A 57,671-nucleotide genomic window follows, 5' to 3' on the forward strand; every position below is an offset into this window, starting at 1 on the left:
GCTCTCGCTGCATAAATTGCTGCTGCAAGACCTGCTGGACCTGAACCAACTACAATTATATCAATATTTTTAACTTCTTTACTCATACTCTTATCCTCCATCTCAAATATAATTAATTTTATATATCTCATACTTTTTTACAAATATGCTTTTTACTTATTTTTATTTTTCAAATAATATTTAACTATCTTGTTAAATTGTTTTGTTTTGTTTTGTACTCTTACCTCGACTACATTTTCTATTCTATACCCTTTTGGATATAAAAAAAAGAAGGCACTTTTTAGTAACCAACTTACCATAAAGTACCTTCATCTAATTTTATTCAAATAATCATATTTTAAAATCTACTTACACTTACCATAAGATTTTCATTTTTTGCTATTTGTCCATTATAATAACTTATGAATCGTTTAACTTTATTTATATCCGCTGTTGTCCATTCTTTTGGTGGATTCTCAAGTAAATAACTCCAATATGTTTTACTAGCTAATTCAGCTAATATATACGCCCTATATATTCCTATTTGATATCCTGTACTATAAATTTTCGGAACCGGTGCATCTACACTCTCTTGTGTTTTATTTACTACTTTATTATATAGCTTTTCATATTTTTCAGGTAATTTAACATTCTGAATTGCCTCTATTTCTGATTTAGGTAATTGAACATGTGATGGTTTAAGTTCATTATCATTATATATATACCCTATAATTCCACCTATACTACCTTGTGATGAACTTGCTGCTTTGTTAAATCGCTTATACATGCCTTGTGCACCCTTTATAAATGATTTACTAGCATTTTTAGGTGGGTTATTATAAATTTTAAACCAATAATTTGCCCAATATGTAGCGACTTGTGTATAGTAAACTTGAGTGTAATAACTATACATATAAGGGTCAGCCTCTATTGGAGTGCTATATAATGCTTTACTTAATTGATACTTTTCTATTGGTGTTAAATAGCCATCTGTAGAATCAGTTTTTTTACTTAATTGATCCTCTAAATCTGCTATTGTCTTCTTTTGACTATCTATAGTCCCCTTATCAGATTCAATGTTATCATTTAACCCTGAAATTGTTTTTTTATTAGTTGAGATAGCTCCATTTAAGTCCCCTATCTTATTATTTGCTTCTGTCATTGCTATCTTTGATGAACTTATATAAGCTTGTACATTATTAAAACTATTTTCAAATTCTTTCTTATGAAATGGTATTATACTAATACCAGCAATCATTAATGTACTAGCTACCACACCAGCTAAAACTTTAACTTTTAACATTTATAATTCCTCCTATTGTCCTTTATTTAATATATTTTGTAATTCTGTTACTGTAGGCCTAGCATTTGTAGTATACTCATTTAAATTATTTGCAACTGAAGTTACAAAATTATTTGCTTTAAGAACCTCATTATATTCATACTCATAACTACTCTTATAACTATTAAGCTTACTAATCACATCACTAGCTTGCTGCTTTGCTTTTGTAGCCTCTGCTTCTGCTTTTTTAACTTGCTCATTTGCCTCTTTCACTGCATTTTCAGCATCTTTAATCTTCTTTTGTGCATTATCAATTGCAACTTTATTTACTTTTGCTACATCTGAATCACTATTTTTAATTTTCTCATTAGCTTTGTTGATATCTGATATTGAATTATTTATATTTTTAGCGCTTTCTATCTTCGCATTATTAGCATCAACAATAGCTTGTTTATCCTTATTAATTGCTATCTCATACTTAGCAATAGCCTTTTTATAATTTGTAAGACTTTGAGTTGCATCATAACTATCTCTCTTAATTTTTAATGCTTTTATCTCATTTTCTAAGTTTGTTTTTTCAATATTAAGGTTATTTATTTCATCTAAATCTTTTTGTTTGTTTTTATCAAAGTTATTTATATTCCCATTGATGGCTGCTAGCTTATCAGTTTTTACTTTTAATAAACTATCAGTCTTTTCTAACTCTAAATTCAACCCTTTAAACTTAGCTGTTTCAGAAGCTAATATTGAATTTGCAATACTTAACTGATTATTTATTTTTTCAATTGGTGACTCTATATAATGGTCTGTTCTAGCATTTGCGACATTTATTGATTTAGGTTTGTTAAAATATAAAAATAATAATACTATTATGACTGCTATTATAACCCCATATATAAACATTGCTGCTTTTGAGTTTAAATATTTTTGCATCTAATTACTCTCTTTCTTCCTATTTAAAATAAAAATAGAGGGCTTACCTCAATTAAAAATAATTTAAGCTAATCCCTCCATTTTTAAATTTAAATTAATTATTTAAATTATTTTGTTGTATTTGAATTTAATGTATTTTGTAAATTTGTTAAAGCTGATTGAGCACCTTGAACTGAAGTTGTTAATTTACTAGCTTCTGTCTTAACGAATTCATTAGCTATTTGTACTTGCTTGTACTCATACTCATAAGCTGCTTTATAATCGTTAGCTTTGTTCATAGCATCTTGTAAATTACCTTTTGCAGTTGCTGCATCTGTTTTAGCTTGTGCTGCTGCTTCTGCTGCTGTTTTAGCTTGTGCTGCTGCTTTATCTGCTGCTTGCTTCGCTGCTGCTTTGTCTGCCGCTGAAGCATCTGCTGCCTTCTTAGCTGCTGCTGCCGCTGCATCTTTAGCTGCTTGAGCTGCTTTCTCTGCATCCGCTGCTTTTGTGTTAGCTGTATCTGCTGCTGTTTGAGCATCTGATACTTTCTTATCTGCTTTTGCTTGTGCTTCCGCTGCATCTTTTTTAGCTTGTGCTGCTGCTTGTGCTGCATCTTTTGCATCTTGCTTAGCTTTAGCTAATTGACCTTGTAAATCTTTAACTTGGTTTTGTAGCGCTGCTACTTGACCTTCTAAAGCTGCTTTTTCTTTAGTAAGCTTATCTATTGTTGCTTGATCTTTAACATTTTGCGCTTTAGCTGTTGTTAACTCTCCGTTTACTTTAGCTAAACTCTTTTGAGCTGCTGTTAAACTAGCTTGAGTATCTGCTTGCTTGCTTGTAAGATCATTAATTTTTGTTTGATCATTTTTTAGTGTTGTTGTTGCTTGCTCCATTGTCGCTGTTGATGTCTTTATAAAAGCATCAGTTTTTTGTGTAGCTAATGTTAATGGTGTCCCATCAAATTTAAGTAACGCAATTGCAATTGCACCTGTTACTGCCGCTCCGGCTACTAGCATCATTAATTTAGATTTTATCATTTGTAATTCACTCCTAAAATATTATTTAATTTTATCCATATAAACAAACTGTTTGTTCCTTGCTTAAACTAATATACAGTAGCTAACCCTCATTGTAAATTGGTTTTTTTATCCATCTATTTTTCATACTCCGCCTCTATTTTTATTAAAACAATCTTTTTATTTATTATTTAAAGATAATTTAATACCAAAATATATTTTTATTTATTAAACTATCAAATTACTCACTTAAACTAGTTGTTTATGCATTCTTATTTCTCTTGTCAACTAATAATATACTTTTTTACCATTTTACTAGTAATTTACTTGTTAAATTACAAAACTATTTCTTTAGTAACATTTAATTTGCTTATTCATCACATTTATTAAATAAAATTATCATTTTCATATTTTTTAGGTATTTATATTATAATAGTAGTTTTTTTAAGAAAATAATTTAGATATATTAATATTATCTTTTACACTTCACATCATTTTGTAATAATTTCAAATAATACCAATAAAAAAACACTATAATTTAAAGATTTTCACTTTAAACTATAGTGTTTTTACTCCTTAGTATATTACTTAAACAAAACATACATATCTTTTTTCATAGCACTCGCTACCTTATTAAATATTAAAACTGTCAGACCTGCATCTGCTAAATGATGAAGTATTGCACCAACTGCTGTAACAATAACAACCTCATACATTGAAAAACCAAAAGGAATTACTACAAGTCCCTCTAAAATCCCATGTAGTATAGAAGTAATTAAAGCTGCATATTTCATACTTTTCTTTTTTTCTATTATCTTAGCTCCAATAACTCCAACTGGTATATGCATTAAAGCCCTTGCCACAACAGGTGCTGGCATACCAGCAAGTACAAAGCCCATCCCAGAACCAAATCCAACAGCAGCCGCTACCTTAGGCGATATAAGCATAGATACAAACATAGGTATATGTGCCCCTATAGTAGCTGTAAAAGGTCCTATAATAATTCTTAAAAATCCAAAACTAACCGGAATAATAATAGCCATTGCTATAAGAAGTGATGTAGTAACCATTTTCTTTGTCCTATTCATCTTAATGTCCCCCTTCAAATTAAGTTAAATAAAATTAACTCCATAGTTTAAATAATATCATATGTAAATTTTTACAAGCAACAAAAAAATCACCCTATTCTACAATAGAGTGATTTTTAAAGATTCGTTTAATTTATTAATTCATTAATTTAAATTCGTTTTATCTTTTGTTAATTTATTTATATGTAGTAACCAGATTTACTGGTTACTCTAAATTCAATTTATAATTTTTATGAAACTCTATTTAGATTCGTTGGCTAAATAGGTTTTCTATATTTAAAATTGTATTATTTATCTTTATTACTACTACTTTATAATTGCTGCACTTAGATACTTAACCTTTCGATACAGTATCTAAGCAAATTTACTTATAATAAGGAAAACATCACTATTCCTTTTATAAGTTTTTTGATTTAAAGGAAACTCGACTCACATTCGTTCGCTGAGTAAGAATTTATACCCAAATCATAGCTTTAAATGAACACAACCAAACAAGTTGGTTGCGAAAGTTCCACTACCCAAATCATAGATTTGGAGTGTCACTTTTATTCCCATTCTATAGTTGCAGGTGGTTTAGAAGTTACATCATAAACTATTCTATTTACTCCTGGAACTTCATTAACTATCCTTCTTGATACTACTTCAATTACTTCGTAAGGAATATGATACCAATTAGATGTCATACCATCTGTTGATTTAACTGCTCTAAGACCTACTGTGTGACAATAAGTTCTTGCATCCCCCATAACTCCAACTGATTGGATGTTAGGTAAAACTGCAAAGTACTGCCATATATCTTCATCAAGACCTGCATTTGCAACTTCTTCTCTAAATATTGCATCAGCTTCTCTAACTATTTCAAGTTTTTCTTCAGTTACATCACCAAGAACTCTTATTCCAAGACCTGGTCCTGGGAAAGGCTGTCTCCATACTAATTTATGTGGAATTCCAAGCTCTTCTCCAACAGCTCTAACTTCATCTTTAAATAATTCTCTTAAAGGTTCAATAAGTTTGAACTCCATATCCTCTGGAAGTCCACCAACATTGTGGTGACTCTTAATCACAGCTGATGTTTCAGTTCCACTCTCAACTACATCTGGGTAAATTGTACCTTGAACTAAGAACTTAATATCTCCAAGCTTTTTAGACTCTTCTTCAAATACTCTAATAAACTCTTCACCAATTATTTTTCTCTTAGCCTCTGGCTCTGATACTCCAGCAAGTTTTCCAAGGAATCTCTCCTTAGCATTAACTCTTATAAGATTCATATCAAATTGTTCACTAAAGATTTTCTCAACTTGATCTCCCTCATCTTTTCTAAGTAAACCATGATCTACAAATATACAAGTAAGTTGCTTACCAACAGCTTTGTGAATCATAACAGCCGCAACTGATGAATCAACCCCACCTGATAAAGCACATATAAGTTTTTGATCTCCAACAAGCTCTTTAATTTCCTTAATCTTAGTCTCAGCAAAAGCTGACATTGTCCAAGATTTTTCAAGTCCACATATATCGTGTACAAAGTTTGCAAGAAGTTTTCTTCCAAATGGAGTATGCTCTACCTCTGGATGGAACTGAACTCCATAAATTTTCTTCTGTGCATTTTCAATAGCTGCCATAGGTGAATTCCCTGTTTTAGCAGTTACTTTGAAACCTGTTGGTGCTTCTTCTACATAATCTACATGTGTCATCCAACAAAATTCATTTGCTGAAATCCCTTTGAATAACTCTGATGTTGTATCAATTTCAATAGCAGTTTTACCATGCTCTCCACTTGGAGCTGTAGTAACCTTTCCACCTAAAGCATGAGCCATTAATTGCTCACCATAGCATATTCCAAGAACTGGAACACCGATTTCATAGATAGCCTTATCTATTGATGGTGATTTACTATCATAAACTGAATTTGGTCCACCTGTAAAGATTATTCCTTTTGGGTTTCTTGATTTTATCTTCTCTACCCCATGTGTATAAGGAACTATTTCACAATAAACTCCACACTCTCTAACTCTTCTTGCTATAAGTTGACCATATTGTCCACCAAAGTCAACAATTAAAACTAAATCCTTCATAATATAAATCTCCTTTGCACTAATATATTTATCTAAACGTTACTGACTTACACTGTAATTTGGAGCTTCTTTTGTAATATTAATATCATGTGGGTGACTTTCTCTAAACCCAGCTGATGTTTGAATAACAAATGTAGCTGTATCAAATAATATATCAAGATTTGCAGAACCAAGATACCCCATACCTGATCTTATTCCACCAAGAAGTTGGAAAATAGTATCTGATACTGAACCTTTGAAAGCAATTCTTCCTTCAACACCCTCTGGTACAAATTTCTTAGTTCCATTTTGGAAGTATCTATCACTTGACCCTTTAGCCATAGCCCCAAGAGATCCCATTCCTCTATAAACCTTATAACTTCTACCTTGGTATATTTCCATCTCACCTGGAGATTCCTCACACCCTGCAAATAATGAACCCATCATTGCAACTGCTGCCCCCGCTGCAAGCGCCTTAACTATATCTCCTGAATATTTAAGACCTCCATCAGCAATAACTGGAACTCCATATTTTCTTCCTTCTTCAGCACAATCCATAACTGCTGTAAGTTGAGGAACCCCTACTCCTGCAACAATTCTAGTTGTACATATTGAACCAGGACCTATCCCAACCTTAACACAATCAGCACCAGCTTCAATTAAATCTCTTGTAGCCTCTGCTGTTGCAATATTACCAGCTATTATTTGAAGTTTTGGATAAGCTGCTTTAATTTTTCTAACCCCATTCATAACACCCATAGAGTGACCATGAGCAGTATCAAGAGTAATTACATCAACTCCAGCTTCATATAAAGCCTTAACTCTCTCCATCATATCACCTGTAATTCCAACAGATGCCCCACATAAAAGTCTTCCTCTAGAATCCTTTGCTGCAGTTGGATAAGCTTTAGTTTTTTCTATATCCTTAATTGTAATAAGACCAGTTAAATTACCATCCTTATCTACAAGTGGAAGTTTTTCAACTTTGTGTTGTTTTAAGATTTCAAGTGCATCCTCTACCTTAGTTCCCTCAGGAGCTGTAAATAGTGGGCTTTTAGTCATTATCTCTGAAATCTTTCTCTCATAGTTTGTTTCAAAAACAATATCTCTATTTGTAAGAATTCCAACAAGTTTTTTATTATCTGTAATTGGAACACCAGAAATTCTATATCTAGCCATTAACTCTAAAGCCTCAGCAACAGTGTTGTTCTCACCAAGGAATATTGGATCTGTAATAACCCCATTCTCTTGTCTTTTAACTCTATCAACTTCCTGTGCTTGCTCCTCGATTGACATGTTCTTGTGGATGATTCCTATTCCACCTTCCCTAGCCATAGCAATTGCCATCTTAGATTCAGTAACTGTATCCATACTTGCACTCATAAGTGGTATGTTTAAAGTTATTGTCTTAGTAAGTTTAGTTTTTAAACTAACCTCGTTAGGTAAAATTTCTGATTTGTTTGGTACTAATAATAAGTCATCAAATGTATAAGCCTGCTTTAATATCTTTGCCATCTTAAAATCCCTCCACTAAAATATTCTTTAAATTCTATATTGCAAGTTAACTTGCATGTTATTTTCAAAAGTGAATTTTTAAATTCATAAGTTTCTTTAATAAAATTTTGATTTTTTTCTAAAAAAAGACATATTAATCTCCTAAGTGAGTTAATATGTCTTTACTTTAAAAGTTAGCTATATCAAATCACTCATAGAGGAGAATTAATGGTTCTCCGTAGATACACCTTGCCATATCCAAGATTTATACGAGTATTTTAAAAATATTTCTTTTTTTAGTTCGTTGATTTTTATTAATTATATTCTATTCCAATATAGCTTGTCAACCAAATAACTCCCTATTTTAAAATGATTTTTTTAATTCATCAAAATATTAACTAGACATAAAAGTTGCATAAATCATTCGTTTTTTGAAGTAATCAATATCATTTTGCAATATTAACTTTTAGTATTACCTAAAATCCAAAAATAACACACTTTTACTATGTAAAATTAAATTTAACTAAAGAAAAAGAGCATAAGGTATGTTAAAAAAACATACTACCTATACTCCTTGAAATTTATTTTCTATAATATTGTTCGTGTTTTTTTATTTTAGAAATTAGAAATGTTCTGGTTTATCTACACATTGAACATCAATTCCCCAAAAATCTATAGTTTTTTCTAAATCCCCCTCATTAGTAACAGAGTTAACATCTTCTGATATATTTTCTTTAGGTGTTCCACTATCTATATTTATTCCAATCTTAAAACTTTGTCCGATTAGACTTTGTGTTTTAATCGTATCAATAAATTCTGGTATATATTGATCTATTGTTAATAAATAAGTTTTTCCTGCTTCTAATGTATAACTATCTTTTCCTGTATCAATTTGTTTAACTTCCTTATTACTTATATCATATAAAGTTGTTATTCCTAATTTAAAATCAGGATTACTAATTCCTACAATATCTTTTGTATCTAAGACAGGTTTTATTGTAATTGTATTTGCATTTTCACTTTTCACTGGTAATTTTATTATCATACCAGCTCCAAAATCATTTCCAACTGCAAGTTCTGCTACTGATAACTCATCTAAAAGATGACTACTCGCCCATTGTACATCTTGAATATCATCTTCTATATCTTTAGGTCTACCTGGTAATTGCTTTCTTCCATTATATAATCCTGTATTTACTACATAAGGAGCTTCTGCATTGTACCACCATGTTAAAAGATCTTCTCCCTCTTCAAAATCTTTTGGATTATTGAAAAGAACTTCTATTGTTTCCCCATTATATTCAACAATTAATTTCACTTCTATATTTTTAGGATCTGACATATCAAACCCCAAAGGATCAGCTCCTTTTAAATCTATAATTTTAACTCTTGTTGTTATAAACTGTTCTACTGGCTGTAATTTTTCATCATATTCAAGCTCTATCTCTCTACTAACATCCTCAGTATGAATTTTAATTCCATCATTTTTTGATGTAACATTCAAAGTAGCTTTTATACTTATAGGATTTATTGCCTTACTATTTATTCTTGAAAAATCATCATAATACGGTTTTTTAATATCTGGTATAATTCCCTCTAATCTTTTAATAGCATCATTCAATACCATTTCTTCACTTGCTATACCATAATTTATTCCATACCATCTTGTATTACTTTCTTCATTGATAATAACTTCATTAATAACCTGATTAACATATTCTTCTGCCAATACTTCATCTTCAACAACAAATCCATCTTTCTCAATTATTGTTGAAAGCATTGTTGTATTCCCCTCTGATACTTGAGTATAATAATTAGGATTTTCTGCCGAAACTATAATAATACTATCTTCACTCTCACTATTATTAGATACTATTTGTGCTTTTCTTATAGCCTCTCCAAGATTTCCACTTTTATCACTACTCTCAATTTTATCAATTAAAGAACTAAGCTCACTTATTGAAAAAACTTCTTTATCATCTATTTTAATAATTTCTGCTTCCTCACCATAAACCACAAGTGAAGCTGTAGAATTACTAGCTGTAATTTCTTCTAAGGATTTTTTTATAGACTCCCTAGCATTCTCTTCATTTCCACCTTGTATGTCTATAACAGACTTATCTACAACATAAATAAGATTTCTTTTTTCATTATTTAAAGTACTAGCTGGCTCTATAACTTCATCCACTACCTTTGATATAACACCTGGATTTATTGAATGCTTTAGTGTAAACTCTCTTCCTAAACCTACTGTTAAAGGTTCTTGTCTTTCTCCTAATACACTGCCACCTTCATAGTATAAATTTGCAATATTAATTTTAAACTCTGTACTTAATCCTACTGACCTTTTTGTTGATACGTTACTACCATATGCTAATGTATTATAATTTAATTTTACCTTTCCATTAAAATCAAAATCTTTGGCATTATCAACTTTGTATTTTAAATCAATATAATATTCCGGTCCTACTAACCTTAAATCTTGTGGAGTTACATCTCCAGTATGGATATATTCTATCTCTCCTAATTCAATAATATTGTTTTTTACTAAAGCATTTTTTTCTGCCCATCTATCACTCTTAAAATTCTTATAACGAATATTAGCACTAATAAGCTCCATTCCATCTATAGGATCGACTTCTAAACTATTTTCTATTGACTTTAAACTAGGACCTGAATTAGCTTGTATCTCACCAGTATTAATTTTAATGCTAATAGTTGATGTTGATTTATTATATATTTCTATAGGATTAATTTTAGCATTAAAGGTCATTTTTTGATCATTAGGTGCATCTATAGCTTCTGCCATTTTATTAGAAACAAAAAATCCACCTACTCCAACAACTGCTAAAGCTAAAACTCCAATTATAATTTTTTTCATTTTATCTCACCCCACTCTTATAATCTATCTTGCATTTCTTAAACTTAATTCAATAGTATGCTCATGTTCTATTTTTTCACCATAATAGTCTTCTTCTAAAATAAGTTTTAAACTAACACTTTTTTCTTTAGCTACTTGAATTTTTAAATCTTCCTCAAATGATTTTCCATGAGTTGTTGAAACTCCATTTTTAATAAAAGTTTTTATTCTTTCATTTTCAATGCTAATTTCTTTCAAGTTTTTTGTAACTGTATTAATTTTATACCAATCTGTCATTGGACTTGTTGGGTTTTCTGTATCTATTTTTTGTGTATGATGTGCCCATAATTCTAACTCATTAGCATTAGTTCCTGAACCATAAGCTATCTTAGTGACATTGTTATAGTCTGTTTTTTCATACTCACCTGCATTCAATAAATCAAATACAATTGCTATTATTTCCCCATTATCACTTCCACCTATATAGCCATCAAGTTCATTTATCCCCCTCATTTCTAAAATATTACTCATCATACTTTCTGTTACTAAAGTTCCTTCAAACTGTAAATCTTGTCTTACATCAAGTTCTCTTGATTTTTTTTGAGTTGTATTTACAAAAGAAAATATCAGTGTTATAACCAAACTCATAAGTCCTAGTGCAACAATAAGCTCTAAAAGAGTAAGACCTCTCCTAGTCTTTAAATTACTTTTCAAATCTAAATCACCCTACTTTAAATTATTTCTTTTTATTTATATTTTTAGAAAACAATTTAATTCCTTATTATAAATATCTTTTTAAAGAATAAGCTAAAGAAAACTTAATTTCTTTAGCTATTAGCATATATATATAATTAAATTACTATCTGCTTGTATACTGAACATTTCCATCTGTTTCTATCTTAACTCTTGGGTTTGCTTTATCATCCCCATTTATTTCAACTTCAACCTTCTTGTCAGTAGTATTCTTAACTTTAAGCTTTACAGCAACTCTATCTTCTCCACTACTTCTCTTCTCTGATGTAACCCCTATCTTGATATTTCCTTTAGGTACAAAGTCTATACCACCTGCTTTAGGGTAAACTTCTGATCCCATTTTATATTTCACAAGATATTTATCACCTTCTTGGTAAAACTCTATAATAACTTCTTCTATTTCATTATCATCATTAAGAAGCTTAGTTCTTCCTGTTGGGTCATTTGGTCTTCCAACGCTTATTGAAGGCATATCAGAATTAAAAGGTTTTAAAATAACATTCATTGAAACTGCTTCTGAATCTTCATTCTCTACACTATCAATATTTGTATATGCATCATCAAATGGATTATCTTTCCCACTAGTTCCCTCTGCTTTAAAATCATAGTAATCTCCAAACTCTCCGTTTAATCTTGGAGCTGAGTAGAATTCCATACTTAAAGTACCTGAAACTTCTCCATTCCCACTTGGTGCCATACTAATATCTGGTATTGCAACAAGGTATTTATAATCCTCTATAAGTTTAATAAACTTAACTACATTCTCATACTTTCCCTTAAAACTTCCACTAACCTTCATCTGCTGAACATTAATAGTAGATTCTTCTTCTTTCTTTTCTTCTTTTGGCTTTTTATCTTCTTTTTTATCTTGTCCATTTTCTTTTTTATACTCAATCTTCTTATCTTCTGGCATTTTAGTATTATACTCTTCAATTAAAGAATCTAAACTATTAGCCATAATTTGTTCTTCTTCTTTAGATGTAAAATATTCTGAAATTGGTGCATATGTTACTTCTGAATAATTAAAGTTTACATCTATTCCAGCCTTAACTCTTAGATCTGAAAGTTCTTTTATAAGTTTTGACTGCCATATATCTGGATATATCTTATCATTAGCATCATCGATACTAAATTCTAATAACTTTATATCCTTTTCATTTTTCTTTATTGCTGCTATCTCTGACTGCTTCTTTGTATACTCTGTTTCTAAAGTAGAAAGTTCAAGTGTCTTTGAATCTATTCTGTCTACATGTGGTTTATATCCTAAATAATAATATCCTACTCCTATAGCCCCTATTAAAAGGAACCCAAGCATGACTCTTTCCTTTTCACTAATTTTCATTATAAACCTCCTCTAGAACACAAGTAATTGAAAAACTATATTCTGCTGGTGCTCCAAAATCTGAATTTACACTTGGTATAAATGATTCCTTAACCATTGGAAGTTTATCAAGATTATACTTCATATCAGCAGCTTCCTTATCACTCTTAGCTGTAACATTCATTACAATTGTTCCACCTTGAATTGCCAAACTCTTCAAGTTAGCTCCACTTGGTACTGTTGAATTTATTTGCTTAACTATTGCAGTATCAATTATAGTTCTATCAATTATTCCATCATGAACTGTCATAAGAGCTGTATTATACCCTTGCAGAAGTCCTTTTTCTAAAATAACAAGTTCTGCTTCTTTATGGTCTGCTATAAACTTACTATTATCTAAATTAGTAGTTACAGCTTTTATATCATCAACTAAAGTTTTTTCTTGGAACATATTATAACCTAAGGTTCCAGATATCCCAATCATAACGACAGCTGCTGTTGCCATTAAAACAGTTTGAGTTGTACTTCTCTCATGCTCCTTTACATATGGTGCAAAAAAGTTAATGTCTCTTGCTATCATGCCTTATCCCTCCCCTTAGAATCTTATTATTGTTCCTATTGCATTTATAAATTGATCTATGTTCGCTACATTTACATTCTTACCTAAATCTACTCCATCAAATTCATTTATCTTTTCAGTTTCAATATCAAGTCTTTCCTGCATGTATGGAGCAAGTCCCTTAAGCTTTGCACCACCACCATAGATATAAACCTTTTCTACTCTTTGCTGCTCTTTGTTACCATAGAACTGAGTTATTCTTGTAATATCATCTATCCATCTATTGATATAACCCTTAGTAACATCATTGATTTCAACTTGCTCGTCAGTAAGCTCTGTAGCCATAAGATCACATTGCTCTGTTTTTAAAACTTCTGCCTCATCATAATGCTTACCAATTCTAAGACCTATAGATCTATCAATTTCATCCTGTGATGCTTCAATACTTCTCATAAATTGAAGTTTACCATCCGCTATAATTGATGTATTAAAAGTATTTCTTCCCATATCTATAAATAAATGAACCTTCTTTCTATCAATAGGTTGTCCATTTATAGTTTTTACATGGTTAAAGAACTTTTGCAATGAATTGTTTGTAACATCAAGCGAACATGGTCTAAGCTTAGCTCCTGTCTCTGAAATAATACCCAAGAAATTCTTTATAAGTTTAATTGGATAAACTATAACTAGAACCTTTTGCTTCATAACCCCATCAACCTCAACCTTACCAGCATCAGTAAACTGAATTTGATAATCAGCAAGATTTATAGGAAGATACTGTCTAAGCTCACTCTCAACAAGCATTTGTCTCTCTGCAATTGTAATTTCATCAGTATCAGCAATAGTAACCTCTCTACTCATAACACTTCCCGCAATACTTGTGAAAGAAATATCCTTTGCAGAAACATGCCACTTCATAAATGCCATTTTCAAAGCATTTGTAATACTTGGAAGATTTCTAAGCTCTCCCTTTTCCACAATATCCGCTGGTGACTCTATCTTTAAAGCAGATATAATCTGAATAGTATCCTTCTTCTTCTTTGCCTCAAGAATCTTGATATACTTGCTTCCTATATCAATAGAAACCATCTTAACATCAACAATCTTTGGAAGTTTCTTAATCTTTCTCTTCTTCTTGACAACGGGCTTGCTAGTCTCAATATCTTTTTCCTCGACCCCAGTTTTTATAGCCTCATCTAATTTACCTACCATCTTCTCACCTCTAAAGCCTAATTTAATCTACTTATCTTATACTAATTCCCTTTTAAACCCTTAAAATCTATAAATTTAGTTTTATTATTAAAATATAAATTTCTAAAAAAAACACCTTAAAATCCTTATTTTAAGGTGTTTTCTTTTTAATTTATTATTTTACTTCCGCAGAATTACTATCATAAATCTCTGCTCCAACTGTTGTTATAGTATTATCTTCAAATAATAATACTTTTACATCTGGAGACTTCGTACCTAATCCTGTAGCTACAATTTCCCATATAGCTTTTTTATCATTTCCTTGTGGCCCTTTTCCATCATTGATAGTTTTTTCTATTTTTTTTATTTCATCAGTCGTAAACATTATCGCCTCAGCTGTTGAACCCACTTCAACTAAACCTAGTTTTCCATCTGATTTATATCCATATAATCCTGATTTTATATCTTCTGTTTCTGTAGCTGCATCATCAGTTACCTTACCTGATATACTACCATCTTGAACTAACATAGTTACTGCTTTATCTATTAAATCAGCTCCTCTTTTATCAGAGCTAATTTTTGAATTTTCTCTGATTTGGTTGAAGTTTGGTATAGCTATTAAAGCTATGATTGCTAATACCGCTAATACTACGATTAACTCGATAAGCGTGAATCCTTTTTTCTTGTTTTTTAACTTGTTTTTTAACATTGACAAGTCCCCCTTAAATTTTTATTATTTTTTATTTTAAAAACTCACTTGAGTTTTAAAACCAGTTTTATAGATGTTATTACATCATTAAGTTATACATTTCAAACATCGGTGTAAGTATTGATATTATTAAGAATCCACATATTACACCCATTGTTACAATCATTAGCGGTTCTATAATTGAAGTGATTGCTTCAATCGCTCTTTCAAGTTCTTCTTCATAAAAATCTGCTGTTTTATTAAGAATATTATCTAAAGAACCTGACTCTTCACCTATTTTAATCATAGAACTAAGCATTAACGGAAATACTCCTGTGTCTCTGATTGGTTCTGCAAGACCTTCACCTTTTAGAATTTTATCTTTTACTGATTTTATTTCATTCTCAGCAAATCTATTTCCTAAAACTCCACCAACAATCTCAAGTCCATCTATTATAGGAACTCCTGATGTTAGTACCGTAGCTAAACTTCTTGCAAATTTTGATACAACTGCTTTTTGATTTATATCTTTAAAAGGTGAATATCTTAATTTAAAGATATTATAATACCTTTCTGTTGTTTCAACTTTTCTAGTTAAGTAGTAGAATACTCCACCCATAACTCCTACTATTCCAATTGCTAAGAAAATATTTTCTCTAAGCCATGTACTCATAGCAAGTGTAAGTTGTGTTGTCCATGGTAGTTCTCCACCATAATCATCAAACATACTTACAAACATCGGCATAACAAATACAAGAATTATAACCATTACTATTACTGTTACTATTGCAAGTACAGTCGGATATATCATTGCATTTTTAATCTTTCCATTTAACTTATGCTGTTTTTCATAATATACAGCCATTCTACTCATCATGGTATCTAACGTACCACTTATCTCCCCAACTTCAACCATTCTTACTAATAGTTCTGGGAATATTTTTTCATGCTTATACAAACTTGATGAAAGGGACTCCCCTTTTTTTATATCATCTTCTACTTCTTTTAATATAATCCTTAGTTTCTTACTTGGTATTTGCTCTGATAACATATTTATTCCAGCATTTATTGTAACTCCCGCTTCAAGCATTGTTGAGAACTGTCTACAAAAAATTGCTATATCTCTAAGACTCACTCCTGAACCAATAGATAAATTCAATTCTTTAGACTGGTTTACTGCTTCAACTTGAAGTGGCATAAGATTATTTGAGTTAAGCATAGAATGTACTGCTTCTATCGAATCAGCTTCATATGAATCACTTTCCATTATCTCGCCTGCACTGCTCATAGCTCTGTAAATAAACTTTGGCATCTTCTAAATTCCTCCTTCCTTACATTGCTTAACTTAATCTATGAACATAAGTGATACTAGCTCTTCTATAGATGTTTTTCTTTCTAAAACTAGTTCTTTACAATTCATAGCTAATGTCTTCATTCCTTTTTTTATAGCTAAATCTTTTAGCTCATCTGAGTTTTTTGTAACTAAGATTAAGTCTTTGATTTCTCTATCTACTTGCAATATTTCGTAAACTCCTATTCTGCCTTTATACCCAAGTTGTCCACAAGCTGTGCAACCATTTCCTCTACTTAACATTATCTCTATATTAGAGTCTATGCCGAGAATCTTCTTTTCATGACTATTTGCAAAATAATCCTCTCTACAACTTGGACAAATTTTTCTAACAAGCCTTTGAGCTATAACTCCCTTAACAGCTGATGCTGCAAGGAATGGTTCAACTCCCATATCTATAAGCCTTAAAATTGATGATGCTGCATCATTTGTATGAAGAGTGCTTAAAACTAAGTGACCTGTAATAGCCGCTCTAACCCCTATTTGAGCAGTTTCACTATCTCTCATTTCCCCTATCATTATGATGTCTGGATCTTGTCTTAACATTGATCTTAGACCTGCTGCAAAAGTAAGACCTGCTTTTGAATTAACATGAACTTGGTTAATTCCCTCAACAGTATACTCAACTGGGTCCTCTATAGTTGTAATATTTTTTTTACCATCATTTATTTCTGATAAAACTGTATATAATGTAGTAGATTTACCACTACCTGTAGGTCCTGTAACAAGAACTATTCCAAAAGGTGATTTAACTATTTTATCAAGTTTCTCTAAAAGTTCTTCGTTCATTCCTAATCTTTCTTTACCTATTTTATAGTTATTTTTATCAAGTATTCTTATAACTACTTTTTCACCAGTTATTAAAGGAATACTTGAAACCCTCATATCTACATCCATTCCATTTATCTCAGTAACTATTCTTCCATCCTGTGGAACCCTTCTTTCTGCTATATTCATACCCGAAAGGATTTTTATTCTAGTTGTAATAGCACTAAGTGCATTTATATCTATATGAAGAATTTCTTTTAATGTACCATCAAGTCTATATCTAACCCTTATAACATCTTCATAAGGCTCGATATGTATATCTGAAACTTTCTGATTAACTGCATCTGCAAGTATCTGGTCAACCATCTTAACTGCTGGTGCATTTTTAATATCATCAAGTTCTATTTCTTTTTTCTTTTTAGATGCTTGTTTTTCCTTTGAAAGTTCCGTAGCTGCATTTTGAACTTTTCTACCTGAGTAAAATCTATCAACTGTACTTTCTATATCCTCTTTTCTTGCTATATATGTTTCTATAGGTGCATTATTAGTAGCAAAACTAATATCATCAATAGCAAACATATTAAGCGGGTCAGAAAAAGCTATCTTAACCTTTGTTCCATCCTCACTAATTCCAAAAGGGAATACTATGTGTTTCTTACATATTGTCTCATTCAAGAATTTGGTTACACTTTTATCTATTGGTGTCGAACTTAGGTCAACTCTTTCAATTCCAAGTTGCTGTTCAAGGATAGTCATTATATCATCCTCTGTAACAAGCCCTTTTTCTATAAAAATCTCACCGAGTCTTTTTCCAGTTCCTTTTTGCTCTTCAAGAGCTTCTATTAACTGAAGATTTGTAATTTTTCTATGATCTATAAGTAAATCTCCAATTCTTAGTTTCTTTTTAAGCATATAACCCTCCTGAATTTTATATTTTTTCCACTTTTATACTTTTATTATATTATTTTACTTTACTTATTACAACAAAATCTTTATAAGTTTTATCGACATTTTTTACTTAAGTCTTAGCTATATGTTCACTTAATTTTTAATCTTCTTTAATCTCCATTAATTAATACATAAATCTTTCTATAAATTCCATCCCTAAAATTAAAACTACATATATAGAAATTGCTATGCTAGGACCAAAAGGCATATAGTCTGTTCTCTTCTTCTTTTTTGTTAGAATTAAAAGACCACCGATTGCTGCACCTATAATAAATGAGAACAAAATCATAAATATACTAAGCTGCCACCCAAGGAATACTCCTCCAAGAACTGCTATTTCTATATCTCCCTCTCCCATTCCGCCTGTAAAGTAGCATATTGCTCCTATTACAACCGCACATATAATCGCACCAAGTATTCCTATAAAAAATTTCTTTATAGAATCTGTAAATCCTAATGAACCATTAAAACTTTCTAATAAAACAAATATTGTTCCAATAACTATTACCGGCATTGTTGTTACTGAATATACGTCAGTTGTGTCATAGTCAATCATTGCTATAACTATTAAAAATAAAACTAATATTGCATATTTTAAAAACTCATATCCTATTCCAAACTTTAAATAAACTATTGTAACTAATACTCCAGTCATAAATTCTATAAATGGATACCTAAAACTTACCTTTGCTCCGCAATATCTGCATTTACCACCTAAAAATAAGTAGCTAAATATTGGGAATAAATCTTTCCATCCAAGCTGATGATTACATGACCCACAACTAGATGGTGGATTAACTATTGATTTTTCTGCTGGTATTCTATAAATACAAACATTAAGAAAACTTCCTATTGTAACAGCAAAAACAAAAACAAAAAATAACATATCATTAATCTCCCAATTGAAAACTTTTAAAATTATTTATAATTTAATCTATTACTATCTAATTTATATTTAACTCGACTTAATATTAACACATTTATTTTACAATTTTTGGATAAATTATAATAATTTTCATTTTGTTAATATTTTTTATTAATGTTACGGAAACTTTATTCAATTTTATTTTCGTTAGTAAAAACTTAAACTTAATACTAAATTTCTATACAAAAAAAATACTACTTAAAATTTATATTTTAAGTAGTATTTGTTCATAATTTTATTTCTTTAAATCCCAAACCTTATCTTTAATTAAATCACTTGGATATACAACCGTATTAGATTCTCCAACTACAACATCCCCAGTACCATCTCCACCACCAAGAATATTTTCAAATGCACCAAAATCAAAAATTCTTTTGAAGATTATATTAAGTGCCTTACCATCTTGTGAAAAACTCCCTAAATTCCCTGAACTATTCATTTTATATCTTAAATCTCCTCCACTAAGTATAATTGAATAAATATTTGCAGTAACCTCATCCATAAAAACTTCTACGCTCTCTTTTGAAATTACAACTGCTATTTCATGTAAAAAATCAGATTTCACATTAATAATATTATTTTTATAACTATCATCTAAATCACTCACCATGATTTCTTTATTAGTATTATTAAAAATTAACTTCACTTTTAACCCACTAATATCAGACATTATATTTATATTTAACTTATCTTCTGGCTTAATAGAATCGTTATGTTTATCCAACTCTATTTGTCCATGTAATAGCTCCGATAATGTCATTTCAGTTGCGAAAATACCAATATTATTTTTAACTTCACTGGGTCCATAATTAAATCCCTGTTTTTTAAACATTTCCTTTTCTGTTATCTCTCCCTCATGAAGTTTTGATCCTGAATCTCCATCTATTGTATTATATATACTCTGTTTTTTTATTAATTTCGAAATGGCATTCCAATTTATAGATTCACTTACATTTATATCTTCTGGTTTATTCCAAAAATCTGTTGGCATATCTGGTTTCTTTGTATTTCTGTAATATACTTCTTTAACAAATTCTTCTTGCTGATTATCTAAATCAAAATCTGTATTACTTCCATGAGCTTTTCCATTGGCATACCCAACACCTGTAGTTCTAATATTTCCACTTGTAACCTCGATCCCATTAAACAAATCTTTATCGTTACTTTTCATTTCATTATTTTTTTCATTTGGATTATCAATTTTCAATCCATAATGTTTTTCTACTAATTCTATCTTTTCATTAAGATTTAAATCTCTATAATCTTTATCTGCATCTATATATATTTGATCAACAATATGAAGTGGACTTTTATATTTAAATAAATATTCTTCACGCCCAGCTGCTGTCATACTCTCTAATAGTTGTCTATCAGTATACGGTTTAGTATTTCTATTTATAACAACTGATTCTCCTGATTGATAATTTTTCAAACCATCCATTGGATTAATACCACCAATATATGCTGTTCCTGATACATACATTTCATCCATTTTTATTTTAGAATTACTTCCAAAATCTTCTGAATTAACTATTATAGAACTTGATCTTTCAGCTTCACTTAAATCGGCTTCTGTAAAACCAGTTTCATACTCATTTATATCATTTAAACCATAATAATTTTTCATATTTAATTTACTATCTACACTTTCAAATACTAAATCATTATAAACATAAATATCTTGTAAAGGTGTTTTAAAATCTGTATTTTTCTCACTAGTAATTCTGCCATTTATAACATTCCCCTCACCAGTAACCTTAAAGTCTCTTGAATAAGTATTTTCATGAAAATCAATTATAGTATTATTCAAGCTAATAGCACCTCTTGTTATCACTTTTCCATCAATATTAATATCACCTTTTTGTCCAGTTGGCTTATTTGAACCCCCTTTTATATGAATTCCACGCTCAAATCTATCAGTAATACTATCTCTTCCATTTACCCACAAATCACCATATATAGCTGTTGATCCATTTATATCCATATATAAATTCCCATCTGTTGCTATAAGATAATCTAATAAATTACTTTTATCACTTACAAATGGCTTTTCGATTGTTTCAACTCCATAATCAGGAATATCTAATGTGTAATTAACACTTACAATCCTATCTTTATCTTTATCATCCTTAAAAGATGATTCTAGAGCTACCGCAAAATTTTCAAGCACTTTATCTCCTGCCGTATTATCTATTAAAACTTCTTCAAATTTTTTCACTGCAACTTTTATTGGTTGTCCCTCTTTTTCATACTTATCATATCTAATCGAAGTTTCTGTTGTATTATCTATTTCTTTCGTAAAATTAACTTTTATATAATTAGCATACTCATGCCTAAAAACTTCATTTTTTTGCTCATCTGTTAATCCAGTGTAAGACTCTACCTCATCATTTCCTTTTTCAATAGCCTCTTCAATTAATTCAACTGTTATAGACTCTGCTATGTCAATTCCTGAATCTGCTCCATAAAAGTTCTCTATTCTTGCACTTTCATCTTTCCTAAGTTTAAATCCACCTGTTGTCATTGTCATAACTGACATAATTAAAATTGATATAAATGCAAACATTGCAACAACTACTATAAGTACATTTCCTTTTTTCTTATTCAACATATATTCCCCCTACCTTTCTAGGTAAAATTGTGAAGTTGTTGATTCTACTACCTCACCTTTTTTTGATATATCTAAATTAACTGTATATAAGCCTTTTTTACTATTTGTCGAATCATATATTATATTTTGATATCTATTTATATCTTCACCAAACTTTATATTAAGCCCTTCATCATAATTTTCCTTACTCACTTTAATATCTCGTAATATCTGTACTTCTTTTATTATCCCTGTTGTATTCATGATATCAATATCAATAGTAGGTTTTTTTATTATGCTAGCTCCTGTCCCTTCATTTATTGAAATAACATCACTTATATAAATTAAAACTACGCCATTTAATTTACTTACTGGTTGAACAAATCCCACTTCTCCATCAACAATCAAATTAATATTATTTTCTGATATATTAATATCTAAATTTAATACACTGCTATTAATTACTGTTTTAGCTGCACTATTACATTCACTCATTAACGCTTTAATATCTTTTGTGCCTGTTGGGTTCTCTACAAAGCTTAAAATTATTTTCCCATCTTCATTCCTATCTATATTTATATATAATCCTATCTGTTTTTCTATTCCCGAATTTTCATAACTATCTTCATTTATAGATATAACATTTTCTTCTTTTATTTTCCCATTTAGTTCATACCCATTTACATCTCCAACTGATTTAATACCATATTCTATATCAGTTGTTCCTGGAATTATTGTCCCACCTTGTATGGATAATTTTTCATTACTATAAAATGGAATATCTGTATTGCCATTTATAGTATTTTGTATTTTTAGAGTTTCAATAGCTTGTTGTCCCATCAACTTAGCTTCTTGTGTTTCTTCACCTTTTTTATTAATCTTAACCGATGTCAATAATCCATTCGCCAATGGTATCAGCATAATCCCGATGATTCCCATTGCTACAATAACTTCTAAAATAGTCATCCCCTTTTTAACTTTCTTCATAAAATCAATCCCCTTAACACTTTATTTAATGTTATTTTTTTCTATTTATATATAATATTACCATAGTAATCTTTTTATTTTTACAAACAAATTTATTATTTCCAATTTTTTAACATCTTTTATTGTTAAAAATAGCTAATTAACATATCACCATTCGTTAATATATTTATATTCTACTTTTTAAGACTTAAATTGATTACTATTTTTACCTTGCCCTCCTTTTAAATTTATTCTTCCTAGTTCCCTTCTCTCCCCACTAATTTATCGTTCTTTTCTCTTTATAAATTTATATAGTATAAAAATTTGTATCTATAATATTTATTAAAGTAATACAAAAAAAATAACACTTAGAGAATATTCTCTAAGTGTTATTTTTATAAATTTATTTATTAAGTTTCCAATTTCCTTTTTTAATCAAATCTTCAGCATTTACTATCTTTTCAATTGACTCTGATGTTGTTCCACCAATAATATCTCCAAGAACTAAATCACCAAGGCCTCCCTCTGCAAAAAACTTTTTAAATAGTTCATTAAGATTTGTATCTATTGGTGAATAGTTACCTACATTACAAGGCCCATCATTTATATCAAACTTTAAATTACTAGCTGAATATACTAATGCTGTAAATTCCATATTTCCACTTCCTCCAGCTCCCTTAATTCTTTCCACCGTTACAGGTCCTTTAGAAATAACAAGAGTTGGTGTCATATTATGATTATGCACTTTATCTAAATTTATATATATCTTCTTCTCTTCTTTTTCCTCTATACTAAAAGGTTGATTATGTCTTAAAACTAATTCATTATCACTATAATTAAAGATTATATTAATCTTATCTTCGGCTGGAAATATACCTATTGGTCTCCCTAAAATTGTAGTTGCTAAGGTCTTTGTTGATATTCCTTTAAATATAGCACCACCATTGCTTAAATTATGCTCATTATTTTCACGTTCAAATAAAATAGTTTTTTTATCTGTATCATATATATGACCAGACTCTACAATTTTTCTTATAGCGTTCCAATTAAAATTATTTACTACAGTAGTTTCAACATTTTGCTTTGAAAAATCCTCTTCAGTTACACTTGCCTTTGCATCTCCCATAAAATAAACTTCTCTAGCAAATTCTTTTCTTTTACCTTCTATGGACCTACTCATTGTATAATTTTTTAAATTTACTAACTTACCATTATTATAAACCACACCAGCTGTATAAATTTTATTACTATTTAAATTCATACCTTTAGCAAGCCCCTCTATCTCATTCTCTTTATTTGTATCTTTTATTTGACTATTATAAAACTCTTCAACTATATTTACTTTTTCATGTATTTTCAAATCTTGATATTCACCATCTTTATAAAGTTTATCTATCATGTGAAGATTATTTTTATACTTATACAAATACTTTTCTTCTGTATATCCTCTATATGTATAAGGTGATGAATGTCTATTAATAACAATAGATTCACCAGTTTTAAAAAACTCATTTTTACTAAGTGGTGTTTCAGAAAGATTTAAATATGCCGTTCCAAGAATCATGGTATCACTAGCTATATTTATTTTTGATGATGCTAAATTATTAGCACTATCCTTACCAAAATCTTCTGACTCAATAATCATAGAACTTGCAACCTTTGGCTTCCCATCATTATTAATTCCACTAGCATCTGTTATATCATTTAATCCATAAAAGTTTTTCATATTTATATCTGTATTAGTTCCATCAAAGATAAAATCATTATAAACATGAAGGTTAAGTCCTTCATTGCTAGGATTGGTATACTCATCTTCTAATGGTATTGGATTAAATAAATCACGTTTTTTTTCAGGGTTACCAACATACCTAAAATCATTCGCATAAATATTATATCCCATCTCAACATTTGGGTCGGTACTATCTCTATTATTGTTATTAGGTATTGATAAATTAGCATTTTGTATATCAAAAGTACCATTTGTCGCAATATCACCATGCCATGTTAATGTTGAGTTTATACCTTTATCTCTAATTAAAATACCACTACTAAGTGGGTCATTTATATCTCTAAGTTCTTCACCTTTTACCCACATATCTCCTAGCACATTAAATGATGAATCTAGTTCTATATCTAAATTTCCATCTGCTGCAAAGATATAATCAAAAATATTATCATTTCCACTTACTTCTTCTAAAACTTCTTTTATTCCATAGTCAGGAACCTCTATATCATAGTCAACTTCAACAGCTCTACTTTTATCATCTTCATCTGTAAATGTAGCTTTTAAGTTTACTGGAAGTAATTCTTTTTTTTCATTTTGAATTTCCTCATGCAGTTGTGCTGCAACTTGCACTACTTGCTCATCTCTATTAAACTCATCATAGATAATACTATTATGTGTTACATTATCTATAGCTATTTCAATATTATCTTTTAAATACTTTTTATAAGTTGTTTGAAATACTTTATTATCCCAACCCTCTTCTCCTATATTAACAAGCTTTTGCTCTGTATTAATACCTCCACCTGCTGCTTTTAGCCTTTCAACTTCTGCATACCCACTATCTATAGCATTTTTTATAACACTAAGTATTTCATTATAAGCAATTTCAAGTCCTGAATCTGCTGAATAAAAAGTTTCTATTCTATTATTAGCATTTCTAGTTAACTGATGTGAGGCCATTGTTCCATTTATCATTGTTACAATAAGAATAGACATTATTGCAAACATACCAACTACTGTTAAAAGTGCATTTCCTTTTCTTTTTGTATACTTCACCTAGTTGCCACCTCCAACATTAAATTGATATTCTAACCTTTCAATCACTTCTGTATCTTTACTTACTGTTAAATCTATAGAATATAAACCTTTTGTCCTATGCTTATGATCATATAAAACATTTTCTACTCTCTTAACTTTATTACCTATAAAATCTATTCTCTCTTTTACAAAGCCTTCCTCCGCGGTTATCTTATTACTTCTAAATCCATATGAAGTAATATCTTGACCTGTATTATTCAAAGTTATTTTATGGTCTGATTTATCATGGATTATAAATGCTATTTCTTTTCCTGTTCCACCTAAGTTTCCATTCCAAATAACATTACCCTCTGATTTCAAACTTAACTTTCCATTATTCACTTCAAGTTCTATCTCAGATGTAATATCTGCAATTTTATGATTCCATTCTTTCTCTTCTTTATAAAACTGCGCAAATGTTCTGTAAGCTGGAATTGCCTCTTTATAATACATCTCATTTTTATTTACTACTAAAAATCCCCCAACTTCCATATTATAATATTCATTTGATAGAATTTCGCTTTCTTTAATTATTTCACCATCAACAGTAAAACCATTAATTTCACTTAAACTTTCAACATCAAATCTATTTTTAACGCCTCTTGAGCTTATTCTAAGTTCATTATTATTTAATCTAAGAATCTGCCCACTCTCTATAATATCCTGATTCCTTAAATTTTCTACTACTTGTTGCCCTATAAGTTTTGCTTCTTTTAAATCTTCTGATTTTTTATTAAATGTAACTGATTGTAAAACTGAATTCATTATCGGAACCATCATTATAGATATAATCGCAAGTGCAATTATAACCTCTAACAGTGTAGCACCGTTCTTTTTCTTCTTAAGTTCAATACCCCATAACTTCATAAGCTCACACCCCACAATTTCATAATCTCAAACTTCACACTTATCTTGTTATCGGCATCTTATCTTGAGTATTTAGTATTTTTTTTAATTTTTACAAAAAAAATAATACCTAGAGAATTTCTCTAAGTATTATTTGTATATTTTCTATATTTTAATTAATACATACCTTCCATACCTTGTTGTGGCATAGCTGGAGTTGGCTGTGGAATATCTACCACGGCTGCTTCTGTTGTTAAGAATGTTGCTGCTACTGATGCTGCATTTTGAAGTGCAGTTCTTGTAACCTTTGTTGGGTCAACAATCCCAGATGTAAGCATATTTTTATACTCTCCTCTAAGAGCATCATATCCCATACCAGCTTCAAGATGTCTAACCTTCTCAACTATTACTGAACCTTCTTCACCTGCATTAAATGCAATTTGTCTCATTGGTTCTTCTAAAGATCTAACAATAATATTTATACCAACTTGCTCATCAGCTATATCTGAAGTAATTTCTTTAACTTTGTTAATTACATTAACATAAGCAGTCCCACCACCGGCAACTATACCTTCTTCAACAGCTGCCTTTGTAGCATTAAGAGCATCTTCAATTCTAAGTTTTCTTTCTTTAAGCTCTGTCTCTGTAGCTGCCCCAACCTTAATTACGGCAACTCCACCTGCAAGCTTTGCAAGTCTTTCTTGAAGTTTTTCTCTATCAAATTCTGATGTAGAATTTTCAAGTTGAACTTTTATTTGAGCAATCCTATTTTTAATCTCTTCTTTTTGACCTTTACCATTAACAATAACAGTATTATCCTTACTTACTTTAATACTCTCAGCCTGACCAAGCATTCCTAAAGTAACTTCTTTTATATCCAGTCCAATTTCTTCTGAAATAACCATACCACCTGTTAAAGTCGCAATATCTTTAAGCATTTCTTTTCTTCTATCTCCAAAACCAGGTGCTTTAACAGCCACACAGTTAAATGTCCCACGAAGTTTATTAACTACAATAGTAGCAATAGCCTCACTCTCAACATCTTCTGAAATTATAAGAAGTTTTTTACCTGCCTGAACAATTTGCTCTAGTATTGGCAAAATCTCTTGGAAATTATTTATCTTTCTATCTGTAATTAAAACTAATGGATTATCAAGAACTGCTTCCATCTTTTCTGTATCAGTAACCATATAAGGAGATAAATATCCTCTATCAAACTGCATACCTTCAACCACATCAAGTTCTGTACCCATTGTTTTTGACTCTTCTATAGTGATAACACCCTCATGTCCAACTCTCTCCATTGCATCTGCAATAAGCTGTCCTATATTTTCATCACCAGCTGAAATTGAAGCAACTCTAGCAATATCTTCTTTTCCTTCAATAGGCTTTGAAATTGCCTTTATTTCTTCTACAGCTTTTGCTACTGCTAAGTTTATTCCTGTTCTGACAAGAATAGGATTCGCCCCTGCTGTAACATTTTTAAGACCTTCTTTTATAATAGCTTGTGCAAGTAAAGTTGCTGTTGTTGTCCCATCTCCAGCTACGTCGTTTGTCTTTGTAGCAACCTCTTTTACAAGCTGTGCTCCCATATTTTCATAAGGATCTTCAAGTTCTATTTCTCTAGCAATTGAAACTCCATCATTTGTAATAAGAGGACTACCATACTTCTTATCTAAAATAACATTTCTTCCTTTAGGTCCAAGTGTGACCTTAACTGTGTTTGCAAGCTTATCTACCCCTGCTTGCATAGCTCTTCTTGCCTCTTCACCAAACATTAATGACTTTGCCATAATCTATAAACCCTCCCTTTTTCTACTCTTCTATAATCGCTAATATATCTTCTTCTTTTAAAATAATAACTTTCTCGCCATCTATTTCTATGTCATTTCCTGCATATTGTGAGTAAAGTACCTTATCTGAAACTTTAACTTCCATCTCTTGTCTTATGCCCTCAACAACAAGCCCTGGTCCAACTGCTATAACTATAGCATGTTGTGGTTTTTCTTTTGCAGCCCCTGTTAAAATAATACCGCTTTTAGTTTGTTCTTTAACCTCTGCTCTTTTGATAACTACTCTATTTCCAAGTGGTTTAATATTCATGTTTAATCCCTCCCTCTAAACTTTTCTTCTAAATTTCTATATATTTTATTATAATATATTTTTTTGAAATTTTATACTAAAGTAAGTGTAACTTGGCAATAATCTAGTTAAATTAAGAATTACGAAAGGATTATTACCATTATGAAAAATAAAAAACATTTTCTATTTGCATCTTTAAGCTTTATCTTACTTATCTGTACTAATATAATAATTTTATTTAACAGTAAGTTTTTATTCAAATACTTTAGTTTATCAAATGAAACTGCAAAAACTCTTGCAATACCATTTGAAAGTTTAATGACCGAATACGAAAAAATAATTGTGTACCTTAGAAATCCACTTATCACAAAACTTAACTTTAATTATTTCAGCTTAAGCTCAAATGGACAAAAACATTTTTTTGAAGTAAAAATATTACTTACCTATCTATTTATGATTGCCGCTAGCATAGGTGTATTCTTAAGTTTATATCTTGTATACAAAAGATTTTTCTACCAAAAAACTGTATTACACAAAAAGATGCAACAAAATCTATTAGTTTGTAAAAAGTATTTCAATAGAATCCTTTTAGCAACAGTAGGCTTTCTTGGACTTTTCATAATAATTGATTTTAATAAAGTTTTTCTATTATTCCATAACATTGCTTTTGACAATGACCTTTGGATATTTAATGAAACAACTGACTCAATTATAAAAATACTCCCTGAGAACTATTTTATGCTATGTGCAGTCTTTATATTAATAATGCTTTTAATAGAATCCATAATAATAAATATATCTATAAAAAAAGATGTTGAGAGAACTTAATCCTCAACATCTTCCTTTAATTTATTTACAAATTTTCTAGAAATAAATAATGCTATACCAACTATTATAAATAGGACTGCTGCCCCACCTATCCATAGCCACATATTTTCGCCTGTAAATTCGTCCTTTAAAAGTTCTAACTTATCTCCAAAAAAACAAGATATAAACAAAGCTGGTGACCTTGCAAGAGTTGATACAATTAGAAACTCTTTTAAACTTATATCAGCAATTCCACTAATATACCCAAGTATATCCTTTGGAATCCCTGGTATCATATATAAAATAAATATTATAGTTTTAGGATGTCTTTTCTTCTTTTTATGTGGATGTGTTTCCTCTCTATGATGCTTTGCAGTCTCAATCTTTTTAATAATCCAAAGACTATCTTTACTTACAATTTTCTCTACAAAAGGTTTTCCAAACTTTCTAGAAATAGAAAATGTTATAGCACTACCTATCACAACTCCTATGATACATAAAAGAAAACTTAGATACGGTCCAAATATGTAACCACCAGCAAACTGAACTACTTCACCTGGAATAAAGAATATAATTATTTGTATTATTTGAAGAAATACAAATACTAACATACTATAATGACCATAACTTAATACAAGCTCTTTTATTTTATTTGGATCACTTAAAAAATGCATCCATTTATCAAAATTCATAATAATAGGCACTAACACAGTTACAACTATTATTATCCCAATTATCCATTTCAAATACTTAGTATATTTCTTTTTCTTATTGTCCAAACTACTTCCACCCCTTGTATTAATCATTAACTTTACATTTCAATCTGCTAAAATACTATATATTCTTATTATTGCTATTTAATTTAATCTAAATACTACCTTTACTAAATATAGTAAACTAATTTCCTTACTTTTTTCTTTCTATTTTTCTTACAATTATCTTATACTATTTTTTGTCTTAATTTAATTATAACTCTTATCCTTTATAATAACTATATTCTCAATTGATACTAAGTAAAATAAAAAAACTGAGCTATAGCATATTTACTATAACTCAGTTAAATATCTTATTTTAAATTTTCAAGTCTTGTTTTTGTTTCAAGCCTATTAGCCCACATTTCTTCCTCAGTTGTGTATCCTCTATCCTTAGCATCACTTGCCATATAAGCTTTATCACCAAACATAAGGTCTAATATGTGAATAGAATCCTTACCTGCTGCCTGCATAGTTCCTCTACATGACCCACAATATGTTACTATATGCTCACTATCAAAGTCTTTTGCTCTTCTCTCATAAACAGCTTTATAAAGTTTAGGTTTAGAACTACAAACCATTCCACCAACACCACAACATCTTGTATCTTTACCATTTCTCTCAACTTCTGACCAATTATAGCCCATCTCATCAAGAATCCATCTAACACTTTCATGGTGTGAAATTATATCTCTTGTAACACAAGAATCATGAATATTAAATACTACATCAGAACCTTCTCCAATGCCTCTAGCATTGTTTGGAACTCCAATTAAATTCTTCATTAAGTCCCAATATGAGATAACTCTTTTGCCTTTTGCAGTTTTACTAAAATCAGCATAACATGATGGACAAATAGTTATAATAACCTCTGCACCCATCTCATCAAGAATATCATTAGCTTTCTTATTTCTAACTTCATACATCTCATTCTCACCAATTAAATAAGTAACCTTACCACAACATTGAAGCATAGCACCAACATTTTCTGCACCAAGACTATCTCTTAAGTGCTTTAATGTATTCTCCACCCCAGCTGGTGTGTAAGCTGGCACTGTACATCCTGGTACAAAAACATATTTAGTTTTTTTCTTTAACATATTATTATTCATCTCTACTCTTTCCTCTTTTGACTTAGCATCAACAGTTGTGCAATACTCATCATCACAATCTTTTTCCTGAATTGCATCACTTGGTTGTAATTCTTTTATAGGCACTAAACCTTTATTTTTCTTAGCTAAATCTTCTTTAATAAATCTAAAATTTGCTTTAATATCAAATTTTTTTGGACAAACTATTGTACATTGATTGCACTCGTTACATGAATAAGCAATCATCTCATCCATATTTTCAATTCCCTTATCTAAATACTCTTTAAATAAAGTTTTTGGACAATCTGTATATTCATTAAGCATTATACACTCACCCATACAGCCCTTACATTGGCATTGTTTACATCTATCCGCCTCTTTTTTAGCCTCTGCTTTTGTATAACCAAGTGCCACTTCATCAAATGATTTAAGTCTTTCTAAAACTTCAACTTCCTTCATATCTTCTCTAGTTTCAGGGAACTTAGACCAATCTATTGGTTTTTTAAGTTTTGATTCAAATGTCCAAGTATCATCAAGACTTCTGCCCTCAGTTAAGTTTTCTCCATTTAAGAATCTTATAACTGACTGTGCTACCCTTCTACCTGTAGCCATTGCTTGAATAACTATAACTGACTCCCCAGAAGCATCACCAGCTACAAACACTTTCTCATTAGAACTTGATTGCAGCGTTTGTTTATCACACTCAAATGTTGAATTTGGTCTTTGAACTAAAATATCTTTAGCAAAATCACCTTCAACACCTTGCCCTATAGCAAAAACTATAGTATCTACTTCAATCATCTTAGTATCATCTGCATCAAATGTTGGTGCAAATCTTCCCTGTGCATCAAACATTGAAAGACATCTTTTTAAAACTACAGAAGAAACTCTTCCCTTTGAATCAACATTAATTGTCTTAATTGCCTTTGCATGATTAAAGAATATCCCCTCAGCCTTAGCACCTTGAATCTCATGATTTGATGAAGCCATTGTATCAAAACTATTCTCAAGACAAATTGAATAAACATCATTCACTCCATTTATTCTTCTAGCAGTTCTACAACAATCCATTGCTACATCACCACCACCAACAACAAGAACTTTCATCCCTGCATCTTCAATATTTGAAGTTAAAGCAGCTTCTTTTAAGAAACCCTGTGCACTAAAAATACCTTTAGCATCAAAATTAGCAAGACTTCTATCAACTCTGCCTTGGTGCTTTCCAACCGCAACCACAATACTATCAAATTCATTTACTATATCACTAAACTTTGCATCTTTACCGATTTCAAAATTCATTTTAAATTCTACACCTAGTTTATCTAGGTAATTAACTTCTTTTTCAATTATATCTCTTGGAAGTCTGTAAGCTGGTATCCCAACTGCCATCATTCCACCTCTAACTGGAAGTTTCTCAAAAACAGTTACACTGCATCCCTCTTTTCTTAAATCAAGAGCTGCTTGAAGACCCGCTGGCCCTGCACCTATAACTGCAACTTTTTTTCCATTACTTTCTTTAATTGTCATGTCCCAATTTTCTTCTTTATCAAAATTATCTGCGGCATATCTTTTTAAAGATGCAATAGAAATTGGATTCTTTGCCTCATTCCATTTACATTTCCCTTCACATGGATGAGCACAAATTCTCCCTAACACCCCTGGTATAAAAAGTTTTTCCCTTATAACTTTTATAGCTTCTTCGCCTTTATCTTCTCTTATAAGTTTCACATAGCTTTTAACGTCTGTGTGCATAGGACAAGTAGCAACACAAGCTGCCTTTTCATCCCCTAAACAGTTATCAACTATATTTTTCATATTTTCTAAAACTTCGTGCTTTCTCATAACAAATTCCTCCTAAGTTTAAAACAAACTCTATAATCATCTACAAAATTAAACCAAACTTTTCTCTTAATAGCAAGATAGTTAGGCTCATCTAGAGCCTAACCTTCTTAATTATTTACTATCTCATCAGTAGATTCCTCTACTTTCTTATCTTTTTTAAACATTGCAGGGTCTATTGCAAAAATAAACACTCCAATGACTATAACTACACACCAAATTGCAACTGATGGGTCAAACTGTCCAAATAATATTGCTGTAAATACTATTGACCAGAAAGCTGCTGTACTATTTAAAGCAGTTCCCATAGCAGCACCAATTAAATCAACTGCTTTATACCATGAAAGGTAAGTAATAGCACCGAGTGTTGCTATTAAAGCAATTTTAAATACCATGCCTGAACTTATAACATATCCTGCAAGACCAAAACCATCAATCATTGGTAAAATAAATAAACCATATGAAAGCATAGCTATAAAATATCTTAATCCTAAGAATTGTTGTGGTGTAGCTTGTACATGGTCTTCATCTTTAATATGTTTCATAGCAAACCCTACTATAACGCCTTCTAAAGCCCAACCTAAAACTGCTACTAAAGAGAATGCAACACCAAGCATAAATGTTTCTGGAACATCCCCTGGTTTTAACCCAAGCATTATTGAACCAAATAAACTCACCGCTATACCTACAATAGCTCTCTTATTTAATTTTTCTTTTAATATTAAGTAAGCAAGGATAGCTCCTACCCCTGGATATATAACTGAAATACTAGCAGCATAAGGTGCACTAGCATATTTAATTCCTAAAAGATAAGCTCCCATACCTATTGGAGAACCTACTAATGCTGCAATAGCAATTGCTTTTCCCTTTTTAGTTTTAAATAATAAATAAAACATATGTTTTAATTGCTTATTAAATGCTAAATATATTGCAATCCAAAAGAATGCAAATGATTCATGAAAAAAACCAGTAACAAGTGGCGCATACTCTACACTTTTTGTACTAATACCAAGTGTTTCATATGTACTTAAAAAACTGCTTGAAGTAAATACTTCCTGAACTTTTCCTAATAAAACTCCATCAAGTCCCCAAGCTAGTCCAACTAATATTCCAAACATTAGACCTTTCTTCATATTCTCTTTAGTAATCATATTTAATTTCACTCCCTATTTTGACTTTTTTCGTCCCTCTATACCAGTATTTTATTATATCGTTAAATTTTTTTCAATATAAATTCTTATTTTCTACATAATTCTTGTTTTTGTTTGCAAATTTTCTATATTTTTAACTATTTATATATTATTTTTCCAAATTTAAGCACTTAACTTCTCTACTCTGTATCCAACGTTGTTATTTTATTAACTATTAAAAGCAAAAAAAGGTTATATATAGAAAATCTATATACAACCTTATATTTTTTATAATAATATTCCTTTTTCCTTTGCATAATAGAATAGATATTGTTGTGCTGCACCTGCAAACTCACCAAATCTTTCTCTAGCAAAAACTCTAATCTTTGGAAGTGACAAATCTCCTGCACCATAAAAATGCATCATTGCTCTTTTTACCCATCTATCAACAGGAAATCCTGATGTTTTTTCCATTGAAAATAACATTATACAATCTGCAACCTTTGCACCTATTCCTGAATAGTTTTGCAATGCCTTATGACACTCATCAGCATCAAGGGCTCTAATAGTTTCTAAATCATATTTTGCTAAAAAAGCATTATTATCTTCAACAGACAACAATCCTTCTTTTATAAATTCGCAATTAGTTATTTTATCTGAAGTATCAATAATATATCTACTTCTAAAAGAACCACCTGCATCTTTCATTTCAATTTCTGTAATACTAGCTAAAACTTCTTTTTTGGGAAACTCATAATAATCTTTTCCCTTGTATTCTATCTTCTTACCCCACCTTCTTGAAATTTCATTTACTGTCTTACTTATCATAGGAACACTATTCCTTGCAGATATAATAAATGAAATTACAAGTTCAAATGGTTCTTGATTTAAAACTCTAATTCCTGAACCATACTCAATTGCTTTGCTTAGTGTAGCATCCTGAGATAATTTTTCTTTAATTTCAGTATAATCTGTATCTAAATTAAAATACTTCAGCCATATTTTATAAAACTCATCTTCATTAGTATTATGTAAAATAACATCATTACCAACTTGTTCAATTTCTAGTACTCTACCAAAAGCAACTCCAACATATATATTATCAGCTACTTTCTCCCACCTAAAACATTGACCGCATTCAAGAGTCTGCTTTATATCAAAATTTTTAACTCCTTTTAAAGTAACAGAGTTATCGTCACTCTCTATTTTTAAATAATCCATTAGGTCACCATCCTTAAATACGTATTTTCTACATATGTAATTATTCTTTCCCTAAAGACATCTTATATGTTCTCTAGAATTTACTTAATATATTTCATGCTTTAATTGTATACTAAAGTGCATAATAAATAAACATTATTTTCTAATATAATTTATCATAAAAAAAGAAGACATGAAAATCATGTCTTCTTTAATATATTTACTCGTCAACTTCAGAGTACTCTCCAAGTAAAGCTAAGTCTAGACCTCGCTCCTGCTCTTCTTTAGTAGTTCTGATTGAACCAGTTAAATCTGCAATTTTAAATACTATAAATGTAACAACTATTGTATAAACAGTAACTATTACTATTCCTAGTAATTGAATTAAAATTTGGTGTATTCCAGCTTGAACTCCGTTAACAGCTCCATTTGCGAAGATACCGATTAAGAATGTTCCTGTAAGACCACCCATACCGTGAACTCCCCAAACATCTAAAGCATCATCCCACTTCATCTTCTTAGCAAAAGCTACGCAGAAGAAGCAAACTATAGCAGCAATAGCACCTATTGCAGCCGCTGATAATGGTGTAACATAACCAGCCGCTGGTGTGATTGTTGCAAACCCTGCAACAGCACCTGTCATAATTTCTAAGAATGAGAATCTTTTGTGTTCGATGTAAGCAATGATCATCCAAACAACCATAGCTACAGCTCCAGCAACTGCTGTATTAGTGAATGCGATTGCAGCAGTTTGACCACTTGCAAGAGCTCCACCTGAGTTAAATCCAAACCATCCAAATAATAGTAAAGCTGTACCGATAGCAACTAATGTTAAGTTACCAGGTCCTTTTTTAGGCTTAACAGCTCTTTTTCCGAAGTACCATACTCCAACCAATCCAGCAAATCCTGCTGTGATATGGATAACAGTTCCTCCAGCATAGTCAACGAATCCTAATTTTTGTAAGAATCCACCACCCCAGACCCAGTGAGCTACTGGGAAGTAAACTAATAATGTCCAAAGTATTAATACTTTTATCCATCCACCAATTTTAATTCTGTTAGCAAAAGCTCCAGTCATTAAAGGTGCAGTGATAATTGCGAACATTAATTGATACATAAAGAACATTAAGAATGGTATATGTGACCCATAACTTGAATTTATTGAAAAATTCATCCCATTAAATGCGAAGAATTGTCCTGGGTTACCTATAACCCCACCTATATCCTGTCCAAATACTAAACTAAATCCTCCGAAAACCCACATTACTGTAACTACCCCGATTGATATGAATGATTGGAACATCATTGTTAATGAGTTCTTCTTTTCAACTAATCCACCGTAGAAGAATGCAAGACCTGGAGTCATTACAGCAACAAGAACTGTTGCGATAATCATAAATGCTACGTCTCCGTGATTTATAGCGTGCATCATAATTTATTCCTCCTTTTATTTATCTTTTGTCTAAATAAAAAGGCTAAAAATATGTATAATTTCTATTTAATTTTTAAACAGCCTTTGTATTTTACGTGACTTAAAAAATATGTAGAAATAAATATAGAATTAAACTCATCATTAAAATTATCATATTTTAATCAAAACTTTAATTATATATCATTTGCTTATTTAAGTAAATATTTTTCTTTAACTCACATATTGATTTTACAACATATTTAAGGTTTTTTCAATTATTTTTCGCATTTTATATCATTTTTAGACAATTCATTAAGTTTCCTTATATTTACTAATATTTTTATGCTTAATTTTTTTTAGCATTGATATTTTAACTATTTTGTCTCTAAATTTTTATTAAATTTGTAATTACACTTATTTTTATTTTTCAATTAAATATCATTTGTTGAATTTAATGTATCTTTTCTTAATTTTTTTGGTAATTTATCTAATCTTATTTTCTTCTTAATCTATCTTAAATATTCATTCTAAAAGAAAAAACTTAGTGCGGATAGTTTTTAAACTATCCGCACTAAGTTTTTTCTTTATCTTTTACCTAATTCTAACTCATTAGAACCAAATTTTTCTTTTCTTATATAATTTATACAAGCAAATATTGCTTTTTCTAAATCTTGAGTTAAATTTCCTAAAACTCTTAAAACAAACCCGTTGCATTCAAGTTTTGTTATTCCTGCTTTTATATCTAACTTCAAATCTTTTATTTTACCTCTTAACGTATCTATAAGTTTTGCATCTACTAAACTATCTATAACTATTAATGAACTGTAATTTGAATACTCTTCAAAAAAGCCAAGCGAATCCATTTGGTCTACTCTTGTATCAAGCTTTAAATTATCAAGCATTATTGGCTTATCATTTAAAAACATTCTAAGCTTCATCTGAACACTAGAATATTGAAATCTTTTTCCATCTGGTGACCACCCTGATGTTAAACCTTCCGTATACATAAGTGTAGATGTATCTCTTAACCTTATAGTTGTATCTTGTCTAAACATAGCATCTTTATACAAAATTACATTATCTGTTACAAATTCTAAAACTGAATTTTCTTCAAGTTCAATTTCATTTCTTTGATAAGAAGGTAATTCATTCATACACTTATATACCTTTGTAGCTGCCTGAGTAGTGACTATCGCTCTTGCATTTTCTTTTACATGAATAGCATTTCTAAACTTTTCATTTTCTACATATCCACCACCAAGTTGCATTAAATAATAACATGGTATTCCATCCGTGTCTAAATATAATGCTCTTGCAAGTTTTGCTATACCTGTAAAATATGCTTTTTCAGCTTTATGTTTCTCTCCACTTTTTGCTATTGTAAGTTCACTATTAGCTGCATATTCTTTTTCATTTATAGGTTTAAACATCTACTTATTTATCCCTTCTAATAGACAATTTTTCTTTACCCAATCTATTACTTTTTGAATACCTTCATCAGTTTTAAGATTTGTGAATATAAAGCTATCTTCATTTCTAAATACCATAGTATCTCTTTTCATTACTTCAAGGTCAGCTCCTACATAAGGTGCAAGATCAATTTTATTTATAACAAACAAATCACTCTTAATCATACCTTGCCCTGCTTTTCTTGGAATTTTCTCACCTTGCGCAACATCTATTATGTATGCTGAAAAATCCACTAAATCTGGACTAAATGTAGCTGCTAGATTATCTCCACCACTCTCTACAAATATTATATCTAAATCATCAAATCTACTTTTAAGTTCTTCTATAGCAGAGAAGTTCATTGATGCATCTTCTCTTATTGCTGTATGAGGGCACCCCCCTGTTTCTACACCAATAATTCTCTCTTCTGGCAGAACTGAATTTGTAGCCATAAATTTAGCATCCTCTTTTGTGTAGATATCATTTGTGATAACTGCACATTTATATTCACCTTCCATGACTCTTGTTAATCTCTCTATTAATAGAGTTTTTCCAGCCCCAACTGGGCCACCTATTCCTATTACAACTGGTCTCATCTTTAAGACACTCCTTTCATTTTCGCAAAATTTAATTTATTTTTTAAGACATAAATAATCTAAATACTTGTGTTTCATGTTTTATTTGTGCCATTTCTAATCCTGGAATGTTAGCTCCAAAATCATCTTCTGTAAGCATTTCTATTTTTAAGTACAGATTTTCAAAATCATCAGCAAATTCTTTTAAAATTAACTGACCATCTTTTTGCCCTAAAGGTATGGTTCTAACTGCATTTTGAACTAAAGTAGAAATTGTTGCATACATATGATACATTGTTGCTCTTTTTAATGGAACTTCTAATTTATGCATAAGCATTGCAAATACAATTGCTGGATGTCCATAAGATTCTTTCTTTTTAATTCTAGCTTGATAAGCACTTATTATTTCTGAATCATATAAATCTAGCAAAAGCTCACACATTCTTCTTCCTACAAGCTTCCCAGCATTTCTTGTTTCCATTGGTATGCTTTGTACTGTCATCCATTCATCAAGCACCCAAATTTCTTTAACTTCTTCTCTTGCTAAAATATCATATACAAATCTTATAGCTAATGCATCATTTTGACTAAATGAATCTTTTAAAAAAGCTCTAACCCATACTTTCAAACTGTCTGCGCTATTTACTTTTTCTGTTCTTAAATAATTTTCCATTCCATATGAATGATTAAATGATCCCACTGGGAATTGTGAATCGCATAACTGTAACATACTTAATATTTCTAATGAATTTACTTCCTTACACATGTTTATGTCCAAACTCTACATGTCTAAATGCTTTTTCAAGAGTAATATCCTCTCTAGAATAAGGAATTCTTTCTTCTTTTAATAAATCTTCTACAAGACTATCATATTCTAATATCATCACATCATCCTTAAACTGTGCTGGTAGATGTCTGTTACCTAAGTTATGTGCTATTCTTCCCATTTCTGTGATAGTTTGTGGCTTTATTATTAGTACATTATCTGATTTAACACTAACAACAACCATGTTTTTTTCATCTTTAAATAAGATATCTCCATCTTTTAAAACCGCTTCTTTACTTAATGATATTCCATATTCATGACCATGGTCTGAAGTAACTCTATTTATTCTTTTTAGTAATTCATCACTTCTTAAATAAAGTTTTTCAATATGCATGTGGTTTTCATGTAAGTGTTTCCCCTCCCCCTCTTCATGTGAGTGAGTATGTTCATCATGGATATGCATATCATTTATATTCCCTAATATTTTATCTAGTATCATATCAATTCTCCTAACCATTTTTATATTGTTAAATCCTTATTTTAATAAATATCTAACATGATTTAACCCATGCTAGATATTATCTCTCTTATTTAAATTAGAATAATAAGTATCTTTGTGTTAATGGTAATTCTGTAGCTGGCTCACATCTTATTGCAACACCATCTACTGAAACTACATAACTTTGAGAATCAACTTCTATTTTAGGAGTTGCATCATTAAATATCATATCTTTTTTAGATAAGTTTCTTATACCATGAACTGGTAATACTTGCTTATCAAGTTTTAGTTCTTCTTTAATTCCATTTTCATAAGCAACTTTTGATACGAATGTTATACATGTATCTCCAGGACCTTTTCCACCTGCATAGTACATATCTCTAAGTACTCTTGGTTGTACAGTTGGGATTGATGCATTAGCATCTCCTGAAACTGCCATAACTGTTAATCCTTTTTTGATTATAGCTTCTGGTTTAGCTCCAAAGAATTGTGGTGTCCACATTACTAAGTCAGCATATTTGCCTACTTCAACTGAACCGATATAATCTGAAATACCTTGAGTTATAGCTGGGTTGATTGTATATTTAGCAACATATCTTTTAATTCTGTTATTATCGTTAAATTCACTATCTCCTTCTAATACTCCTCTGTGATTTTTCATATGGTGAGCTACTTGCCATGTTCTAGTAATAACTTCACCAATTCTACCCATTGCGATAGCATCTGAACTTGTCATACTAATAACACCCATATCGTGAAGAACATCTTCAGCTTCGATTGTTTGGTGTCTGATTCTTGAGTCAGCAAAAGCTACGTCCTCAGGAATTTTATTATCTAAGTGGTGACAAACCATAAGCATATCTAAGTGCTCAGCAATTGTGTTCACTGTGTATGGAAGTGTTGGGCTTGTTGATGATGGTAATACATAGTCGTATTGTGCAGCCTTGATAATATCAGGAGCATGACCTCCACCAGCACCTTCTGTATGGAATGTATGTATAACCCTTCCATCAATAGCTTCCATAGTATTTTCTAAGAATCCACACTCATTTAATGTATCTGTGTGTATTGATACTTGAATATCATATTTATCAGCTATTTCTAGTGCTTTATCAATACACCCTGCAGTAGCACCCCAGTCTTCGTGTATTTTAAGCCCAGCAGCACCAGCTTCTATTTGCTCAGCTCCTGGAGCTTCTGTATAAGCCGCAGCTTTTCCTAATATACCAACATTTATTGGGAAACTATCATGTGCTCTTAACATTTCTTTAATGTGGTAAGGTCCTGGTGTAGCTGTAACGGCATTTGATCCATCATTAGGGCCAGTTCCTCCACCAAATATTGTTGTTATTCCACCTTGTAAAGCAACCTTAATTAAATCAGGGTTGATCATGTGAACGTGTGAATCTATTCCACCAGCAGTGATTATAAATCCTTCTCCAGCTAAAGCTTCTGTAGCAACACCAACGATGAAATCTACATCATCCATAAGATCTGGATTTCCACCTTTACCAATAGCAAGGATTTTTCCATCTCTAATACCGATATCAGCTTTATAAACTCCTGTATAATCTATAATTGTAGCTCCTGATATTATTAAGTCAGCTACTAATGGATTATTTCTTGATTCTGTTATGTTCATTCCCATACCAGCTCTAAGTGTTTTTCCACCACCAAACTTTGCCTCATCTCCGTGCTTAGTTAAGTCTTTTTCTATCGCTGCAAATAAGTTGGTGTCACCTAATCTAAAACTATCTCCAACTGTTGGTCCAAACATATCTACGTATGATTTTCTATTCATTTCAAAACTCATTATCCTGACCTCCTCTTATGATTGTTTTCTATTTAGTTTTTAATATTTTTTTATAATCTAAGTTTCCGTTAACTTTATCATTCAAGCCGTAAACATTTCTATCTCCAGTCATTTCGATTAATTGAACTTCTTTCTCATCACCTGGTTCAAATCTTACAGCTGTTCCTGATGGAATGTCTAATCTCTTTCCATAAGCTGCTTCTCTATCAAATTCTAATCCTGTATTTACTTCATAGAAGTGGTAGTGTGAACCAATTTGAACTGGTCTATCACCTGTATTGACAACTCTTAGGCTTATAGTTTCTGAACCTTCATTCATTAAAACTTTACCTTCTGCTAATTTGTATTCTCCTGGTATCATAATCGTAAACCTCCTTTTAAAATTATCTTATTGGGTCGTGAACTGTTACAAGCTTAGTTCCATCTGGGAATGTAGCTTCTATTTGAATAGCGTGTATCATTTCTGGAACACCTGCCATAACTTCATCTGCTGAAAGTACATTTCTTCCTGTTGACATAAGTGTTTCAACACTTACTCCATCTCTAGCACCTTCCATAAGGAAATCTGTTATTATAGCAACAGATTCTGGATAGTTAAGTTTTAAACCTCTATCCCTTCTTTTACTAGCAATATCAGCAGCAACAACCATCATTAATCTTTCTTGCTCTCTTAATGTAAATTTCATTTTTTCTCCTCCTTTATTTAATCTATTAAACATTATTAAAATAACTTTTTTAAAATTCTTTACCTCGGTCAATAAATAGTTTAACCATTATATATTCAATTATTCTAAGTATTTTTTTTAAGTTATGTATAAAAAATGCTTTATATAAAACAAAAAAAAGATACTCCCCCCTAACCTTAAAGGGAATATCTTTTACTTTAAAATCTTTCAATAAATATATTGAAAATTTATTTATTTTTTATATATTTATCTATTCCTATAGCTGCTTTTTTACCAGCTCCCATAGCAAGTATTACTGTCGCAGCACCTGTCACAGCATCACCACCCGCAAATACTCCTTCTCTTGAAGTAGCTCCATTTTCTTCATCAGCTATAATGCATTCCCACTTATTTATATCAAGCCCCTTAGTTGTAGAACTGATAAGTGGATTTGGAGAGGTTCCAAGTGACATTATTACAGCATCAACTTCCATAATAAATTCTGAACCTTCAACTACTACAGGTCTTCTTCTACCTGAAGCATCTGGCTCGCCAAGTTCCATTCTCACACACATCATTCCTTTAACCCATCCATTTTCATCTTCTAAAATTTCTGTTGGATTAGTTAAAACATCAAATATAACTCCTTCTTCTTTAGCATGATGAATCTCTTCTCTTCTTGCTGGAAGTTCTGCATCACTTCTTCTATAAACTATATGAACTTCTGAACCAAGTCTTAAAGCAGTTCTTGCAGCATCCATAGCAACATTTCCACCACCTACAACTGCTATTTTATTAGCTTTTGTAATTGGCGTATCATAACTTGAATCATAAGCTTTCATAAGATTACTTCTTGTAAGGAACTCATTAGCTGAGAAAACTCCATTAGCATTCTCTCCATTTATCCCCATGAACTTAGGAAGCCCTGCACCCGAACCTACAAATACTGCCTCAAAGCCTTCTTCATTTAAAAGTTCATCAATGGTAACAGTTCTACCAACTATAACATTAGTTTCAATCTTAACTCCAAGCTTTTTAACATTCTCAATTTCTGTTTTAACAACAGTTTCTTTTGGAAGTCTAAACTCTGGAATACCATAAACTAAAACTCCACCAGCTTCATGCAATGCTTCAAATATAGTCACATCATAACCCATTTTAGCAAGGTCACCTGCACAAGTAAGGCCTGCTGGACCACTACCTACAACTGCAACTTTTTTATTATTTTTATCTATCTCTATATTAATCTCAATATTATTTTCTCTAACATAGTCTGCAACAAACTTTTCAAGCTTTCCTATTGCAACAGCCTCACCTTTAATTCCAAGAACACATTTACCCTCACATTGACTTTCCTGTGGACAAACTCTTCCACAAACTGCTGGAAGTGCTGAATCTCTAGCTATAACCTCTGCCGCACCTTTTATATCTCCAACTTTCACTCTATTAATGAACTCTGGAATATTAATAGCAACAGGGCAATCACCTACACACTTAGGTTTTTTACACCCAAGACATCTGTTTGCTTCTTCAATTGCTAGTTCTAAAGTATATCCCTGACATACCTCTTCAAAATTAGTAGCTCTAACTTTTGCATCTTGCTCCCTTACAGGAGTTCTATTTAAATTCAGTGCCATTATTTATCACCTCCGCAATTTCCACAGCCACCATGATGTGTTTTACCCTCTATAGCTTTAAGCATTCTTCTTCCTTCTTCAGTTTTATAAATTTGATGTCTTCTCATAGCTTCATCAAAGTTTACTAAATGACCATCAAACTCGGGGCCATCAACACAAGCAAATTTAACTTTATCTCCAACTGTAACTCTACAAGCACCACACATACCTGTACCATCAACCATTATTGGATTCAAACTTACTATTGTAGGAATATCAAGCTCTTTTGTAAGCTTACAAACAAACTTCATCATTATCATTGGTCCTATAGCTATAACTTCATCATATTTTTTATTTTGATTCTTAACTAAATCTTCTATAACATTAGTTACAAGCCCCTTAACTCCAGCTGAACCATCATCTGTGGCTATATATAAATTATCTGCAACGTATCTCATTTCATTCTCTAATATAAGCATATCTTTATTTTTAGCACCAACTATAACATCTGCTTTAATTCCATTCTCATGTAACCATTTAACTTGTGGATAAACTGGTGCTGTCCCAACTCCACCAGCTACAAAAAGAACTTTTTTATTTTTAAGATGCTCTATATCTTCATTGATAAATTCTGACTCTCTACCAAGTGGTCCAACAAAATCTCTAAATGAATCACCTTTATTTAATTTTGCCATTTTTAGTGTAGACTCCCCAAGTGTTTGGAATACTATACTAACTGTACCAATTTCCTTATTATAATCACAAATAGTAAGCGGAATTCTTTCCCCTTTTTCATCCATCTTTACTATTACAAACTGTCCTGGATTTGCAGATTTAGCAACTCTTGGTGCCTCTACCTCCATAAGATATATGTTATTTGTTAGCTCTTCTTTTCTAGTAATTTTATACACCCTAATCCCCCCTAATTTATAAATTAATTAAAATTATACATTTTTTCCAATATTTTATCAATTAAATATATAATTTTTTATTAATTTTATATTTAGGTTGTCTTTTTAGCTATAAATGATATAAATTCAGCATTAAATAAATTACCATACATCACTGCGTTCTGAAGGTTTATTTCTGTACTATAACCTGGCGCTCCTTCTACTATCCCCCCAGATGAACTTGATACAATTTCGTTTACTAATATATATCCTTTTGGAATTTTTATTATTGGTGCATTTTTAAACTGTTTTTGAGTTCCTTTAAAAGCTAACTCTTTTGGAATTATTACTTTACCATTTTCATCTTTCACTTCTATATATATGCTATCTACTCCCGGTTTAAAATTCTTTAATTTAGTTTGGGCTTCTTTATACTGAGCATTATTAGTACTATTATCTACCTTGCTTGTTACTCCTGGTATATTTATTATCGGCGGAACTTCTGATTTCTTTGAATTATGGTTCATAATTAAATTTCCGCCTATTATAACAGCTATCACAATTGCAACTCCGCCTATTATAGTTATTAAAGTATCTTTCTTCATTTGCTTAACCTCATCTAAATATATTTTTTCTTTACTTAAACTAAGTTACCTTAACTAGAATATTTTTACACTAAAATTTAGCTACAAATTAAATACTAAAATTTAATTTAAAAAGTTCAACTCCTTTTATAAGAAGTTGAACTTTTATTATTATCTAAAAATCTACTTTTGTTCCGTAGAATGTAGCTTCATAAACTTTTTGCATCTCTTCATTAGAAATTGATCTTGGATTAGAGAATGTACAAGCATCTAAAACAGCTCTTTCAGATATTAAAGTAACTTTAGCCTTAAACTCATCTTCATTAATTCCAAATTCTTTAATAGTTGCTGGAATATTCATTTCCTTATTCATATCTTTAATCATAGTTGTTAAAGCATCAACTAATTCTTCATCAGTTGAACCTGTAAGTTCTAATCTTTTTGCTATTGTCGCATATCTATCCATACAAGCTTTTTTATTAAAATCTATTATATAAGGAAGGTATATTGCATTAGCACATCCATGTGGGATATGTTGTAATTGATTAGTTTCAACACCCTCTTCATGGAATATAGCACCTGATTTATGAGCCATTGAATGTGTAATTCCAAGTAAAGCATTTGAGAATGCCATTCCTGCCATACACTGTGCATAGTGCATTTGCTCTCTTGCATCCGTATCACCATTAAATGACTTTATTAAATTTTCTTTTATCATTAAAATAGCTTCCATTGCAAGTGGATTTGTAAATGGTGAATTAAGTGTTGCAACATAAGCTTCTATCGCATGTGTTAAAGCATCCATCCCTGTGTACGCTACAAGTTTTGCAGGCATAGTCTGTGCAAGATCTGGGTCAACTATTGCTATGTCAGGAGTTATATTATAATCTGCAAGTGGGTACTTAATTCCCTTTGAATAATCAGTAATTACAGAAAAAGCTGTAACCTCTGTTGCAGTCCCTGAAGTTGATGGAATTGCTAAAAATTTAGCTTTTTTTCTAAGCTCTGGAATTGTAAATGGATCTTTTATATCATCAAAAGTTTTTTCTGGATGCTCATAAAATACCCACATAGCTTTAGCTGCATCTATTGGAGAACCTCCACCTACTGCAACTATCCAATCAGGCTTAAACTCACTCATAAGTTTTGCACCTTTTAAAACTGTTTCAACTGATGGGTCTGGTTCTACTCCATCTATAATTTGAGTTTCTATCCCAGCCTCTGTAAGATACGAAATTATCTTATCTAAGAATCCAAATCTTTTCATTGAACCACCACCAACAACTACGCTAGCTTTAGTTCCTTTTAATGTTTTTAAATACTCTAATGACCCTTTCTCAAAGAAAGTATCTCTTGGTAATGTAAATCTTTTCATTTTTCTTCATAACCTCCTATAAAATCAAATATCCCTTATATATTTATTATTCTACATAGATACATATAATTCCTTTTTTTCAACAAAAATACTTTTAAAAAAATTTAATAATAAAAAAAATCGAACCGTACTAATACGATTCGATTTCTTATTATATATTAAGCAGCTTTTACATCGCCACCATGTTGTTCTTTTCCAATCTTCTTCCACACTATTAATCCATAGATAGCATTTACTGTGAATTGAATCCACATCATTGCCCCTGATAATGTTGCAAATGAGAAACTTGAATGTTGTGTAAGTGCAATTATATAAAGTGCTATCCCTACACCATCACCAACAATCCAGAAGTACCATGTTTCTTTATATCTAAGTGTTGATACTACAACCGCAAATATTGTAATTGTTGCTGTAAATGAGTCAATGTACCATACATGATCTCTTGGAATTGAAATTCCAGCAACACTTTGTAATATTTCTGGTAGGTAGTAAACAAATGTTGCATAAGCAGCCCATACTACTATTATACCTATTATTATAGCAACCCAAGTTGAAGGTTTTAAACTTTTAACTTCTATAGTTGAAGTTGACTCTCCATCTGTTTGTTTAGCTGCTCTAGCACTTTGTCTCCATGCAAAGAACCCATAAACATTCATTGGTAACATATAAATTATATATAAAATAATTTCTGCATACATATGGTTAGAAATTGATATTACAATATAAAATAATGTATTGATAACTCCCCACACATAAGCTGCAACCTCTGCCCTAGCAGTGTAAATAGCTGCAAACAGCCCTGAAATTGAAACAATAATTCCTACAATTCCCATCATTGAAACACCTTTACCCTGTGCTATAGGCATAAAGAATATTATTAAGTTGAAAATTAAGAATACTGCAAAGTATATTTTATGAAATATTGAGTATTTTGAAAAAAAGTTCATTAGTACCTCCTAAAATTGCTTTTCTTTTGTTTTTGTATATCCTATTTAAAGAACATTATTATTATTATGTTAATGTATAATTATAATCTTTTTCTGCATACGCCTCTATTTTAACTTGTCCAAGCTAATTCATTGCTTAAGACTATGTTAAAGGTTTACATACATCTTTAAAAAAATAGAATTTTGTTAATATTTTGTATGTATTATTTAAATTAATTTAATTTTATATCAATTTCTTCAAAATATCAATAGTAAATTTAACATTTTTTTATTTTTTTTTGTTAATATAGTATAACTCATATCAAAATAAGCATATATCACTGTTCAAGTAACATATGCTTATAAATTTTTTTTAATGTTTACTACGATATTTTTCTATCTTTAATCCTCTTAAAATTCCCATAAAATATCTCTTTAAGATTATTCTATAGAAGAAGAAAGCTAAAATACTACTAACTATCCCTATTATGGCCCCTGCTATAACATCAGTTGGATAATGTACTAATAAGAATGGTCTTGATACTGCAATTGCTATCGCAAGTAAATAAACTGGAATTGCCCATTTCTTAAAGTAATACGCTAATATAAAAGCTCCAACAAAAGCTGCTGATGCATGCCCTGATGGGAAGGAATAAGAATGTGGTGCTACTCCTATGACACTGTTCAATAGTTCTGGATGTGTTAAAAATGGTCTAGGTTCCTTCACTATATGCTTGAAAAACTCAACTAAAACTAAGTTTATACTTGATGCAAAGAAAATCATAAATCCGACTTTTCTGTGTTTAACTGTTATAAGAAGTATTAAACCTATTATTAAAAATACAAGACCATCTGTTCCAATCCTTGTGAATGCAAGCATTATCTTGTCTATGATAGGTCCATGCCAATCCTTAAATTGGTTTAAAATTGCCATATTAAAAGTATCTAAAAAGCCCATATTTCCCTCCAAATTTCATCTTTTGTTATTAATTTTTTCTATTTATTGTCTATGTAATTTTATAATACTTTTAATATATTGTCCATATTTCAACAAATATAAAAATACTCCCATCTAAGTCCTTTAAATACTTAAATAAGAGTATTTTATTTTTATAATGAATTTAACATTGCATAAATCCCATCATTATCTAAAAGTTCTGTGTGAGTTCCTCTTTCCCTTATACCCTCTTTGCCTATTACAATAATTTCATCAGCATTCTGAATTGTTGTAAGTCTATGTGCAACAACAAGTGTTGTTCTATCCTTACTAAGTGACTCTAAAGCTTTTTGAATTTCTTTTTCTGTTACATTATCAAGTGCTGATGTAGCCTCATCTAAGATAAGTATTGCTGGGTTCTTTAAAAATACTCTAGCTATTGAAATTCTTTGTTTTTGCCCCCCAGATAACTTAACCCCTCTCTCTCCAATAAATGTATCATATCCATCTTTAAGTTCCATTATAAAATCATGTAAACTCGCATTTTTAGCTGCACTAATTATTTCCACTTTAGTTGCACCAATTTTTCCATAAGCAATATTTTCTCTAATGCTTCCAGTAAATAAAAATACATCTTGTTGAACTACTCCAACTTGCTTTCTAAGAGATTCAAGTTTAACATCTTTTATACTTGTCCCATCAATTTTTATATCTCCACTATCAAATTCATAAAACCTTGGAATTAGATTACATATAGTAGTTTTTCCACCACCAGATGAACCTACTAAAGCTATCATCTTCCCTGCTTCTATCTCTAAATCAAAATTATCTAAAATCTTTGAATTATCTTCATATTTAAAATTAACTTTTTCAAATTTTATATGACCTTTAACATTTTCTAATTCTACCGCACTCTCTGATTCTACTTCTTCTTCCTCATTGATTAATTCTTGGAATCTTGCAAAGCCGGTCATCCCATTTTGAACCATCTCATTAAAGTTTATAAGTTTTCTAATTGGCTGCAAGAACATCTTTATATAAAGAATATAAGCTGCAAAATCTCCAAAAGTTATTCTACCTAAATAAGTAAAATATCCTGCTGATATTAAAACTATAAGCTCTAATAAATCTATAAAAAGAAACATACCAGAAAAATATTCTGCCATTACTTTATATGCTTTTTTTCTAGCACTTTTGAAAGTCTCATTAGACTCACTAAATCTATTTATCTCATACTTATCATTAAAAAATGATTTAGTAACTCTTATTCCAGATATACTATTTTCTATAGCTGCATTTACTTCCCCTGTTTTTTCCCTTGTTTCTTTAAAAGCACTTATCATCTTCTTTCTTTTTCTTAAAGTAAAATATATACCTAAAGGTAAAAGTGCAAAAACAATTAAAGTAAGCTCAAGATTTATAGAACTTAATACTCCAAATGAACCAAATATCATAACTATTGCCATAAATAAATCTTCAGGTCCATGATGTGCAAGTTCTGAAACTTCATTTAAATCATTGATAATTCTAGACATTATTACCCCTGTTTTATTATCATCAAAATATTTATTTGGTAACTTTTGCAATTTTTTAAATACATCATCTCTCATATCACCTTGCATTTGTACACCAACAACATGACCTTGATATTGCATAAAGTAATTAAGTCCTGCTCTTAAAAAGAATATTCCAAGAAGCGTTATTGCAAATATAGCAAGTAATCTTAAATCTTTATTTGGAATCACATTATCAATGATTTCTCTTGTAATCATTGGATAAAACAAATCACAAACTGCAACAAAAAATGCAGCTAATAAATCTAAGAAAAATGTTTTTTTGTATGGTTTATAATATTTTATAAATTCTTTTATCAAAACTATCCCCCCTTTTGATAAAACTCTGCCTATTTCACCAATTATAACGGAATTAATTACTACTTTCAATGATAATATAGTTTATTTGTTATTAATTTGATAATAAATATACACTTTTTATTATTTAAGTCTTAATTCCTTCCCCACTCTTATATAGACACCCCCTACTAAATCAATTAAGATGATATTATAACTTGTTTAAGGGGTGTTTAAATGATTAATTTGATACAAAATTTTGATGCATCATCAATGTATGCTATTCAAGAATTACATAATCCAATATTAAATTTTATTATGATTTTCTTTACTAAAATAGGTGACCTTGGTGCTATTTGGCTTTTAATAGGATTCATATTTTTCTTCTTTAAAAAACTTAGAAAAGTCGGAATACTTATTTACTTATCTCAACTTCTAAATATAATTGTTATAACAATATTAAAGGATTTAATACAAAGACCAAGACCGTTTCTAACTCTTACTAATTTACATCCTTTAATATCGTTACCAACATCGTATTCATTCCCATCAGGACATGCTTCATCAGCTTTTGCAGGTGCTCTTATAATTGCATATATGCTTAAAAAGTGGGCTATTCCAGCTTATATCACAGCAATATTAATAGCTTTTTCTAGAGTTTATGTAGGTGTTCACTATCCTTCAGATATAATTATTGGAAGCATTCTTGGAACTATAAGTTCAGTTATTATAATTGTCTTTTATAAAAAGTTTCTCTCTAAAAAACATAAAATATTTTTATAAAAACTTAAAACTGAATAAAATAAAACAGCCTCCCCTTCACTATGAAGAGTAGGCTGTTTTTTATACTAAAATATTATCTTGCGTAGTTGTGGAATCCTCTTCCAGTTTTTCTACCAAGTTGTCCAGCTCTAACATATTTTCTTAAAAGACTATGGGCTCTATATTTACTATCACCTGTTTCTTTGTATAAAACATCCATTATAGCAAGACATACATCAAGACCTATTAAATCTCCAAGAGCTAATGGTCCCATTGGGTGAGCTGCTCCAAGTTTCATAGCTGTATCAATATCTTCCTCTGTTGCGATACCTTCAGCTAATATTCCTGCTGCTTCATTTATCATTGGAATAAGAATTCTGTTTACAACAAATCCTGGAGCTTCAGCAACTTCTACTGGGCTTTTTCCAATGTTTTCTGAAATAGTTTTAACCTTTGCAAAAGTTTCCTCTGATGTAGCCATACCTTTGATAACTTCAACAAGCTTCATTACTGGAGCCGGGTTAAAGAAGTGCATTCCTATAACTTTATCAGGTCTGTTAGTTGCTGTTGCAACCTCTGTGATTGATAATGATGATGTATTTGTAGCAAGAATAGTTTCTCCCTTACATATTTTACCAAGTTCTGCAAATATTTTCTTTTTGATTTCCATATTCTCAACAGCAGCTTCTACTACTAAATCACAATCAGCAGCCATGTTCATATCAACTGTTCCTGTAATTCTTGTAAGTATCTCTTCTTTAACTTCTTCTGTCATTCTTTCTTTAGCAACAAGCTTTGATAAGCTTTTGTTGATTCCAGCAATTCCTTTATCAACGAACTCTTGCTTAATATCTCTTACTACAACTTCATGACCTTTTTGTGCGAAAGCTTGAACAATTCCAGCTCCCATAGTTCCTGCACCAAGTACAAAAATCTTTTCCATAATTAAAAATCCCCCATTCATCTCATTTTTATTATGATAAAGGGGCTAATACCCAAAGCCCCTTTACCTTTAAATTAATTTCATTCCATAAATTGAAATTTTAAAAATCTAATTTATACCTTAGTTTTCTTCTTTTATTTTCTTAAATTGTCCAATAAATTCTGGAAGAACCTTAGCTACATCACCAACAATTGCATAATCTGCAACTTTCATGATTGGAGCTGTTTCATCTTTATTTATAGCAATTATCATATCTGATTCTTGCATACCAGCTACGTGTTGGATTGCTCCTGAAATACCACAAGCGATATAAATATTAGGTCTTACTGTCTTACCTGTTTGTCCAACTTGATAATCCTTATCTACCCAACCTTTTTCTATCGCAGCTCTTGATGCAGCTATTGACCCACCAAGTTCTTCTGCAAGTTCCTCAAGAAGTTTGAAGTTTTCTTTTGAACCAACTCCTCTTCCACCAGCAACTAAAACTGTAGCTTCTGATATATCAGCTATATCTTTATGCTCTTTAATTATTTGAATAACTTTAGTTCTGATATCACTATCTTTTAAAGTTACTTCTAAATTAGAAACTGTATAATCTGTGTTTGTTCCTGGAAGTTTTGAAAAAACACCAGGTCTTATTGTAGCCATTTGAGGTCTGTGATCTGGACATGCTATTGTAGCCATAAGATTTCCACCAAACGCTGGTCTTGTAGCAAGAAGGTCACCATTCTCAACTTCAACATCAAGAATTGTACAGTCAGCTGTTAACCCGGTTGAAAGTCTAGCTGCAACTCTAGGACCTAAATCTCTCCCTACAAAAGTTGCTCCTATGAATAATATTCCTGGTTTTCTCACATTTGCAATTTCACAAATTGCTGTTGTGTATCCATCAGTTGTATAGTTTTTAAGAAGTGGATTATCCACAACTAAAACCTCATCAGCACCGTAAGCTCCAAGAACTTCTCCAAGACCTCCGATATTATCTCCTAAAACTAAAGCTGTAAGTTTTGCTCCTAATTTATCCGCAAGTTTTCTACCTTCTCCTAAGATTTCAAGAGAAACTTTTTGAAGTTCTCCTTCTCTTTGTTCAGCAAAAACCCAAACTCCATTATAATCTGCTAAATTCATAACTTAATACCTCCCTTAAAATTAGATATAGTGCTTTTCTTTTAATTTTGATAAAACATAAGAAACTGCTTCGTTAGCTGATTGATTAACTATCTCACCTTTACCTTTTGGCTCTTTAGTCATTGACTTCTTAACCTTAGTTGGCGAACCTTTTAATCCAAGTTCTGCTTTATCAACTTCTATATCATCAGCTGTCCATACTGTTACTTCTTTATTTTTTGTAGCAAATATGCTTTTAACATTCATATATCTTGGATGATTAAGCTCTTTGATAGCTGTTAAAAGAACTGGTCCTTGAACTTTTATAAGTTCATATCCATCTTCTAAAGCTCTATTTATTAAGAATCCATCCTCTTCAACTGTAACACCCTGAACATAAGTTACCTGTGCTATGTCTAAATGCTCTGCTATTTCTGGACCAACCTGTGCTGTATCTCCATCAATCGCTTGTCTTCCAGCGAAAACTATATCATACTCTAATCTTTTTAATGCTCCTGCTAAAGCTTTTGATGTAGCAAGTGTATCCGCCCCTGCAAATGCTCTATCTGTTATAAGAACTGCTTCATCAGCTCCCATACATAATGCTTCTCTTAAAGCTGCTTTAGCTTGAGGTGGCCCCATGCTAAGAACTGTAACAGTCGCACCATTTTTTTCTTTAAGGCATAAAGCTGCTTCTAAAGCATGCTTATCCTCTGGATTTATGATTGATGGAACTCCATCTCTTATTAATGTACCTTTTACTGGATCTATCTTAACAGCTGTAGTATCTGGTACTTGCTTTAAACAAACTACTATATTCATCTTTTAATGTCCCCCTCTTAAATTATCTTAAAACACTACCTGCGATAACCATTTTTTGAACCTCTGAAGTTCCTTCATAGATTTCAGTTATCTTAGCATCTCTCATCATTCTTTCTACTGGGTACTCTTTAGTGTAACCATATCCACCAAAGATTTGAACTGCTTTAGTTGTTACTTCCATAGCAACTTCTGAAGCATATAACTTTGCTCTTGCAGCTTCTACTGAATAAGGAAGCTTAGCTTCTTTAAGGAATGCTGCCTTATAAACAAGATTCTTCGCTGCTTCAACTTTAGTATCCATATCAGCTATCATCCATTGTAATCCTTGGAATGCTGATAAAGGTCTACCAAATTGTTTTCTTTCTTTCATGTAATTAACTGCTTCTTCTAAAGCACCCTCTGCGATTCCAAGAGCTTGAGCTGCAATACCTATTCTTCCTCCATCAAGAGTTTTCATAGCTACTCCAAATCCTTTACCCTCTCTACCGATTAAGTTTTCTTTTGGAACTATACAATTTTCCATGATAAGTTCTGTTGTAGATGAAGCTCTAATTCCAAGCTTATCTTCTTTTTTACCAATAGAGAAACCTGGGAAATCTTTTTCAACTATGAAAGCAGAAATTCCTCTTGTTCCTTGAGATTTATCTGTCATAGCAAATATGATAAACGTCTCAGCATATCCACCATTTGTGATAAATATTTTACTTCCATTAAGAACATAATTGTCTCCATCAACTTTTGCAGTAGTCTGTTGACCAGCTGCATCTGTTCCAGCACCTGGCTCTGTAAGTCCAAAAGCACCAAGTTTTTTACCCGTTGCAAGGTCTTTTAAATACTTAGCTTTTTGAGCTGGATTACAGAATTCATTTATAACTGAAGCACATAAAGATGTGTGTGCTGAAAGGATAACCCCTGTAGTACCACAAACTTTTGATAACTCCTCAACAGCGATAATATATGATAATACATCTCCGCCAGCTCCACCGAATTCTTCACTAAATGGAATACCCATCATTCCAAGCTCTGCCATTTTCTTTACATTTTCCATTGGAAATCTTTCTGTTTGATCAATCTCCGCCGCTATTGGTTTTACTTCATTTATAGCAAACTCTCTAACCATTTGTCTTACTAAATCTTGCTCTGTAGTTAATTGAAAATTCATTTAATGTAACCTCCCCATTATTTAAATGCAATATAAAAAATCCATTAATGGATCTTATTATTGATTTTTAAAATTCTTCTCACTTCTTCTTTCCATGAATGCAGTCATACCTTCTGTCTGATCCTCTGTTAAGAAACACTTACCAAAATCTTCAGCCTCTATTATGATAGCCTTGTCCATATCCACTTGTGTTCCTCTGTTTATAGCATCTTTGCATAACTTTACAGCTATCGGAGCATTACTAGCTATCATTTTAGCCATTTTCATTGCTTCATCTATTAAAGTTTCAGGCGCTACAACCTTATTAACTAATCCAATTCTTAAAGCTTCATCAGCTTTAATTATTTTACCTGTATATATTAATTCCTTAGCCATTCCAGATCCAACTATTCTTGGAAGTCTTTGAGTTCCCCCAAAACCTGGAGTTATTCCAAGTCCAGCTTCTGGTTGTCCAAACTTAGCTTTTTCGCCTGCGATCCTTATATCACATGACATAGCAAGTTCACACCCACCACCTAAAGCAAATCCTGAAATAGCAGCTATTACTGGCTTGTCTAAGTTTTCTAATCTTCTAAATACGTTATTACCTAAAATCCCAAAGTTTTTACCCTCTTCTTCATTAAGGTCCTTCATTTGCGCTATATCAGCCCCGGCAACAAAAGATTTATCCCCTGCTCCTCTTAAAACTACAGCATATACATCTTTATCTTCTTCAAGATTTGCTATTACTGTGTCTAAGTCTTTTAAAGTTTCTGAGTTTAAAGCATTTAAAGCCTTTGGTCTATTGATAGTTACTATAGCGATATTACCTTCTTTTTCAAGAAGAACGTTTTTTAACTCCATTTTTTAAAATTCCTCCTCAATACCCTTTAATATGACAAACCCATTTGTTATAAACTTAACAAACTAGGCAAAAAAAATAATTGAAGCTTTTTCAAACTTCAATTAAATTATAATGTCTATTTCTTCCATTTGCAATATATTTTTGGTATTTTAGAAAAATTATCCATTTTTAGTTTTATTTTTTGTTTTCTTTTTCATTCAGTAAATATATTAAAGTTAGCATACTTTCACTCAAATGAACGTTTTCTACTGTTACATCACTTGGAACCTCTAAATCTAAAGGTGCAAAGTTCCAGATTCCTTTTATGCCCCTTGATATAAATCTATCTGCTACTTTTTGTGCATTAACTTTAGGAACACATATAACTCCAATATCTATACTATTATGTTCTAAGAAACCTTCTAAATCATCTATATCTTGTATTTCTATATCTCTAATTTGAATTCCTGAAAGCTTTGGATTAGCATCAAAAATACCTTCAACTACAAATCCTAATTTTCCAAACTGATTGTAATTAGCAATTGCTTGCCCAATATTTCCAGCACCTACGATTACTAATTTATAAGCTCTATCAAGTCCAAGTATATTACTTATCTCATTGTATAAAGCTTTTACATTATATCCATACCCTTGCTGACCAAAATCACCAAAACAATTTAAATCCTGACGTATCTGTGAAGCTGTAAATCCTATCTTTTCACTTAATTCTTTAGATGATATTCTATCTACATCATTATCCATAAGTTCTCTTAAATATCTATGATATTTTGGGAGTCTTTTGATAACAGCCATAGATATAGTCTTTCTTTTTTCCATTAAATTCACCTCTTTTAACTCAAGCTTGTTAAATATATAACATACTGTATATTTTAACACATATATCTTTTGTTTATCTATAATTTAACAAAATTTTCAACTTATTATTTTTCTCGCTAACATTCTTCTGCTTAAAACCTATTTTTATCTAAATAAAAATATAGAAAATGAGGCTTATACACAACAACCTTAAAGTTATGTATAAGCCTCATTAAGATAAATAGTATAACCGTTATACGCATCTACCTGAACATATTCTTATAAATACAATTATATTAATTTTTTGTTAAATTGTCAATATTTTTTCGCCATTTTTTTTACTTTCGACAATTTTTTATTACTATATTTGTAATTTTATTACTTTTTAACTCTCAAAACCCTCATTGCATTTAAAACAGCTAAAATAGCAACTCCTACATCTGCAAAAACAGCTTCCCACATTGTAGCCATTCCACCTGCTGCAAAAACTAAAACAATTAACTTAATTCCTAGTGCAAAAATAATATTTTGCCAAACTATTTTTCTTGTTCTTTTTGCAATTTTAATTGCATCTATTATTTTACT

49 protein-coding genes and 1 riboswitch (1 of these 50 running past the window's edge) are annotated in these 57,671 nt (G+C 30.7%); of the genes, 2 read left to right on the top strand and 47 right to left on the bottom strand.

Annotated elements, in window-relative coordinates; genetic code table 11:
* Nucleotides 1-337 precede the first annotated feature (337 nt).
* The 21 genes from Q0V24_RS09015 to Q0V24_RS09115 all read right to left on the bottom strand — a co-directional run bounded on the left by Q0V24_RS09015 (nt 338) and on the right by Q0V24_RS09115 (nt 28,497).
* Complete coding sequence (locus Q0V24_RS09015; RefSeq protein ID WP_297520632.1) at nt 338-1,282, bottom strand: hypothetical protein; 945 nt, start codon at nt 1,280-1,282, stop codon at nt 338-340.
* A 12-nt stretch (nt 1,283-1,294) separates the two neighbouring features.
* Nucleotides 1,295-2,194 carry a hypothetical protein gene (locus tag Q0V24_RS09020; protein WP_297520634.1) on the bottom strand — a complete coding sequence of 300 codons (900 nt, stop codon included), beginning with the start codon at nt 2,192-2,194 and terminating at the stop codon, nt 1,295-1,297.
* 107 nt (nt 2,195-2,301) lie between these two features.
* Nucleotides 2,302-3,210, bottom strand: a complete 909-nt coding sequence (locus Q0V24_RS09025) for a hypothetical protein (protein WP_297520636.1) — start codon at nt 3,208-3,210, stop codon at nt 2,302-2,304.
* Between the two features lie 563 nt (nt 3,211-3,773).
* Nucleotides 3,774-4,277, bottom strand: coding sequence for an ECF transporter S component (locus Q0V24_RS09030; protein WP_297520638.1), 504 nt, complete (start codon nt 4,275-4,277; stop codon nt 3,774-3,776).
* Nucleotides 4,278-4,822: 545 nt separating this feature from the next.
* A complete protein-coding gene (gene guaA, locus Q0V24_RS09035; protein WP_297520736.1) occupies nt 4,823-6,355 on the bottom strand; it encodes a glutamine-hydrolyzing GMP synthase in 1,533 nt (510 codons plus the stop codon).
* Nucleotides 6,356-6,391: 36 nt separating this feature from the next.
* Nucleotides 6,392-7,846 carry an IMP dehydrogenase gene (gene guaB / locus Q0V24_RS09040; RefSeq protein WP_297520640.1) on the bottom strand — a complete coding sequence of 485 codons (1,455 nt, stop codon included), beginning with the start codon at nt 7,844-7,846 and terminating at the stop codon, nt 6,392-6,394.
* Nucleotides 7,847-8,020: 174 nt separating this feature from the next.
* Nucleotides 8,021-8,118: riboswitch (purine riboswitch) on the bottom strand.
* 329 nt (nt 8,119-8,447) lie between these two features.
* Entirely contained in the window at nt 8,448-10,706 is a 2,259-nt protein-coding gene (locus Q0V24_RS09045) for a hypothetical protein (protein ID WP_297520642.1), read from the bottom strand.
* A gap of 24 nt (nt 10,707-10,730) precedes the next feature.
* Nucleotides 10,731-11,399 carry a PilW family protein gene (locus tag Q0V24_RS09050; protein WP_297520644.1) on the bottom strand — a complete coding sequence of 223 codons (669 nt, stop codon included), beginning with the start codon at nt 11,397-11,399 and terminating at the stop codon, nt 10,731-10,733.
* A 145-nt stretch (nt 11,400-11,544) separates the two neighbouring features.
* Nucleotides 11,545-12,780 carry a hypothetical protein gene (locus Q0V24_RS09055; RefSeq protein WP_297520646.1) on the bottom strand — a complete coding sequence of 412 codons (1,236 nt, stop codon included), beginning with the start codon at nt 12,778-12,780 and terminating at the stop codon, nt 11,545-11,547.
* Entirely contained in the window at nt 12,770-13,339 is a 570-nt protein-coding gene (locus Q0V24_RS09060; RefSeq protein WP_297520648.1) for a PilN domain-containing protein, read from the bottom strand. Before Q0V24_RS09060 ends, Q0V24_RS09055 begins: the two co-directional genes overlap by 11 nt.
* A gap of 15 nt (nt 13,340-13,354) precedes the next feature.
* Nucleotides 13,355-14,530: a pilus assembly protein PilM gene (gene pilM / locus Q0V24_RS09065; RefSeq protein ID WP_297520650.1), complete on the bottom strand. Its 1,176-nt coding sequence runs from the start codon at nt 14,528-14,530 to the stop codon at nt 13,355-13,357.
* 154 nt (nt 14,531-14,684) lie between these two features.
* On the bottom strand, nt 14,685-15,218 hold the full coding sequence (locus tag Q0V24_RS09070; protein ID WP_297520651.1) for a type II secretion system protein: 534 nt from the start codon (nt 15,216-15,218) through the stop codon (nt 14,685-14,687).
* A 79-nt stretch (nt 15,219-15,297) separates the two neighbouring features.
* On the bottom strand, nt 15,298-16,509 hold the full coding sequence (locus tag Q0V24_RS09075) for a type II secretion system F family protein (protein ID WP_297520653.1): 1,212 nt from the start codon (nt 16,507-16,509) through the stop codon (nt 15,298-15,300).
* 33 nt (nt 16,510-16,542) lie between these two features.
* The gene (locus tag Q0V24_RS09080; protein WP_297520656.1) at nt 16,543-18,228 is read right to left on the bottom strand and encodes a GspE/PulE family protein; all 1,686 of its coding nucleotides are present in this window, start codon (nt 18,226-18,228) and stop codon (nt 16,543-16,545) included.
* Between the two features lie 160 nt (nt 18,229-18,388).
* Nucleotides 18,389-19,150, bottom strand: coding sequence for an A24 family peptidase (locus tag Q0V24_RS09085; RefSeq protein WP_297520658.1), 762 nt, complete (start codon nt 19,148-19,150; stop codon nt 18,389-18,391).
* Nucleotides 19,151-19,424: 274 nt separating this feature from the next.
* Nucleotides 19,425-21,800 (bottom strand): pilus assembly PilX N-terminal domain-containing protein, encoded by a 2,376-nt coding sequence (locus Q0V24_RS09090; RefSeq protein ID WP_297520660.1) that lies wholly within the window; start codon nt 21,798-21,800, stop codon nt 19,425-19,427.
* A gap of 9 nt (nt 21,801-21,809) precedes the next feature.
* On the bottom strand, nt 21,810-22,766 hold the full coding sequence (locus tag Q0V24_RS09095; RefSeq protein WP_297520662.1) for a type II secretion system protein: 957 nt from the start codon (nt 22,764-22,766) through the stop codon (nt 21,810-21,812).
* Nucleotides 22,767-23,148: 382 nt separating this feature from the next.
* Nucleotides 23,149-25,527 carry a pilus assembly PilX N-terminal domain-containing protein gene (locus Q0V24_RS09100; RefSeq protein WP_297520664.1) on the bottom strand — a complete coding sequence of 793 codons (2,379 nt, stop codon included), beginning with the start codon at nt 25,525-25,527 and terminating at the stop codon, nt 23,149-23,151.
* Nucleotides 25,528-26,415, bottom strand: coding sequence for a type II secretion system protein (locus Q0V24_RS09105; protein ID WP_297520666.1), 888 nt, complete (start codon nt 26,413-26,415; stop codon nt 25,528-25,530).
* A 155-nt stretch (nt 26,416-26,570) separates the two neighbouring features.
* Nucleotides 26,571-28,187, bottom strand: a complete 1,617-nt coding sequence (groL, locus tag Q0V24_RS09110) for a chaperonin GroEL (RefSeq protein WP_297520668.1) — start codon at nt 28,185-28,187, stop codon at nt 26,571-26,573.
* A gap of 22 nt (nt 28,188-28,209) precedes the next feature.
* Nucleotides 28,210-28,497 carry a co-chaperone GroES gene (locus Q0V24_RS09115; protein WP_297520670.1) on the bottom strand — a complete coding sequence of 96 codons (288 nt, stop codon included), beginning with the start codon at nt 28,495-28,497 and terminating at the stop codon, nt 28,210-28,212.
* Nucleotides 28,498-28,638: 141 nt separating this feature from the next.
* Between Q0V24_RS09115 and Q0V24_RS09120 the strand changes: the two genes are divergently transcribed.
* On the top strand, nt 28,639-29,304 hold the full coding sequence (locus Q0V24_RS09120; protein ID WP_297520672.1) for a TIGR01906 family membrane protein: 666 nt from the start codon (nt 28,639-28,641) through the stop codon (nt 29,302-29,304).
* Here the strand turns inward: Q0V24_RS09120 and Q0V24_RS09125 are convergent.
* The 19 genes from Q0V24_RS09125 to Q0V24_RS09215 form a co-directional block, all read right to left on the bottom strand.
* On the bottom strand, nt 29,301-30,062 hold the full coding sequence (locus Q0V24_RS09125) for a TVP38/TMEM64 family protein (protein WP_297520674.1): 762 nt from the start codon (nt 30,060-30,062) through the stop codon (nt 29,301-29,303). The two genes, Q0V24_RS09120 and Q0V24_RS09125, sit on opposite strands and share 4 nt — an antisense overlap.
* Before the next feature lie 287 nt (nt 30,063-30,349).
* On the bottom strand, nt 30,350-32,968 hold the full coding sequence (locus Q0V24_RS09130) for an FAD-dependent oxidoreductase (protein WP_297520676.1): 2,619 nt from the start codon (nt 32,966-32,968) through the stop codon (nt 30,350-30,352).
* A gap of 107 nt (nt 32,969-33,075) precedes the next feature.
* The gene (locus tag Q0V24_RS09135; protein WP_297520678.1) at nt 33,076-34,116 is read right to left on the bottom strand and encodes a DMT family transporter; all 1,041 of its coding nucleotides are present in this window, start codon (nt 34,114-34,116) and stop codon (nt 33,076-33,078) included.
* Nucleotides 34,117-34,383: 267 nt separating this feature from the next.
* A complete protein-coding gene (locus Q0V24_RS09140; protein WP_297520680.1) occupies nt 34,384-35,316 on the bottom strand; it encodes a DNA glycosylase in 933 nt (310 codons plus the stop codon).
* 199 nt (nt 35,317-35,515) lie between these two features.
* Entirely contained in the window at nt 35,516-36,727 is a 1,212-nt protein-coding gene (locus Q0V24_RS09145; protein ID WP_297520682.1) for an ammonium transporter, read from the bottom strand.
* A gap of 563 nt (nt 36,728-37,290) precedes the next feature.
* Nucleotides 37,291-38,136, bottom strand: coding sequence for an urease accessory protein UreD (locus Q0V24_RS09150; protein ID WP_297520684.1), 846 nt, complete (start codon nt 38,134-38,136; stop codon nt 37,291-37,293).
* Nucleotides 38,137-38,751 carry an urease accessory protein UreG gene (gene ureG / locus Q0V24_RS09155; protein WP_297520686.1) on the bottom strand — a complete coding sequence of 205 codons (615 nt, stop codon included), beginning with the start codon at nt 38,749-38,751 and terminating at the stop codon, nt 38,137-38,139. It abuts the gene before it with no gap.
* A gap of 43 nt (nt 38,752-38,794) precedes the next feature.
* Complete coding sequence (locus Q0V24_RS09160) at nt 38,795-39,496, bottom strand: urease accessory protein UreF (protein ID WP_297520688.1); 702 nt, start codon at nt 39,494-39,496, stop codon at nt 38,795-38,797.
* On the bottom strand, nt 39,489-39,995 hold the full coding sequence (locus tag Q0V24_RS09165) for an urease accessory protein UreE (RefSeq protein WP_297520690.1): 507 nt from the start codon (nt 39,993-39,995) through the stop codon (nt 39,489-39,491). Before Q0V24_RS09165 ends, Q0V24_RS09160 begins: the two co-directional genes overlap by 8 nt.
* Before the next feature lie 97 nt (nt 39,996-40,092).
* The gene (gene ureC, locus Q0V24_RS09170; RefSeq protein ID WP_297520692.1) at nt 40,093-41,808 is read right to left on the bottom strand and encodes an urease subunit alpha; all 1,716 of its coding nucleotides are present in this window, start codon (nt 41,806-41,808) and stop codon (nt 40,093-40,095) included.
* Nucleotides 41,809-41,836: 28 nt separating this feature from the next.
* A complete protein-coding gene (locus Q0V24_RS09175) occupies nt 41,837-42,169 on the bottom strand; it encodes an urease subunit beta (RefSeq protein ID WP_297520694.1) in 333 nt (110 codons plus the stop codon).
* Nucleotides 42,170-42,191: 22 nt separating this feature from the next.
* Complete coding sequence (locus Q0V24_RS09180) at nt 42,192-42,494, bottom strand: urease subunit gamma (protein WP_297520696.1); 303 nt, start codon at nt 42,492-42,494, stop codon at nt 42,192-42,194.
* Nucleotides 42,495-42,721: 227 nt separating this feature from the next.
* Nucleotides 42,722-44,110 (bottom strand): NADPH-dependent glutamate synthase, encoded by a 1,389-nt coding sequence (gltA, locus tag Q0V24_RS09185; protein WP_297520699.1) that lies wholly within the window; start codon nt 44,108-44,110, stop codon nt 42,722-42,724.
* On the bottom strand, nt 44,110-45,000 hold the full coding sequence (locus tag Q0V24_RS09190; RefSeq protein ID WP_297520701.1) for a sulfide/dihydroorotate dehydrogenase-like FAD/NAD-binding protein: 891 nt from the start codon (nt 44,998-45,000) through the stop codon (nt 44,110-44,112). Before Q0V24_RS09190 ends, gltA begins: the two co-directional genes overlap by 1 nt.
* A gap of 92 nt (nt 45,001-45,092) precedes the next feature.
* Nucleotides 45,093-45,584: a hypothetical protein gene (locus tag Q0V24_RS09195; protein WP_297520703.1), complete on the bottom strand. Its 492-nt coding sequence runs from the start codon at nt 45,582-45,584 to the stop codon at nt 45,093-45,095.
* A 154-nt stretch (nt 45,585-45,738) separates the two neighbouring features.
* A complete protein-coding gene (locus Q0V24_RS09200) occupies nt 45,739-46,938 on the bottom strand; it encodes an iron-containing alcohol dehydrogenase (RefSeq protein WP_297520704.1) in 1,200 nt (399 codons plus the stop codon).
* Nucleotides 46,939-47,096: 158 nt separating this feature from the next.
* Complete coding sequence (gene pnuC / locus Q0V24_RS09205; protein ID WP_297520706.1) at nt 47,097-47,885, bottom strand: nicotinamide riboside transporter PnuC; 789 nt, start codon at nt 47,883-47,885, stop codon at nt 47,097-47,099.
* Between the two features lie 352 nt (nt 47,886-48,237).
* The gene (locus Q0V24_RS09210; RefSeq protein ID WP_297520708.1) at nt 48,238-48,822 is read right to left on the bottom strand and encodes a phosphatase PAP2 family protein; all 585 of its coding nucleotides are present in this window, start codon (nt 48,820-48,822) and stop codon (nt 48,238-48,240) included.
* 152 nt (nt 48,823-48,974) lie between these two features.
* On the bottom strand, nt 48,975-50,675 hold the full coding sequence (locus tag Q0V24_RS09215; protein ID WP_297520710.1) for an ABC transporter ATP-binding protein: 1,701 nt from the start codon (nt 50,673-50,675) through the stop codon (nt 48,975-48,977).
* A 213-nt stretch (nt 50,676-50,888) separates the two neighbouring features.
* Between Q0V24_RS09215 and Q0V24_RS09220 the strand changes: the two genes are divergently transcribed.
* Nucleotides 50,889-51,434, top strand: coding sequence for a phosphatase PAP2 family protein (locus tag Q0V24_RS09220; protein WP_297520712.1), 546 nt, complete (start codon nt 50,889-50,891; stop codon nt 51,432-51,434).
* Between the two features lie 73 nt (nt 51,435-51,507).
* Here Q0V24_RS09220 and Q0V24_RS09225 read toward each other — a convergent pair whose 3' ends face one another.
* The 7 genes from Q0V24_RS09225 to Q0V24_RS09255 all read right to left on the bottom strand — a co-directional run.
* Entirely contained in the window at nt 51,508-52,356 is an 849-nt protein-coding gene (locus tag Q0V24_RS09225; protein WP_297520714.1) for a 3-hydroxybutyryl-CoA dehydrogenase, read from the bottom strand.
* A 120-nt stretch (nt 52,357-52,476) separates the two neighbouring features.
* On the bottom strand, nt 52,477-53,484 hold the full coding sequence (locus Q0V24_RS09230) for an electron transfer flavoprotein subunit alpha/FixB family protein (RefSeq protein WP_297520716.1): 1,008 nt from the start codon (nt 53,482-53,484) through the stop codon (nt 52,477-52,479).
* A 21-nt stretch (nt 53,485-53,505) separates the two neighbouring features.
* Nucleotides 53,506-54,285 (bottom strand): electron transfer flavoprotein subunit beta/FixA family protein, encoded by a 780-nt coding sequence (locus Q0V24_RS09235; protein WP_297520718.1) that lies wholly within the window; start codon nt 54,283-54,285, stop codon nt 53,506-53,508.
* A gap of 22 nt (nt 54,286-54,307) precedes the next feature.
* Nucleotides 54,308-55,447: an acyl-CoA dehydrogenase gene (locus tag Q0V24_RS09240; RefSeq protein WP_297520720.1), complete on the bottom strand. Its 1,140-nt coding sequence runs from the start codon at nt 55,445-55,447 to the stop codon at nt 54,308-54,310.
* A 57-nt stretch (nt 55,448-55,504) separates the two neighbouring features.
* Nucleotides 55,505-56,290, bottom strand: a complete 786-nt coding sequence (locus Q0V24_RS09245) for a short-chain-enoyl-CoA hydratase (protein ID WP_297520722.1) — start codon at nt 56,288-56,290, stop codon at nt 55,505-55,507.
* 175 nt (nt 56,291-56,465) lie between these two features.
* Nucleotides 56,466-57,107: a redox-sensing transcriptional repressor Rex gene (locus Q0V24_RS09250; protein ID WP_297520724.1), complete on the bottom strand. Its 642-nt coding sequence runs from the start codon at nt 57,105-57,107 to the stop codon at nt 56,466-56,468.
* A gap of 357 nt (nt 57,108-57,464) precedes the next feature.
* A protein-coding gene (locus tag Q0V24_RS09255; RefSeq protein ID WP_297520726.1) for a heavy metal translocating P-type ATPase crosses the window boundary here: on the bottom strand, nt 57,465-57,671 show its end. It continues 2,184 nt past the right edge of the window; 207 of the gene's 2,391 nt are visible here — the last part of the coding sequence; the start codon falls outside the window, past its right edge; the stop codon is at nt 57,465-57,467.

The sequence above is a fragment of the uncultured Clostridium sp. genome (assembly GCF_947039605.1).
Taxonomy (GTDB): Bacteria; Bacillota; Clostridia; order Clostridiales; family Clostridiaceae; genus Sarcina.

Bases quoted from the DNA above. Each gene is read 5' to 3' on its own strand.
- Q0V24_RS09210 (WP_297520708.1), bottom strand. From the start codon at position 48,822: ATGGGCTTTTTAGATACTTTTAATATGGCAATTTTAAACCAATTTAAG.
- Q0V24_RS09090 (WP_297520660.1), bottom strand. From the start codon at position 21,800: ATGTTGAATAAGAAAAAAGGAAATGTACTTATAGTAGTTGTTGCAATG.
- Q0V24_RS09195 (WP_297520703.1), bottom strand. From the start codon at position 45,584: ATGAAGAAAGATACTTTAATAACTATAATAGGCGGAGTTGCAATTGTG.
- pilM (WP_297520650.1), bottom strand. From the start codon at position 14,530: ATGGTAGGTAAATTAGATGAGGCTATAAAAACTGGGGTCGAGGAAAAA.
- gltA (WP_297520699.1), bottom strand. From the start codon at position 44,110: ATGGCACTGAATTTAAATAGAACTCCTGTAAGGGAGCAAGATGCAAAA.
- Q0V24_RS09055 (WP_297520646.1), bottom strand. From the start codon at position 12,780: ATGAAAATTAGTGAAAAGGAAAGAGTCATGCTTGGGTTCCTTTTAATA.
- Q0V24_RS09080 (WP_297520656.1), bottom strand. From the start codon at position 18,228: ATGCTTAAAAAGAAACTAAGAATTGGAGATTTACTTATAGATCATAGA.
- Q0V24_RS09045 (WP_297520642.1), bottom strand. From the start codon at position 10,706: ATGAAAAAAATTATAATTGGAGTTTTAGCTTTAGCAGTTGTTGGAGTA.
- Q0V24_RS09175 (WP_297520694.1), bottom strand. From the start codon at position 42,169: ATGATACCAGGAGAATACAAATTAGCAGAAGGTAAAGTTTTAATGAAT.
- Q0V24_RS09225 (WP_297520714.1), bottom strand. From the start codon at position 52,356: ATGGAAAAGATTTTTGTACTTGGTGCAGGAACTATGGGAGCTGGAATT.
- Q0V24_RS09015 (WP_297520632.1), bottom strand. From the start codon at position 1,282: ATGTTAAAAGTTAAAGTTTTAGCTGGTGTGGTAGCTAGTACATTAATG.
- Q0V24_RS09130 (WP_297520676.1), bottom strand. From the start codon at position 32,968: ATGAGAAAGCACGAAGTTTTAGAAAATATGAAAAATATAGTTGATAAC.
- Q0V24_RS09240 (WP_297520720.1), bottom strand. From the start codon at position 55,447: ATGAATTTTCAATTAACTACAGAGCAAGATTTAGTAAGACAAATGGTT.
- Q0V24_RS09145 (WP_297520682.1), bottom strand. From the start codon at position 36,727: ATGATGCACGCTATAAATCACGGAGACGTAGCATTTATGATTATCGCA.
- Q0V24_RS09020 (WP_297520634.1), bottom strand. From the start codon at position 2,194: ATGCAAAAATATTTAAACTCAAAAGCAGCAATGTTTATATATGGGGTT.
- ureG (WP_297520686.1), bottom strand. From the start codon at position 38,751: ATGAGACCAGTTGTAATAGGAATAGGTGGCCCAGTTGGGGCTGGAAAA.
- Q0V24_RS09115 (WP_297520670.1), bottom strand. From the start codon at position 28,497: ATGAATATTAAACCACTTGGAAATAGAGTAGTTATCAAAAGAGCAGAG.
- Q0V24_RS09180 (WP_297520696.1), bottom strand. From the start codon at position 42,494: ATGAAATTTACATTAAGAGAGCAAGAAAGATTAATGATGGTTGTTGCT.
- Q0V24_RS09030 (WP_297520638.1), bottom strand. From the start codon at position 4,277: ATGAATAGGACAAAGAAAATGGTTACTACATCACTTCTTATAGCAATG.
- pnuC (WP_297520706.1), bottom strand. From the start codon at position 47,885: ATGAACTTTTTTTCAAAATACTCAATATTTCATAAAATATACTTTGCA.
- Q0V24_RS09200 (WP_297520704.1), bottom strand. From the start codon at position 46,938: ATGAAAAGATTTACATTACCAAGAGATACTTTCTTTGAGAAAGGGTCA.
- guaB (WP_297520640.1), bottom strand. From the start codon at position 7,846: ATGGCAAAGATATTAAAGCAGGCTTATACATTTGATGACTTATTATTA.
- Q0V24_RS09025 (WP_297520636.1), bottom strand. From the start codon at position 3,210: ATGATAAAATCTAAATTAATGATGCTAGTAGCCGGAGCGGCAGTAACA.
- Q0V24_RS09075 (WP_297520653.1), bottom strand. From the start codon at position 16,509: ATGCCAAAGTTTATTTACAGAGCTATGAGCAGTGCAGGCGAGATAATG.
- Q0V24_RS09140 (WP_297520680.1), bottom strand. From the start codon at position 35,316: ATGGATTATTTAAAAATAGAGAGTGACGATAACTCTGTTACTTTAAAA.
- groL (WP_297520668.1), bottom strand. From the start codon at position 28,187: ATGGCAAAGTCATTAATGTTTGGTGAAGAGGCAAGAAGAGCTATGCAA.
- Q0V24_RS09150 (WP_297520684.1), bottom strand. From the start codon at position 38,136: ATGTTTAAACCTATAAATGAAAAAGAATATGCAGCTAATAGTGAACTT.
- ureC (WP_297520692.1), bottom strand. From the start codon at position 41,808: ATGAGTTTTGAAATGAATAGAAAATCATACGTAGATATGTTTGGACCA.
- Q0V24_RS09235 (WP_297520718.1), bottom strand. From the start codon at position 54,285: ATGAATATAGTAGTTTGTTTAAAGCAAGTACCAGATACTACAGCTGTT.
- Q0V24_RS09120 (WP_297520672.1), top strand. From the start codon at position 28,639: ATGAAAAATAAAAAACATTTTCTATTTGCATCTTTAAGCTTTATCTTA.
- Q0V24_RS09165 (WP_297520690.1), bottom strand. From the start codon at position 39,995: ATGATACTAGATAAAATATTAGGGAATATAAATGATATGCATATCCAT.
- Q0V24_RS09085 (WP_297520658.1), bottom strand. From the start codon at position 19,150: ATGTTATTTTTTGTTTTTGTTTTTGCTGTTACAATAGGAAGTTTTCTT.
- Q0V24_RS09060 (WP_297520648.1), bottom strand. From the start codon at position 13,339: ATGATAGCAAGAGACATTAACTTTTTTGCACCATATGTAAAGGAGCAT.
- Q0V24_RS09095 (WP_297520662.1), bottom strand. From the start codon at position 22,766: ATGAAGAAAGTTAAAAAGGGGATGACTATTTTAGAAGTTATTGTAGCA.
- Q0V24_RS09245 (WP_297520722.1), bottom strand. From the start codon at position 56,290: ATGGAGTTAAAAAACGTTCTTCTTGAAAAAGAAGGTAATATCGCTATA.
- Q0V24_RS09070 (WP_297520651.1), bottom strand. From the start codon at position 15,218: ATGTTAAAAAACAAGTTAAAAAACAAGAAAAAAGGATTCACGCTTATC.
- Q0V24_RS09230 (WP_297520716.1), bottom strand. From the start codon at position 53,484: ATGAATTTAGCAGATTATAATGGAGTTTGGGTTTTTGCTGAACAAAGA.
- Q0V24_RS09105 (WP_297520666.1), bottom strand. From the start codon at position 26,415: ATGAAGTTATGGGGTATTGAACTTAAGAAGAAAAAGAACGGTGCTACA.
- Q0V24_RS09250 (WP_297520724.1), bottom strand. From the start codon at position 57,107: ATGGAAAAAAGAAAGACTATATCTATGGCTGTTATCAAAAGACTCCCA.
- Q0V24_RS09160 (WP_297520688.1), bottom strand. From the start codon at position 39,496: ATGTGTAAGGAAGTAAATTCATTAGAAATATTAAGTATGTTACAGTTA.
- Q0V24_RS09220 (WP_297520712.1), top strand. From the start codon at position 50,889: ATGATTAATTTGATACAAAATTTTGATGCATCATCAATGTATGCTATT.
- Q0V24_RS09135 (WP_297520678.1), bottom strand. From the start codon at position 34,116: ATGATTACTAAAGAGAATATGAAGAAAGGTCTAATGTTTGGAATATTA.